The organism is Rhodobacter sp. NTK016B (genome assembly GCF_017303295.1).
In the GTDB taxonomy this organism is placed as follows: Bacteria; Pseudomonadota; Alphaproteobacteria; order Rhodobacterales; family Rhodobacteraceae; genus Pararhodobacter.
This window is the reverse complement of record NZ_JAFKOK010000004.1, coordinates 55146-111888: the sequence shown is the minus strand read 5'-3', so window position 1 is coordinate 111888 and position 56743 is coordinate 55146. Positions and strand designations below refer to the sequence as shown.

Below are 56743 nucleotides of genomic sequence, written 5' to 3'. Positions count from 1 at the left end.
CTGGCCGAGGTCGTTCCTTCCGAGAAGAACGACGCGGGAGCAATTGAAAAGGCGAAGGAAATCCTGCGCGAGATCGGGATGTTCCCGCTGCATGTCCGAAAGGAAATCGACGCCCATATCGCCGACCGTTTCCTCGAAGCCGTCTGGCGCGAGGCGCTTTGGCTGGTCAAGGACGGCGTCGCCACGACCGAGGAAATCGACGAAGCGATCCGCATGGGCTTCGGCCTGCGTTGGGGCCAGATGGGCCTGTTCGAAACCTACCGCATCGCCGGGGGTGAAGCCGGGATGAAGCACTTCCTCGACCAGTTCGGCCCCTGTCTGAGCTGGCCGTGGACGCGGCTGATGGATGTGCCGGAATACAACGACGAATTGGTCGATCTGATCGCCGGTCAGTCGGACGCGCAATCGGGCATGCACTCGATCCGCGAGCTTGAGCGCATCCGCGACCGCAACCTGATCGGCTTCATGCGCGTACTGAAAGACAGCAACTGGGGCGCCGGCAAGGTGCTGCTGGAACACGATGCCCGCCGCCGCACCACGGCCTCCGATCCCACGCCCGAAACGGCGCAGCCGATGGTGCTGGCTCATATGCAGGTGCTGCCCGGTTGGATCGATTACAACGGCCACATGACCGAAAGCCGGTACCTGTTCGCCTCGTCCGAGACCTGCGACGCCTTCCTGCGCCATATCGGCGCCGGGATCGATTATGTCTCGGCAGGCCACAGCTATTACACCGCCGAAAGCCACATCATGCATGCGGGCGAAGCGAAGCTGGGCGACCGGCTGACCGGCTCGGTTCAGGTACTCTCGGCCGATGAAAAGCGCCTGCATCTGTTCATCCGGATAGAGCGGGACGGCGCACTGGTTGCCTCGATCGAGCAGATGCTGCTGCATGTGGACATGAAGGCGGGCAAGGCGTGCCCGGCGAAGCCCGAAGTGCTGGAACGGCTGATGCCGATTGTCGAGGCGCACAAGGCGCTCGACCGCCCCGCGACAGCGGGCCGCCATGTGGGCGAGCGCCGCAGGTGAGCCGCCGCGTTCTCATCACCGCCGGAGCCTCGGGCATCGGGCTGGCGATGGCGCAGGCTTTCGCCGATCTGGGTGACCGGGTCTGGATCACCGATGTCGATCCCGGCGCGCTCGCGCAGGCGCCGTCGGACTGGCACAGCACGCAGTGCGACAGCGCCGATGAGGGGCAAATGGCCGCACTGGAAGCCCGGATTGCCGAGGATTGGGGCGGGCTCGACGTGCTCTGCGCCAATGCGGGGATCAAGGGACCGACCGCCGGGATCGAGACGATGGAGTTGTCCGAATGGAATCGCTGCGTCGCCGTCAACCTGACCGGCGCGATGCTGGCAGGCCGCATGGGCGCGCGGCTGATGCTGCCGCAGGGCAAGGGCGTGATGAGCTTCACCTCCTCCACCGCGGGCCTTGAGGGCATGCCGTTCCGCGCGCCCTATTCGGCGGCGAAATGGGGGGTGATCGGGCTGGCCAAATCCATCGCGATGGAGCTGGGGCCGCGCGGCATCCGCTCGAACGCGATCTGCCCCGGCTCGGTGTCCGGCGCGCGCATGGACCGCGTGATCGAGGCCGAGGCCGGCGCCAAGGGCAAGACGCCCGGCGAGATCCGCGCGCTTTACGTCTCGGGCAGCGCGCTCAAACGCATGGCCGATCCACAGGACATCGCCGCGATGGCCGTCTTCCTTGCCTCGGACGGCGCGAAGATGATCACCGGACAGGCGATGGCCGTGGACGGCTACACCTATAACGTCGACCCGTAAGGAGCTGACAGATATGCATTTTGGTTTGACCGACGAACAGCGGATGATTGTCGACACGACGCGGGCCTTTGTCGAGACCGAGCTTTACCCGCACGAAGCGCTGGTCGAGCGGACCGGCCACCTGCCAATGGAGCTGATCCGCGAGCTGCAGAAAAAGGCCATGGAGGCAGGGCTTTACGCCGCGAACATGCCCGAAGATGTCGGCGGCGCGGGGCTCGATACGCTGTCATGGTTGCTCTACGAGCGCGAACTGGGCCGGGCGAATTACGCGCTGCACTGGACCTGCGTGGCGCGGCCCTCGAACATCCTGCTCGCCGGCACGCCCGAGCAGCGCGAGAAATACCTCATGCCCTGCATCCGCGGCGAGACCTGGGATTGTCTGGCGATGACCGAGCCGGGCGCGGGATCGGATCTGCGCGGGATGCAGGCCAGCGCGAAACAGGACGGCAACGACTGGATCCTGAACGGCACCAAGCATTTCATCAGCCATGCCGATGTCGCGGGCTTTACCATCGCCTTCCTCGCTACCGGTGAAGAGGACACGCCGCGCGGCAAGAAGAAGAAGATCACCGCCTTCTTCGTCGACGAGGGCACCAAAGGGTTCACCGTGCGTGACGGCTACCGCAATGTCTCGCATCGCGGCTACACGAATTCGGTGCTGGAATTCGACGATTGCCGCGTCCCGGCCGAGAATGTGCTGGGCGAGGTCCACAAGGGCTTCGATGTGGCCAATGACTGGTTGGGCGCGACCCGGCTGCAGGTCGCCGCGACCTCGATCGGCCGGGCGCAGCGCGCGCTGGACCACGCGCTGTCCTATGCCGCCGAAAGGAAGCAATTCGGCCAGCAGATCGGCAAATTTCAGGGCGTTTCCTTCAAGCTGGCCGACATGGCGCTGGAGCTGAAGGCCGCCGAACTTCTGACCTACGAGGCCGCGTGGAAATTCGACGAGGGCAGCGTCACCGACGGCGACATGGCGATGGCCAAGCTGAAAGCGACCGAGGCGCTGGCGATGATCGCGGACGAGGCAATCCAGATCCATGGCGGGATGGGCCTGATGGACGAGCTGCCGCTCGAACGGATCTGGCGCGATGCGCGGGTCGAGCGGATCTGGGAAGGGACGTCTGAAATTCAGCGCCACATCATTTCGCGCGAAATGCTGCGCTCGGTCGGCGGCTAGTCCGGGGGGCTTCTCGCCCCCCGGTCCCCCTCGCCAAAGGGGGCACGCCCCCTTTGGAAACCCGTGGATATTTGGAGAACAAAGATGGGCAATCGGTCCCGGCCGCCACGCCATGACGCGCGTCTTCATGACAACCGGCTTTCGCGCCTGATGCGCCCCCGCTCGATCGCCGTTCTGGGCGCGGGCTGGGCGGCCAATGTGATCGAGCAATGCCAGAAGATGGGCTTCGACGGGCCCGTCTGGCCGGTGCATCCGACGCGCGATGAGATTGGCGACGTGGCCTGTTTTCGCAGCCTCGCCGATTTGCCCGAACCGCCCGATGCTGTGTTCATCGGCGTCAATCGCTATGCGACACTCGAAGTCGTGGCCGAACTGTCGGCCATGGGCGCGGGCGGCGCGATCTGTTTCGCATCGGGTTGGGAAGAGAGCGGCGAGCAGGCGCTTCAGGCGCAGCTGGTCGAAGCGGCCGGAGATATGCCGGTCCTCGGCCCCAATTGCTACGGCGTGATCAACTATCTCGACGGGGCGCTTTTGTGGCCCGACCAGCACGGCGGCAAGCGGGTGGAACGCGGCGTCGCGCTGATCAGCCAGTCGTCGAACATCGTCATCAACCTGACGATGCAGGCGCGCGGCATGCCGGTGGCCTATGTCGCCTGTCTGGGCAATGCGGCACAGGTGGGTCTGGCCGAGCTGGGCGACGCGCTGCTGGGCGATGAGCGGGTGACGGCGCTGGGGCTTTACGTCGAGGGCTTCGACGATGCGGGCGCCTTCGCTGCGCTGGCGGAGTCTGCACGCGCGGCGGGCAAGGGGATCGTCGCGCTGAAATCGGGCAAGACCGATGCCTCGCGTGCCGCTGCTGCCAGCCACACGGCGGCTCTGGCAGGGGGTGGCGCGGCGTCGCAAGCCTTCCTGCGGCAACTGGGCGTGGCCGAAGTTGCGACGCTGGGCGGGCTGATCGAGGCGCTGAAGATCGTGCATGTTCATGGGCCTGAAATCGGCGACCGCCTGTGTTCGCTGTCGTGTTCGGGTGGCGAAGCGGGTCTGGTGGCGGATCTGGGCGACGCGGCGGGGATCGTTTTCGAGCCGCCGAGCACGGCGCAGAAAGAACGGCTGGGCGCGGTGCTGGGTCCGCTTGTCACGATGGCGAACCCGCTCGATTACCACACCTTCATCTGGGGCGATCTGGAAAAGACGACCGAGGTCTTCGCCGGGATGCTCGAAGGCTATGACGCAGGGATCTATCTGATCGACCCGCCGCGCCCCGATCGCTGCGATCCGTCGAGCTTCGAGGCCGCGCTGCAAGCCATCGAAACCGCGCAGACCATGACCGGAAAACCCGCCTTTCCCGTGGCCTCGATGCCCGAGAATTTCGACGAAGGCCGGGCCGAGGCGATGATCGCTCGGGGCGTGGTGCCACTCATGGGGCTCGAGACCGCGCTGGAAGCACTGGTCGCAGTGCGGGCCAAACCGCGCAGCAGCGGCTGGCGGCCCTGGCCTGTCACCGCCGGTGAAGACGCCGCGATGCTGGACGAGGCCGCCGCGAAGGCCCTGCTCGCCACAGCCGGGATCGCCGTGCCGCGCGGCGTAACGGGTTCGACGCCCATGGCGCTCGACGCTAGCGGGTTGACCGGGCCTTTCGCGCTCAAAGGCCTCGGCCTTGCGCACAAGACCGAGGCCGGTGCGGTGCGGCTGGGGGTCACCGATCCCACCCGCGAAAGCCCGATGGACGGCGTGCAGGGCTACCTGCTGGAAGAAATGGTGACCGGCGGCGTCGCCGAGATGCTGATCGGCCTTCGCCGCGACCCGGTCTATGGCGCGACGCTGACGCTGGGTCTGGGGGGCGTGACGGCCGAGCTTCTGGCCGATACGGTCACGCTGGTGGCGCCGGTGACAGGGCCCGAGATCGCGGCGGCGCTGCGGCAGCTCAGGCTCTGGCCGATGCTGGATGGCTGGCGCGGGCGGCCCCGCCCGGCTATGGGCGCGGCGATCGAGGCCGCGCTGGCGATGCAGGCGATGATGGCGGCCGACCCCGCCTTGCGCGAAATCGAGGTAAACCCGCTGATCCTGACGCAGGATCGCGCGGTTGCCGTGGATGCAGTGATATGGAGAGAGACATGAACGACCGGACCGAAGGCCCGATCAGAACCCGGCGCGAGGGCGGTATCCTCGAGGTCACGCTGGACCGCCCGAAGGCCAATGCGATCGACCTCGCGACCAGCCGGATCATGGGCGAGGTGTTCAAGGAGTTCCGCGACGACGAAACCCTGCGCGTGGCGATCGTCACGGGGGCGGGCGAGAAGTTCTTCTGCCCTGGCTGGGATCTGAAAGCGGCAGCAGGCGGCGACGAGGTCGACGGCGATTATGGCGTCGGCGGTTTCGGCGGGTTGCAGGAACTGCCCCATCTCAACAAGCCGGTGATCGCGGCAGTCAACGGCATCTGCTTCGGCGGCGGCTTCGAGCTGGCGCTCAGCTGCGACCTGATCCTTGCCGCCGACCACGCGACCTTCGCCCTGCCCGAGATCCGCTCAGGCACGGTGGCCGATGCGGCGACGATCCGGCTGCCCAAGCGGATCCCCTATCACGCCGCGATGGACCTTTTGCTGACCGGCCGCTGGTTCGATGCCGAGGAGGCGCAGCGCTGGGGCCTGATCAAAGAGATCGTCCCGCAGGCCGAGCTTATGACCAAGGCATGGGAACTAGCGCGGCATCTCGAAGCCGGGCCGCCGCTGGTCTTCGCCGCGATCAAGGAAATCGTGCGCGAGGCCGAGGACATGCGGTTTCAGGACGCGCTGAACCGGGTCACCAAGCGGCAATTCGCCAGCGTGGACCGGCTCTACGATTCCGAGGACATGAAAGAGGGGCAAATCGCCTTTACCGAGAAACGCGACCCGGTCTGGAAGGGACGCTGACACAGCCCGGCGCGGGCGCCCCGTTATCCAAGCGTGAAAGCACCCTTCATCTTTGTTCTGAGAATATCCTCAGGGGGTACGGGGGGCAGAATGCCCCCCGCGCTGGTCGCCCGAAGAGACCGCGCGCAAGCGCGGGCGATAAGGGCGAAACCCCTCGCCCTTGCACCGCTGACGCCCCCCGGCTATCCCCGCCGGGAAAGGGTCCCCGCCATGCCGCTTCTGTTGCGCCTGTATCTTGCCTTCGCCACGGTTTCGGCCCCGTTGTGGCGGCTGGCTCTGCGGCTGCGTCAGCGCAAGGGGCGCGAGGATGCCGTGCGCGGGCGCGAGAAGCTGGGATACGGCCTGCCTGCCCGCCCCGACGGCGCGCTTTTGTGGTTCCATGCCGTCTCGGTCGGGGAATCACAGGCGTTGATCACGCTGCTCGACCGGCTGACGGCGCAGCATCCGGCGCTCAACGTGCTGCTCACCACGCATACGCTGGCTTCGGCGAATGCGCTTGAGGCGCGCGGCCTGCCTGACCGGGTGATCCACGCCTATGCGCCCGCCGATTATCCCGGAGCGGTCCGGCGGGTGCTGGCGCATTGGCGGCCCGATGCACTGATCGTGGCCGAGGCCGATATGTGGCCGGTGATGCTGACCCGCGCGCATCGGGCCGGTGTGCCGATGATGCTGATCAATACGCATGTGACCGAGCGGCGCTATCGCCGACGCAGCCGGATGGCCGCGACCAACGGCTATCTGATGAACCTCTTCGACCGCATCCTCGTTCAGGATGAGGCCTCGATGGAGCGGTATAAGGATCTGGGCGCCCCGGCGGACAAGATGTCGGTGATGGGTGTGCTCAAGGCCGCATCGGACCCGCTGCCCGACCGCCCCGACGAGCGGGCGGCGCTCGAAGCGCAGATCGGCGGGCGGCCTGTCTGGCTTGCGGCTTCGACCAAGGTGATCGAAGAGCCGCAATTGATGCAGGCGCAGGCGCTGGCCCTGCGCGATTGCCCGGACATGCTGTTCCTCATCGCCCCACGCCAGCGGACCGAGGCCGACAGGACCGAGACCGCCGCCCGCGCGCTGTTCGCGCCCGAGGCCATCGCGCGGCGCTCGCGCGGAGAGCCGATCACAGCGGCCACCAAGGTCTATATCGCCGACACGATCGGCGAGATGGGGCTGTGGTACCGGCTGGCGCCGGTCGCCTATACCGGCAATTCCCTGCGCGTTGCGGGCACGCCCTTGACCGGCAAGAACCCGTTCGAAGCCGTCGCTCTGGGCGCGATGGTGGTGCATGGCCCCGATGTGGGGAATTTCACCGAAGCCTATGGACGGCTCAAGGCCGCCGGCGGCGCGCTGGAAGTCGCCGATGCCGCGGCGATGGCGCGGGCGGTGGTCGCCGCGCAGGACCCCGCGTTCCGCAAGCCTTATCTCGACGGCGCGGCGCGGGTTCAGGCCGAGAATATGCACCCGCTCGCCGTGTCGCTGGCCGCGATCGAGGCGCTGATCGCGCAGATCGGCCAGCGATGACACCGGTGCGCAGGGCAAGAACTGAAGGGCAAGCACAATGACGCAGCACCAAGATGAACGCGGGATGTCGGGCCTGCCGCTTCTGGCGCGCAACCTGCGCAACCTGATCCGCGCGCCCCGCGCGCTGGCCGCAATCGACCGGCGCTATGGCAAGCGCGTGGCGCAGCGCAAGGCCTTGCGGCGGCTGGCTTTTTATCCGGGGTTGGGGCTGGCGTTCAACCGCGTGAAAAAGAATGCCAATTCCGCGCTGATCCTGCTGCTGCACGAGCTGGAAACCGGGCGATCCACACTCTCGGATCAGGCCAAGGACGCGGCGGCCAACCTGTTCGAACTGCCTGCAGATGATCTGGCCCGGCTCGACGATTTCGCGGTCTTCGTAACCGTTAGGAACCCGTATTCCCGCGTTCTGTCGGCCTTTCTCGACAAGTTCCGGTTCGAGGAATACCGCCGCAAGCACGGAGATTTCGCGCTGACGCCCGACGGGTTCGGCGCCTTTCTTGACTGGCTCGATGCAGGCGGCCTGACGCGCGATGCGCATTGGGACAAACAGGTGCGGCTGATCGCCCTGCCTCTGGCGCGCTACGACGCGGTGCTGCGGTTCGAAACCCTGCGCGCGGATGCCGTGGCCTTTCTGCAATCGCGCGGCCTGACCCTGCCCGAGGATGCGTTGGGCGGCGAGCACAAGGGCGACAAGGGTAAGCAGACCGGCGCCGACCGGCAGCTTGGCACCTTCTACACGCCCGAGCGCGCGGCGCTTGTGGCGCGGCTCTATGCCGACGATTTCGCAGCCCTGGACTATGACCCCAAGGATCGCCCATGAGCCAGAAATACCGCGCCGATATCGACGGCCTCCGCGCCGTCGCCGTTCTGCCGGTCATCGCCTTTCACGCGGGCTTTCCCGGCTTTTCGGGCGGATTCGTGGGCGTGGATGTGTTCTTCGTCATCTCGGGCTATCTGATCACCGGCATTCTGGCGGGCGATCTGGCGGCGGGGCGCTATTCCATCGCCCGCTTCTACGAGCGGCGCGCGCGGCGGATCCTGCCCGCGCTGTTCGTGATGATGGCGGTCAGCGCGGTGGTGGCGCATCTGCTGATGATGCCGCCCGCCTTCAAGGATTTCTCGGCTTCGGTCTTTTCCGTGGCACTGTTCCTGTCCAACATGCTGTTCATCAGCGAGGTGGATTATTTCGCGCCGTCGGCCGATGCGGTGCCGCTGTTGCACACATGGTCGCTGGCGGTGGAAGAGCAGTTCTATATCCTGTTCCCGCTGATCCTGTGGGGGCTGTGGCGGCTGGGCCGGGCGCGGTCGCTGGCCTGGGGTGTGGCGGCGATCACGCTGGCATCGCTGGTCTTTTCGGAATGGGCATGGCGGCATTACCCGGCTGAAAGCTTCTATTTCCTGCCGTCGCGCGCGTGGGAACTGGGTGCGGGCGCGCTGTGTGCGCTGATCCCCGCCCGACCCGGACGCGCGTTGCGCGAAGGGCTGGGTCTGGCCGGGCTCGCGGCCATCGTGGTGGCGGTGGTCACGCTGGACCGTTCGGTGCCGTTCCCCTCGCTCTGGGCGCTGCTGCCGGTGGGCGGCTCGGTCGCGCTGATCCTGTCCGAAGGCAGCCTCGCCGCGCGGCTCTTGTCGTGGCGGCCGATCGTCGCGATCGGGCTGGTGAGCTATTCGGCCTATCTGTGGCACAATCCGGTCTTCGTCTTCGCGCGCGCCGCCGGCGACCATGAGCCGGGCACGCTGATGATGCTCGGGCTCTCGGGGCTGTCGCTGGTCCTCGCCTGGCTCAGCTGGCGCTTTGTCGAGCAACCCTTCCGCACGGGCGGTGCCCGCAAGGCCTTGCTGCCGCGCCGTTGGCAGGTCTTCGCGGCTTCGCTCGCCGGCATCGCGGTGTTCGTGCTGTTCGGCCTATGGGGCTGGACCACCGAGGGGCGCGCAGCACTCTGGCTGCGCCATGCCAGCGAAACCGAGCGCCGGACCTACGCCCTCTTCGCGCCCGCGCGCGAGCTGATTCGTCACCTCGACGACGGCGATTGCCGCTTCAACGAACGGGTGGTCGGACCTGACACCCCTGCCCGGCTTGCGCGATGCCGCGCCGAATACGGGCCGGGGCTTGCCATCGTCGGCGACAGCCACGCCATCAATCTCGCCGATGCCCTTATCATGGCCGAGGCCGCGCCGTTCCTTTACGGCATGACGCAGGGCAATTGCCGCCCCGATACCCCGCGTGACGAATGCGGGTTTGACCGCTTCGCCACCTTGGTTGAAGAAACGCCGGATCTCTTTTCCGAAGTGGTGTTCGAAGTCGCGGGTCAGCGGCTGATCGAGGGGCCGGGCGGCCGCCGGACCGAGAGCCTGTTTCGTTATTACGCCCCCGATGCCGCGATCCCCGAGGATGACATCACTCTCCTGACCGATGTCATTGCCGCCAACGAAGCCTATGCCGCGCAACTCGCGGAACATGTGCCCGTGGTCTGGCTATCCCCGAGGATCGAGCTGCATATTCCGGACAGCTGGATCATGGAGCGCGGCTGCGATTATGCCTTCGCCCTGCGTCCGGGCCAGCACGCGATTTTCGAGCGTCTCACCACGGTGATCGAGACCATGACCGCCGACGTCCCGAACCTGCGCGTCGTGGACCAGCCCGCCGCGCTGGACCTGACGATGCCCGAGGATTTCCTGACCTGCGAGCGCTTGTTGTGGCGGGACGGCGATCATCTGGGGCGCGCGGGGCTCGAATGGCTGGGGGGGCGTCTGACGCCGGTTCTGGTGGCCGATCCGGGCCAACAGTGACGTATTGAAGCGATTCCGCCCCGCGCCTATGGTGCAAGTGATCCGCGGGACGTAGCAATGACCGAAATCAGGACCCAGTCTGGTAGCAAGACCCGCGTTGCGCTGAGCAAGAAGCTGACGCGCTACGGAGGTTTTCTGCTGCGCGCCCCCCTCGTCCTGCTGCATCTGCGGCGGCGCTTCGGCACAGCGTTGCGGGTGGGAACCCTTCACCGCGTCGCGGTCTATCCCGGGCTGGGCGTCGCTTACAACCGTGTAAAGAAGAACGCCAATACCACGCTGGCGCTGCTGTTTCGGGAACTGGCGGGCGACGGCGAGACGCATCGCGATCAGGCAAAATGGGAAGCGCTGACACCCTTCGACCTGTCGGCAGATCAGCGTGCCGAGCTTGACCGGCTGTGCTGGATCGTCGTGGTGCGCAATCCGTATTCGCGCGTATTGTCAGCGTTTCTCGATAAGTTCCGCGAAGAGAAATACCAGAAGTCATATGGCAATTTCGACCTGTCGCCCGAAGGGTTCGCAGCCTTCGTGACTTGGCTTGAACAGGGTGGGCTGTCGAAGGACGGACACTGGGACCTTCAGACGAAGCTGATCGCTGGCCCGGTATCGAAGTTCGACGCGGTGATCCGGTTCGAGACGCTGGGTGCGGATCTGGAACGCGCGCTGACGCGCGCGCGGGTTCCGTTCGATGCAGGGAAGCTGCGCAAGGCCTACCCTTCGGACGAGGGCAAGAAGACCGGCGCCTCGGACCGGATGCCGGCGTTCTATACGCCCGATCTGGCCACCCGCGTCGCGCGCCTCTATGCCCGCGATTTCACCGCCTTAGGCTACGATACTGCCTTTCACGAGGGCGATCCTGTGACGGCGTGACGCTGTGTGCGCCCGAGCAGGACCTTGTCGCTTCTCCGTGCGCTGATACACAATCTTTGTGCAAAGAAATTCCCGTCGATCACGCATTCGCGACCACACGAACCGGCCTGTGCGTCTATCCTCGGGGTACGCAACGTACAGGGAGTTTCCGATGTTCCGTTACCTGAGCGCAGCCGCACTCGCAGCCGCCATGGTTCTGCCCACCCTCGCCCAAGCCGAGGAACCGACCGATCCCAACGTCAACGCGCGTCACGCGCTGATGCAGCTTTACGCCTATAATCTTGGTGTGCTGGGCGGCATGGCGCAGGCGCGGATGGATTACGATCCCGAACTGGCGACCGAAGCCGCGACGGCGATCTATCACGTCTCGATGGCCCATGCCGACCGCATGTGGCCCGAAGGCACCGAAGTCGGCGCAACCGCAGATTCGCGCGCCCTGCCCGCGATCTGGGAAAACCGGGCCGAATTCGACGCCGCCGCGCAGGCGCTCACGGCCTCGGCGGAATCGGCGATGGGCTCGGTCGGCACCGATCTGGCCAGCCTGCAGGCGGCTCTGGGCGGTATCGGCCAGAACTGCTCGGCCTGTCACCGCACGTTCCGCCAGCCGGAGTAAGCGACGATGATCGGAAGACTGGCGGGCGGAGTCGCTGTCCTTGCCGTCCTTGCGGGCGGTGCCTTCTGGATGCTGACACGGCCAGCCAGTCTGTCCGACGAAACGTTGGCGGCGCTCTCTGCGCATGAGGGCGACGCGCAGGCGGGCGAGGCGGTGTTCTGGGCGGCGGGCTGTGCCAGCTGTCACAGCGCCCCCGACCTTGCCCCCGGCGCGGCGCCCGAACACCGCATGGTGCTGGCTGGCGGCCGCAGTTTCCCCAGCGATTTCGGTACGTTCTACGCGCCTAACATCTCGCCCGATGTGGAACACGGCATCGGCGGCTGGACCTTGCCGCAATTCGCGCATGCGCTCTTGCAGGGCGTCTCGCCCGAGGGCGCGCATTACTACCCCGCCTTCCCCTACACGACCTATACCCATGCCACGCCCGAGGATATCGCCGATCTCTGGGCCTTCTGGCAGACATTGCCCGCCGATGCGACGCCCTCGCGCGCGCATGATGTGGGCTTTCCATTCTCGTTCCGGCGGGGGTTGGGGCTTTGGAAGCTGCTCAACCTGCATGACGATTACGCGACGCCCGCTTTCGACGACGCCGAACTGGCGCGCGGGCAGTATCTGGTCGAGGCTCTGGGGCATTGCGCCGAGTGCCACACGCCGCGCGATGCGATCGGCGGGCTTGAGCGGGATCAATGGCTGGCAGGAGCGCCGAACCCGGCCGGTCAGGGCCGCATTCCGGCTTTGCCGCCCGAAGGCTGGACCGCCTTCGATATTGCCGCCTATCTGGAATCCGGCTTTACGCCCGAATTCGATACGGCCGGCGGCGAGATGGCTGATGTCATTGAAAACATGAGCCGGATTGCCGCCCCGGACAGGGCGGCAATCGCTGCGTATCTCGTGGCGCTCAGATCATCGCCCAATCCGTGAACCGATGGGTCTGGCCTTTTTTCGGGGCCGGCTTGGGGGCGTTCTTACGAGCGTTGGTCGACATTGTCCTGTCCTTGGTTACTGCACGATACGGTTCTTCGAATCGCTCGCGCTTCATCTATCTGTCGCATTTCCTGCACAAGAGGTTCATTTCCGAATGTGCCGATTTTGAGGCGACTTATCCACAGGCTGAGCGGAAGGTCGCGCAGCGTGTTTTCCCGCTTGACTTGACGCCGGGCCGGGGGCCAAACCACGGGCCATGAGCGCCCCCCTTCTGACCATCGATCTCGACGCCCTCGCCGATAACTGGCAGCGGCTTGCGAAACTCTCCCGCTCCGAAACCGGCGCGACGGTCAAGGCCGACGGCTATGGCCTCGGATCCAGCCGCGTCGCCCGCAGGCTGGCGGAGGCCGGCGCGCGGAGCTTCTTCATCGCGCTGGCCGAGGAAGGTCTGGCGATCCGCAAGGTTCTGGGCAACGGCCCGCGGATCTTCGTTTTCTCGGGCCACATGGACGGCGACGCGGCGATGCTGCGCGAGCTGGGGCTGATCCCGCTTCTCAACTCGGCCGAACAGATGGCGCGCCATCTCGAAACGCTCCCCGATCATCCATACGGCGTACAGCTCGATTCGGGCATGAACCGGCTGGGGATGGAGCCGCCCGAATGGGCCGCCGTGCGCCAGATCGGCCTGCCGAACGCGCCGCAGCTGGTGATGTCGCATCTCGCCTGCGCGGATGAGCCCGATCACGCCATGAACGCCCAGCAGCGCGACGCCTTCGTGCAGATGACGCAGGATCTGGACGCGCCGCGTTCGCTGGCGGCAACCGGCGGTATGCTGCTGGGGCCTGATTACCATTTCGACCTCAGCCGTCCGGGCGTGGGTCTTTACGGCGGCCTGCCCTTTGAAGACGCGCGCGCGGTTGCGCATCTGTCGCTGCCGGTGATCCAGATCCGTGATGTCGAACCGGGCGAGACGGTGGGCTACGGCAATACCTGGACCGCCGCGCGCGCCTCGCGCATCGCCACGGTCGCGGCGGGCTATGCCGACGGCATCCACCGCGCGCTGTCGCACAAGCTGCAGCTCTGGGCGGGCGATCAGCCCTGCCCGACCGTTGGGCGCATTTCGATGGACCTGATCGGCGTCGACGTGACCGATCTTCCGACCCCGCCCGAGACGCTCGACCTTCTCAACGCGCGCCAGACCGTCGACATGCTGGCCGATGCGGCGGGGACGATCGGCTACGAAATCCTGACCTCGCTGGGCGGCCGCTACCGGCGGCGCTATCTGGGCGGCGGGGCATGAGCCCCACGACCCTTCTGGGCGCGACCGGGCGCGGGACGGCGGGCATTCTGGGCGCCATCGGCCGCTTTATGGGCTTCGGCGCGCAGGCCCTCGGCTGGGTCTTTCGCCCGCCCTGGTACCCGCGAGAGATCGGCGCGCAACTGATGCAGATCGGCTGGCTGTCGCTACCGGTGGTGGGGATGACCGCGCTGTTCACCGGCGCCGCGCTCGCCTTGCAGATCTTCGCCGGCTCCGCGCGCTATGGCGCAGAATTCGCGGTCCCCTCGATCACCGCGATCGGCATGGTGCGCGAATTGGGGCCAGTGCTGGGCGGGTTGATGGTCGCCGCGCGCGTGGCGTCGTCCATCGCCGCCGAGATCGGCACGATGAAGGTCTCCGAACAGCTGGACGCGCTGCGCACCTTGGCTGTTGAGCCGATGCAGTATCTCACCGTCCCGCGCGTGATCGCGGCCACGCTGGCGATGCCGGTTCTGGTGGCGGCGGGCGATTCCATCGGCATTCTGGGCGGCTACGCGGTGGGCGTCACGCGGCTGGGATTCGACGGCCCGACCTATCTGCGCAACACGCTGGAATTCCTGCAATTCTGGGACGTTGCCTCGGGCCTCGTGAAGGGGGCCGTGTTCGGCTTCCTCGTGGCGCTGGCGGGCTGTTTCTTCGGCATGAATTCGGGCCGGGGCGCGCAAGGCGTGGGCGAGGCCACGAAATCGGCGGTCGTGCTGGCCTCGGTCCTGATCCTTGCCGCCAATTACCTGCTGACCGAAGCGTTCTTTTCCACATGATCCGCGCCACCGATCTAAGCAAAGCCTTCGGCCCCAAGCAGGTTCTGCGCGGGGTGGGTTTCACGCTGGAACAGGGCCAGAGCCTTGTGGTCATCGGCGGGTCGGGCACCGGAAAATCCGTGCTGCTGCGCTGCCTTCTGGGGCTGGAGCGCGCCGATAGCGGCACGGTCGAGATCGCCGGGCTGCGCAATCCCAAGCCACAGGCGCTGGCTGCGCATGTCGGCATGCTGTTTCAGGGCGCGGCCCTGTTCGACTCGCTGCCCGTCTGGCAGAACGTGGCCTTCCGCATGTTGCGCGGCCGTCAGCGTGCCCACGCCCGGGCGCTGGCCGTCGAAAAGCTGGCGCGGGTCGGGTTGGATGAACGCGTCGCCGATCTCTACCCGGCCGAGCTGTCGGGCGGGATGCAGAAACGCGTGGGGCTGGCGCGTGCCATCGCCGGCGATCCGCCGATCCTGTTTTTCGACGAGCCGACGGCGGGGCTGGACCCGATCATGGCGGCGGTGATCAACGCGCTGATCCGCTCGGTCGTGACCGAGATGGGCGCGACGGCGGTGACGATCACGCATGACATGACGACGTTGCGCGAGGTGGGCGACCGGGTGGCAATGCTGCATGACGGGCGCATCCACTGGGAAGGCCCAGCTGCCGAGGCACTGACCAGCGAGGACCCGGTCATGCGGCAATTCACGCAAGGGCGAGTCGAGGGGCCGATCGCGACCCTGCGCTGAGCGCTGGTGTCCGAGGCGCAAGGGGGCTGTCTGCCCCCCTCTTGGCCTTCGGCCAATTCACCCCCGAGGATATTTCCGGATCAAAGATGGGCGGCGCGGGCTGGCAGGTCAGTCATCGCCCGGCAGGTCGAGCGACATCGGCGCCATGGCGGGGAAACCGGCGGCGGGATCATCGGGTTCGGTGGGTTCGGCGCCCTGAAACGTGAAGGGCTGCGCGTCTTCTGAGGTATCGCCTTGCGGCGGGTCATCCAAGGGGGCGCCAAGCGACATGCCTGTCCCGAGGCCAGCGGCGGCACCCTGCGCACGCGGGGGCGCCGCGTCGATCATCGTGTGGTGCTGCAGGCTGCCGGGCCAGCCGGTCAGGCGGACGGCGCGCATGCCGCGGGTCTGGCCCAGACGCCCGATTGCATGCGTGACGCCGTCGAGCGCCACGAGGTTCACCTCTTCGAGGTTGGAGAGCGGCAGCGTCAGGGCCCGGCCCGATGCGAGCGCCAGCACATCGGCGAGCGGCAGGCGCAGACGCCCGAGTTCGGCCCGCAGATCGGCGCTGGCACCCATCACCGCATCTTCGATGGCCTCGGTCCAGCTGGGCGCGGGAGTGTCGGTATCGGACGGATCGACGGGGTCTTCAGGCAGGGGCGGCAAGGCGAGCATCAGCCGAAGCGGGCGCGTCACGTCGCCCGAGATCAGAACGGCGGTCAGGGCCACGAGATCATAGTCGATTTCATCGAGCAGGACGGGCAGAAGGCGGTGATCGGGCACCGGGCGCGCGCACCGGAAGCCGGTGACCGGATCCTCTGGCCCGAGCCCTTTGAGCGCCGCGTCGAGTATCTCGGCCAGCAGCGCGGAATCGGTGCTTGTCGGGCGACGGATCCCGGGCTTGGCAACGCCGAGGCGACCGATCGTCATCGCCTCGATCACCGTGGCGAAACCTTGCTGATCCATCGTGACGAGGCCCGGCGGCCCGCCGCCGGTATCGAGCAGCATGACGAAGGCATCGCTGTCGATCGCGTCGAGCAATTCGGGCAGACTGGCATGCTTCCAGTGCAGCGCGGTATCTTCGGCCACCAGCGGCGCGGCGTTGGAAATCGAGCGCCCGAAAGCGCGCGCGAGCAGCCCGGCGCGGCCCGACAGGACCGGAGCATCCGGGTCGGGCGGAGGCGGTCGCGGCGTCAGTTTGCGCCGGAGCACGGGATCGCGGTCGGGGACGCTCATAAGGGGACGGTCATGCCTGTGGTTCCTGCTTGGCGTGCAGGATCGCAGGCAGCCGTTAACAAAGGCTTTCGGAAGGCGGGATTGGCCCCGCCTGCTCCGCGCCTTGGCCCGATCAGTCGGACAGGCGGCTGACGACCACGGTGACTTCGGGCTTCTTGCCGATCTGGTCGACGCAGGTCGAGCGGACGCGGCGGCGGATCTGTTCGATCAGCTTGTCGTCGTTGCTCAGCACCTTCTTGGGAAGGCGCGCGACCTCTTCGGCGAGTTCGTCCTCGATCACCTCGTTCAGCGGCTTACGCGAACGGCCCTCGCGGGCGAGGCCCATGCAATCGGCCCAGGCATCGCCGAGCGGCTGGCCGTCCTCGTCGATGATGAGCGTGACCATGACCATCCCGTTGAGCGCCATGCGGATCCGTTCGCGCACGATCCCGTCGAGCGCGCCGTAGATCGCCGTCCCGTCGAGATAGAGCCGCCCGGTATCGACATATTCCGCGACCACCGGATCGGGGCCCGACAGGTCGAGCATGACGCCATTGGGGGCGATGACCGACACCATGCCGCGCGCCTGCGCGTGCAGCGCGTGCTTGCGCAGATGGCGGTGTTCACCGTGCATCGGCACCAGCACGCGCGGACGCACCAGGTCGTGCATACGCTCCAGATCGGGCCGGTTCGCATGGCCCGAGACGTGGTACTGGCCCTGACTGTTATCGACGACATCCACGCCCTTTTCGCTGAGCGCATTGACGATCTTCAGGACGTCGCGCTCATTGCCGGGGATCGTCATCGACGAGAACAGGAAGGTGTCGCCCTCTTTCAGCGAGAAGCCCAGATACGAGCCGCGCGCCAGCTGTGCCGAGGCGGCGCGACGCTCGCCTTGACTGCCGGTGACGATCAGCATCAGGTTCTCGCGCGGGATCTCGTTGGCTTCCTCGGCCGGGATGGTCGGCGGGAAATCGTGCAGCAGCCCCGCCTCGGTGGCGGTGCGGACCATGGTCTGCATCGCGCGGCCCAACAGGCAGATCGAACGGCCCGCCGCGCGACCGGCCTTGGCCAGCGTGCGCACGCGCGCGACGTTCGAGGCAAAGGTAGTCGCCACGACGAGGCCGGGGGCCTCTTTCACCAGTTCGGTGATGGCGTTGGGCAGCGAGCTTTCCGAGCGGCCGGGATGGGGCGAAAAGATATTGGTCGAATCGCAGACCATGACATCGATGCCGCTATCGCCGATCGCCTGGAACATTTCCTCGTCAAAGGCCTCGCCGACGCCGGGGGCCATGTCGAGCTTGAAGTCGCCGGTATGCACGAGACGCTGTTCGGGCGTCTCGATCAGCATGGCCGAGGCTTCGGGCAGCGAATGCGCGATGGGCAGGAAACGGATCTTGAACGGACCGATTTCCAGCGTCTCTTCCAGAGGGACGGTGATGATCTCGTCAACCGGCTGGCCCGCTTCGAGCATCTTCTTGGCGGCGATGCGAGCGGTGAAGTCGCGGCAATAGACCGGCGCGCGCAGGCGCGACCACAGATGGCCCAGCCCGCCCACATGGTCTTCATGCGCGTGGGTGATGAAGATCGCGTCCAGACGGTCGCGGCGCTCTTCCAGCCAGGCCATGTCGGCCATGATCAGATCGACGCCGGGCGTGCCGTCCATGTCGGGGAAGGTCACACCCACATCGACCAGGATCAACCGCTCGCGTCCCTTAGGACCATAGCCGTAGACATAGGCGTTCATGCCCACTTCGCCGGCGCCGCCGAGCGGCAGATAGATCAGGCGGTCGTTGGTCATGCGGTGGTCAAATCCCTGTTGTAGCGGTTGATGAGCACAAGCCCATGCATCGTGAGGTCTTCCTCGACAGTGTCGAAGATATCGGTGCCCTGATCGAACAGCGGCGCAAGGCCCCCGGTGGCGATCACGCTCATCGGGCGATCGCGCTCTTGCCGGATCTGGCGCACGATGCCTTCGACAAGGCCGACATACCCCCAGTAGATGCCCGACTGGATACAAGCAACCGTATTCGTACCGATGGCGCTTTGTGGCTTGGTCACATCGACATGCGGAAGTGCTGCGGCGGCCATGTGCAACGCCTCGAGCGAGGTGTTCACGCCCGGGGCGATCACCCCGCCGATATAGGCGCCGTCATGGTCGACAACGTCGAAGGTGGTGGCGGTACCGAAATCCACTACGATCAGGTCGCCGCCATGGCGGTCGAAGCCCGCCACGGTGTTGACCAGCCGGTCGGGGCCGACCGTGGTGCCCTGATCGACGCGGGGCGCGACGGGAAGACGGCAATCGGGCTTGCCGACGACCAGCGGGCGGCAGTTGAAATACCGGTCGCACAGGACGCGCAGGTTGAACACCACGCGCGGAACGGTGGACGAGATGATCACCTCGGAAATGTCGGCCTCGATGCCCTTGAGGCTCATCAGCGTCGAAAGCCACGTGTAATACTGGTCGGCGGTCTGGCGATGATCGGAGGCCGTGCGCCATGTGGCAATAAAGTCATGGCCGTCCCAGATCGAGAACACGGTGTTGGTGTTGCCGCAATCAATGCACAGGATCATGGCGGGGCTCCGGGTCTTGCGGATCAGGGAAAGAAGATATCGGCGGCCGGGATCGCCCGCGCCCCTTCGGCGGTGGCGAGGATCAGCGCGCCATTGTCGTCGATGCCGTCGAAAGTGCCATGGAACTCGGCCTGCAGGGTGCGCGCGACAAGCGGCTGCCCCAGCCGCGCCACATGGCGCAGGAATCCCGTTCGGATCGGATCGAAGCCATAGGTTCTGAGCCGTTCGTCCCAGTGCTCGAAAGCGGGCGCAAGGCGGTCGAGAAGCTGTTCGGGCCGAATGGCCAGCCCGGTCTCCTGCCGCAGGCTGACGGGCGGAAAGGCGGCCTCGGGATCAGGATCGGGGGCGGAATGCAGATTGACACCGATCCCCATCGACAGGATCCCCGCGCCAGGGCTTTCCAGAAGGATGCCCGACAGCTTGCCGCCATTGAGCATCACGTCATTGGGCCATTTCAGCGCGAAAGCGTCCGGCAGATGGGTAAGGTCGGCAAGCGCCTCGTGCAGTGCGAGCGCGGCCACGAAGGACCGAAGCGCAAGCCGTGCGGGGGGCTCGTCAGTTTTGCGGATCAGCGTGGCGGCGAAATTGCCCTGCGGGTCCTGCCATGCCCTGCCCCGCCGGCCCCGCCCGGCGGTCTGCCGCAGGGCGAGGATCCAGGTCGGGCCGGCAAGATCGCCGAGGCGGCGCTGCGCCTCGGCCATGGTACTGTCGGTTTCCGCCAGCACCACTTTTGCCACGCCCGAAGGCCAGGTTACGTCACTGGACAAGTGCCTGCGCCGCGACGGCAGCCGCCCCTTCGATGCCAAACAGGTTGATGACACCGAGGATCGTGATCGCTGCCGCGCCGAGGGTCATCCAGCGCTGCGCCGGGGCGCCGTCATTGTCGAGCGGATCGCCCTCGGTCCCGAAATACATGAAGTATACGACACGGATGTAGTAGAACGCGGCGATCACCGACGAGATCACGCCGACCACGGCAAGGAAGACATAGCCCGACGAGATGACGGCGCTGAGCACCGCGAACTTCGCCCAGAAGCCCAGGAACGGCGGCACACCGGCCAGCGAGAAGAACAGCACCAGCATCGCCAGCGCCTGAATCGGCTGGGTCTTGGACAGCATGTTCAGATCGTCGATCGAGCTGACGACCCGCCCTTCGCGGCGCATGGTCAGCATGAAGGCGAAGACACCCACGGACATGGTCAGATAGATCGCCATGTAAAGCAGCGTGGCTTTCACGCCCGCCTCGGTCCCCGCCGTCACGCCCAGCAGCGCGAAGCCCATATGCGTGATCGAAGAATAGGCCATCAGGCGCTTGAGGTTGCGCTGGCCGAGCGCACCGACGGCACCCACCACCATGCTCAGACCGGCAAGCAGGCCGACGATCTGGCCCCAGTCGCCCGGCACCGCGCCAAACGCGTCGATCACCAGACGGGTGAGCAGCGCCATGGCCGCGACCTTGGGCGCGGTGGCGAAGAAGGCGGTGACCGGGGTCGGCGCACCCTCGTAGACGTCGGGCGTCCACATGTGGAACGGCACGGCCGAGACCTTGAAGGCCAGACCCGCCAGCATGAAGGCCAGCCCCATCAGCAGGCCCACCGGCAGATGCTCGCCCGTGATGACCGAAGCGATACCGTCGAACCGAGTGGTACCCGCATAGCCATAGGTGAGCGACGCGCCGTACAGCAGCAGACCCGAGGCCAGCGCGCCCAGCACGAAGTATTTCAGCCCGGCCTCGGTCGCCTTGACGCTGTCGCGGCGGAACGCGGCAAGCACGTAGAGCGCCAGCGATTGCAGCTCGAGCCCCATATAGAGGGTGATCAGGTCCTGCGCGGACACCATCACCATCATCCCCACCATCGAGAGCGCGACGAGGATCGGGTATTCGAACTTCATCATCTTGGCGCGTTCGAGATAGTCCATGCCCATCACCAGCACAGCAGCCCCCGCAAGCAGCATCGCCATCTTGGCAAAGCGCGCGAAGCTGTCCTCGACGAAGAGACCGCCGAAGGCCTCATGCGTCTCGAGGTCCTGTACACCGACCAGCACGGCGATGAGGATGAACACCGCCACCGTCGCCCATGTCAGGGCCGAGGCGAGCCGGTCCTTGCCGAAGTAAGCGCCCGCCAAAAGGGCCACCATCGCCCAGAGCGACAGCAGGATTTCCGGAAGCGCGATCGAAAGATCAACCGAGGTCATCGGAACGGGCCTTTCAGTGGCTCGAAGCCGCGGGCGCGGCCTCGGAAGCGGTTTCGTGGGACGCGTCGGTCACGGCGTGCAGCGAGGTCGCAGCCTCGGGCACGATGCCGTTCGCATCGTTATAGCTGGCGACAAGCGCCTCGGTCGACGGCGAGATCACATCGAGGATCAGCGCGGGGTAGACGCCAAGCAGCAGCGTCATCACCACCAGCGGCGCGAACATCAACTTCTCGCGCAAATCCATGTCGGTGATGGATTTCAGGCTGTCCTTGATCAATTGCCCCCAGATCACCCGGCGATAGAGCCAGAGCCCGTAGCCCGCCGAGAAGATCACGCCCGTCGCGGCGACAGCGGCAACCCAGGTATTGACCTGGAACACGGCCATGAAGGTCAGGAATTCACCGACGAAGCCCGAGGTGCCCGGCAGACCCACATTCGCCATGGTGAACAGCATGAACACCGCCGCGTACATCGGCATCCGGTTCACCAGCCCGCCATAAGCGTCGATATCGCGGGTATGCATGCGGTCATAGACCACGCCCACCACGAGGAACAGCGCGCCCGAGACGAAGCCGTGCGACAGCATCTGGAAGATCGCGCCGTCGAGACCCTGCTGATTGGCCGCGAAGATCCCCATCGTCACGAAGCCCATATGCGCGACCGAGGAATAGGCCACCAGCTTCTTCATGTCGTCCTGCACCATCGCGACGAGCGAGGCATAGACGATGGCGATAGCCGACATCCACAGAACCAGCGGCGCAAGAATTTCGGAGCCCACCGGGAACATCGGCAGCGAAAACCGCAGGAAGCCGTAACCGCCCATCTTCAAGAGCACCGCCGCCAGCACGACAGACCCCGCGGTCGGTGCCTGAACGTGCGCGTCGGGCAACCAGGTATGGACCGGCCACATCGGCATCTTCACCGCGAAGGAGGCGAAGAAGGCAAGGAACAGCAGCGTCTGCGCCCCGCCCGCGATCTGCCAGCCCAGCAGCGTGATCGGGCCTGCGTCGAATTCGTAGCTCAGCAGCGTCGGGATGTCGGTCGTACCGGCCTGCCCGTACATGTAGATCATCGCCACCAGCATCAGCACCGAACCGATGAAGGTATAGAGGAAGAACTTGAACGCCGCGTAGATCCGGTTCTTGCCGCCCCAGATGCCGATGATCAGGAACATCGGGATCAGGCCAGCCTCGAAGAACAGGTAGAACAGCACCATATCCAGCGCCACGAACACGCCGATCATCAGCGTTTCGAGCAGCAGGAAGGCGATCATATATTCCTTGACCCGGTGCGTGACGTTCCAGCACGCGCCGATGGCAATCGGCATCAGGAACGTGGTCAGCAGCACGAAGAGAACCGAGATCCCGTCGACGCCCAGCTTGTAGGTCAGGCCCATGATCCAGGCGTGTTCTTCCACGAACTGGAAGCCGGTATCCGACGGGTCGAAGCTGAACAGCAGGATCAGCGAGATGGCAAAGGTCGCGAGCGTGGCCACCAAAGCCAGCCATTTCGCGTTGCGTTGCGCCACTTCGTCCTCGCCGTGCAGGAAGACAGCCGCGATGAGGGCTGCCGCCGCGGGCAGGAAGGTGATGATGGACAGAAGGCTCAGCATCAGTGCGCCCCTCCGGTGAGCGTAACATAGGTCACCAGCGCCGCGATGCCGATGACCATGGCGAAGGCGTAGTGGAAGACATAGCCGGATTGGGCACGGGCATAGAGACGGTTGAGCATCGGCATGACGCCCATCGACAGACCGTTAAGGAAGCCGTCGATCGTGTTGCCGTCGCCGCGCTTCCAAAGGAAGCGACCGATGGCAAGCGAGGGACGCACGAAGATAGCGTCGTAGATCTCGTCGAAATACCACTTGTTGAGCAGGAAGCGGTAGAGGATCGGCTGGTTCTCGGCCAGATCCTTGGGCAGACGCGGGTTCACGATGTAGAACAGATACGCCAGACCCAGCCCCAGCAGCATCGCGATGAAGGGCGCCACCTTGACCCAGACCGGCGCCTCATGCGCGTTGTGGATCGTGTGGTTCGACTCGAGCATGGCGACGGAATGGCCGAAATACTCGTGCACCGCCTCGTGCGAGCCGAAGAAGGGCTCGTACCAGATCATGCCCGCGAAGACCGCGCCAAGCGCCAGAACACCCAGCGGGATCACCATGACCCACGGGCTTTCATGCGCGTGGTCGTGCGTGTGGTGATCGCCGCGCGGCGCACCGAAGAAGGTCATGAAGATCAGGCGCCACGAATAGAACGCGGTCATCGCCGCCGCGATCACGAGGAACCAGAAGGCATAGAGCGACCCGCCGCCGAAAGCGCTTTCGATGATCGCGTCCTTCGAGATGAAGCCCGCGAAGCCGAAATGCGTCAGCGGGATACCGACGCCAGTGATCGCCAGCGTGCCGATCATCATCGCCCAGAAGGTATAGGGCATCTTGTGGCGCAGCCCGCCATAGTTCCGCATGTCCTGTTCGTGGTGCATCCCGTGGATGACCGAACCGGCGCCGAGGAACAGCATCGCCTTGAAGAAGGCGTGCGTCAGCAGGTGGAACATGGCGACCGAATAGACGCCCACGCCCGCCGCCACGAACATGTAGCCCAGCTGCGAACATGTCGAATAGGCGATCACGCGCTTGATGTCGTTTTGCACCAGCCCCACGGTTGCCGCAAAGAACGCGGTCAGGGCGCCGATGAACACGATGAACATGCGCGTGGTCTCGGCATATTCCATCAGCGGCGACATGCGCGACACAAGGAACACGCCCGCCGTCACCATGGTTGCCGCGTGGATCAGCGCCGACACCGGGGTCGGACCTTCCATCGCGTCGGGAAGCCAGGTGTGCAGGAACAGCTGCGCCGATTTACCCATCGCGCCGATGAACAGGAAGAAGCAGGCGACGTTCAGTGCGTTCCAGTCGGTCCACAGGAAATGGATCGATTGCTGCGACATTGCCTCGGCACCGTGGAAGATGTCGTCGAACTGGACGGAATCGGCCATGAAGTAGAGCATCATGATGCCGATGATGAAGCCGAAATCGCCCACCCGGTTGACGATGAACGCTTTCATCGCCGCAGCCGAAGCCGATTGCTTTTTCCAGTAGAAGCCGATCAGCAGGTACGAGGCGAGGCCCACGCCCTCCCAGCCGAAGAAGATCTGCACAAGGTTGTCGGCGGTCACCAGCATCAGCATCGCGAAGGTGAAGAGCGACAGATAGGCAAAGAACCGGGCGCGGTAGGATTCGTCCTCCGTCCAGTTCTCGTCATGGGCCATGTAGCCGAAGCTGTAGAGATGGACGAGCGCCGAGACCGTGGTCACGACGATCAGCATCACCGTGGTCAGCCGGTCCAGCCGGATCGCCCAGTCGCCCACCAGCGTACCGGAATCGATGAACCGCAGGATATGGATCGATGTCTCGGCCCCGTCATAGGTCAGGAAAGTGATCCACGATAGCAGCGCCGACAGGAACAGCAGCGCCGTGGCGATCACCATGCCGGTCTTCTCGCCGATCATCCGCCAGAACAGGCCGCAGATGATCGCGCCGACCAACGGAGCAAAAAGAAGCGTCGTCGCCATGCGCTTTAGCCTTTCATCACGTTGACGTCTTCGACGTCGATCGTGCCGCGGTTTCTGAAGAAGGTCACCAGAATGGCAAGGCCGATAGCGGCCTCGGCAGCGGCGACGGTCAGGACGAACATGGTGAACACCTGCCCCACCAGATCCCCGAGGAAGCTGGAAAAGGCCACAAGGTTGATGTTCACGCTGAGCAGGATCAGTTCGATCGACATCAGGATGACGATCACGTTCTTCCGGTTCAGGAAGATGCCAAAGATCCCGATGACGAACAGCGCCGCCGCCACGGTCAGGTAATGTTCAAGTCCTACCATTCTCGTCCCTCCGGGCTTGTCACCCGTTAAAATATCCGTTTGCCACCAGCAGGGCGGTCACCACCCCGACAATGACGGCAGTCCAGCTCGCGGCGTTCAATCCGTCCCCGTGGCCGCGCAATCACAGCCGCCGACACCGCCTTCGCCCATGCGCGACAGCGCGCCGACATCCATCGACCTGTCAGCCATCTGCAAGAGCGAATAACTCGTCTCCGAGGTCATCATCTCTTCGAACCGTGCCAAAACCGCATCGGCCACGGACGCATCGGCCCGAAGCGCCAGAAACTGGCCGCTTGGGCAATGGTTCAGTAGCTGAAGCGCGCCGCCATTATTGGTGCGCACCATGGTCGTCACGAAGCCGCCACCCCGCGCCTGAGGCCACGCGTCATAGACCCGACCGGGCCGCCGCGCGCCCTGTGCGGGCGTCAGGACGTCGAGCGTTTCGAATTCGACCACGCAGGGCGCATCGCTCGCCTGCGTATCGCCCGTCTGCGCGCCAGCCGGCGTCGCGGCCCCCGCCGCAAGCGCCAGCGCCACGGTCGGAACCCGCAACCCGGCAGAGAGGATCCGCATGCCCATCACAGCCCCTGCCCCGGTTTCACATCTTTCAGCTCCATCGCCTTGGCCGGATCGCGCCACATCTGCTGCAGCACGTTCTGACGCTTGACGTCGGTGCGGTGCCGCAGCGTCAGCACGATGGCCCCGATCATCGCCACCAGCAGGATCAGGCCCGAAAGCTGGAACAGGATGAAATACTGATCGAACAGGATCAGACCCAGCGCACGGGCATTGTCGACCTGCGCCAGATCCGGCGTCACCGCCTGCCGCAGCCCCGGCGCGCCCTCGGCCGTCGACCATGCGCCGTACAGAAGCGTGAGCTGCATCAGGATCACCAGCCCGACCAGAGCGGCGAGCGGGAAATAGCGCGTCATCTCGGCCTTCAGCTCGGCGAAGTCGATATCGAGCATCATCACCACGAACAGGAACAGCACCGCGACCGCCCCGACATAGACGATCATCAGAAGCATCGCGAGGAATTCGGCGCCCAGCAGCACGAACAGCCCCGCCGAGGACAGGAAGGTCAGGATCAGCCACAGCACCGAATGCACCGGGTTCTTGGCCGTCACGACCAGAAGGCCCGCGATCACCGCAACGACGGCGAAGGCGTAGAAGGCAAAATCGGCAACGCTCATGCGTCCTTCTCCTTGGTTTCCGCGAAGACACCCTGGGCCAATTCCAGCGCCTTCTGCATGGCGGGCAACCCGCCGAACATGCTCATCTGCCAGATCACCTCGGCGATCTCGCGTTCCGTGGCGCCGGCTTCAAGCGCGTGGCGCACGGTCATTTTCAGTTGCGGCTCGGCCTGCGCGCCCAGAACCGTCAGAGCGGCGATCGAAACCAGAAGCCGCGTCTTGGCGTCGAGCCCTTCGCGGTTGAAGGTCCGACCGAACCACATCTCCATCATGTCCTTGGACATGGTGGGGATCATCTTCTCGAAACCCGCCAGCGACATGGTTTCCAGCGCCGGATTAAAGGCCCGCATCATTTCCTGCGAGCTTTCCATCATCTGCTGGAACATCTTGGTATAGGCTTCGGTCATCGGGTCCTCAGCGATAGGGCGCGTCGAGTTCGAGATTGCGGGCGATCTCGGCTTCCCAGCGGTCGCCGTTGTCGAGAAGTTTCGCCTTGTCGTAGAACAGCTCTTCGCGGGTTTCGGTGGCGAATTCGAAATTCGGCCCTTCGACGATGGCGTCCACCGGGCAGGCCTCCTGACAGAAGCCGCAATAGATGCACTTCGTCATGTCGATGTCGTAGCGCGTGGTGCGGCGCGAGCCGTCTTCGCGCGGTTCGGCATCAATCGTGATCGCCTGCGCGGGGCAGATCGCCTCGCACAATTTGCACGCAATGCAGCGCTCTTCGCCATTGGGATAACGGCGCAGCGCGTGCTCACCGCGGAAACGCGGGCTGAGCGGCCCCTTCTCATGCGGGTAGTTCAGCGTGGCTTTCGGCTTGAAGAAATACCGCAGCCCGATGCCGAACCCTTTGAAGAAGTCGACCAGCAAGAAGTATTTGACGGCACGGGTGACGTCGACGGTCATGGATCAGCCTCCGATCGCCCAGCGGGCCCAGAAGCCGCCAAGCACCTCAAATTTCGCAAGGAACGCCACCAGAACGACCCAGCCAAGCGACATCGGCAGGAACACTTTCCAGCCGATACGCATCAGCTGGTCGTAGCGGTAGCGGGGAACGATGGCCTTGACCATCGAGAAGACAAAGAACGCGCCCAGCATCTTGATGACCATCCACCAGATGCCATCGGGCAGGCCCGGAATGGGCGACAGCCAGCCGCCGAAGAACAGAAGCGAGATCAGCGCGCACATCAGCACGACTGCGACCAGCTCGCCAATCATGAACAGCAGGAAGGGCGTCGACGAATACTCGACCTGATAGCCCGCCACCAGTTCCGATTCCGCTTCCGGAAGGTCGAAGGGCGGGCGGTTGGTTTCGGCCAGCGCCGAGATCAGGAACAGGAACATCATCGGCAGATGCGGGATGAAGTACCAGTTCAGCAGCCCGTAATCGCCCCGCTGCGCGTTCACGATGGCGGTCAGATTCATCGAACCCGTCGAGATGATTACGCCGATGATGATCAGGCCGATCGACACCTCGTACGAGATCATCTGCGCAGCCGAGCGCAGCGAACCGAGGAACGGGTATTTCGAGTTCGACGCCCAGCCGCCCATGATCACGCCGTACACTTCGAGCGACGAGATCGCGAAGATATACAGGATCGCCACGTTGATATTGGCCAGAACCCAGCCGTCATCGAACGGGATCACCGCCCAGGCGGTCAGCGCGCAGACCAGCGTCACCATCGGTGCCATCAGGAAGACGAAGCGGTCGGCCCCGGCGGGGAAGACGACTTCTTTCACGATGTACTTGATGAAGTCGGCAAAGCTCTGCAGCAGGCCGAAGGGGCCCACCACGTTGGGCCCCTTGCGCATCTGCACCGCCGCCCAGATCTTCCGGTCGGCATACATCAGGAAAGCCAGCGCCACCAGAAGCGGCACGACGATCAGCAGAACCTGCCCGACGATCAGCAGGAACATCCCGAAATAGTTCGTTGTAAAGAATTCAACCATGGTTCGTCCTCAGACCGTCGGTATCCCCTGCTCGGTGCAATCGGCAACCGTCACTTCGGCGTCGATCGTCCGCGACCCCCGTGGCAGAGCGGGCGAGACGGTATAGACCGCATCGGCTTGCCAGAGGGTTCCCTCGTTTCCTGTTGTCGTGCGCACATGGCGCGCGAAGCCCATGCCGCGGATCAGCGCATATTGCGCCGCCGCGCAGCGGGCATAGGCGATGACGTCGGATGCGTCGCGCGCATTGTCCATCGTCACCACGAAATTCACCAGATCGCCTTCCAGCAGGTAGGTATTCACCCCCCGGTACACGGCGTTCTCGGGCGCGCCCATGCCCGTTTCCCCGGGCTGCGGCGTCGAGGCGACGCAGCCCGCCAGCGCCGACACAAGCAGCGCGATGGGAAACGAGGACCAGAGGCGCAGGCGCATGCATCACTCCGCCGCCATCGACGGCGCGTTGCGCGCCGCCGCCGCCGCGCTGAGTTCGGCCATCAGGCTCGACGCGCGGGCGATCGGGTTCGTCAGGTAGAAATCCTTGACCACGGGGCGGAAAGTCGCGTCGCCAAGGCTGTCCTTGGCCAGCGGCTGCCAGTCGTTTTCGGGCACCTCGTCGATGAATTCCAGATGCGGCACGGCCTCGATCAGCGTGCGGCGCAGCTGGTTCAGGCTGTCCCACGGCAGCACCTGACCGCATTCGGCCGACAGTGCGCGCAGGATCGCCCAGTTTTCCTTGGCCTCGCCCGGCGCGAAACCGGCGCGCAGGGCCAGTTGTGGGCGGCCTTCGGTGTTGACGAAAATGCCGCTCTCTTCGGTATAGGCCGCGCCCGGCAGGATCAGGTCGGCGCGGTGCGCGCCCCTGTCGCCATGGCTACCCTGATAGATCACGAAGGGACCCGCATCGATGTCGAGTTCATCAGCGCCGAGATTGTAGATCACATCCGCCCCGTCGGTCGCCGCCAGCAGCCCGCCTTCGGTCACGGCGCCCACATCCAGCGCGCCCACGCGGCCGGCGGCAGTGTGCAGGACCAGCATCTTGCCCGACAGCGCCTGCGCGGCGGCGATGACGGCAAGGCCATCGGCCTCGGTCACGGCGCCCTGCCCGACGATCACCAGCGTGCCGTCTTCGACCTTGGCGTTCGACAGCGCAGCGCGGTCGGTGCCGAGATGCTCGTATTCATAGGTCAGGTCCGCTGCCGGGCCGATCAGCGACACGGTGGCACCATGCGTCCAAGCGCGGCGAATGCGGGCGTTCAGCACCGGCGCCTCGTCGCGCGGATTGGTGCCGATCAGCAGGATGTGCTTGGCGGTGTCGATATCCTCGATCGCGGCATTGCCGACATAGGCCGAACGGTTGTCGCCGGGCACCCGCGATCCGTCGGTGCGGCATTCGACCGAACCACCCAGAGATTCCACCAACGATTTCAACGAGAACGCCGCTTCGGTCGAGACCAGATCGCCGACCAGCGCCGACAGTTTCTTCGCGCCGCGCATCTTTTCGGCGGCAAGCGTCAGCGCCTCGCCCCAACCCGCTTTGCGCAGCTTGCCGTTCTCACGGATATAGGGCGTGTCCAGACGCTGGCGCTTCAGACCGTCCCAGATGAAGCGGGTCTTGTCGGAAATCCATTCCTCGTTCACGCCGTCATGGTTGCGCGGCAGGATGCGCATCACTTCGCGCCCCTTCACATCGACGCGAATGTTCGAGCCAAGCGCGTCCATCACGTCGATGGTCTCGGTCTTGGTCAGTTCCCACGGGCGGGCGGTGAAGGCATAGGGCTTGGACACCAGCGCGCCGACCGGGCACAGGTCGATGATATTACCCTGCAGGTTCGAGTTCAGCGTCTCGTTGAGATAGCTGGTGATCTCGGCATCCTCGCCACGGCCAGTCTGGCCCATCTGCATGATGCCGGCCACTTCCGAGGTGAAGCGCACACAGCGCGTGCAGGAGATGCAGCGCGTCATATGGGTTTCGACCAGCGGCCCCAGATCCAGATCTTCCGAAGCCCGCTTGGGCTCGCGGTAGCGCGAGAAATCGACGCCGTACGCCATCGCCTGATCCTGCAGGTCGCATTCGCCGCCCTGATCGCAGATCGGGCAATCGAGCGGGTGGTTGATGAGCAGGAACTCCATCACCCCTTCGCGCGCCTTCTTGACCATCGGCGAGTTGGTCTTGACGACCGGCGGTTCACCATCCTTGCCGGGGCGCAGGTCGCGCACCTGCATCGCGCACGAGGCGGCGGGCTTGGGCGGGCCGCCGACGACCTCGACCAGACACATCCGGCAATTCCCCGCGATCGACAGACGCTCGTGATAGCAGAAGCGGGGCACCTCGATGCCCGCGACTTCGCACGCCTGGATCAGGGTCATCGCGGGATGAACCTCGACCTCACGGTCATCGATGATGATCTTGCGGAGATCTGTCATGGCTTACCTTGTTCTCATGAGTTGACCGGCGGGCGAGCCGGCTGCCATCTCGGCGCGCCCGAGGGCGCAATAGGTTTCGGCGTCACCTTCGACGACGCCATTGGCCTCGTAATAGGCGCCGACTTCCGAGCGCAGCCGCGCCTCGGTGGAATCGGCAGTCTGGAAGGTGCGGATCTGGCGGCGCGAATAGCCATAGGCGCGGGCCTGATTGTAGAGCCCGAAGATATAGCTGGTGGCCGCGATCCGGCGGGGTTCGATGCTGTCGCAATTGTTGTCGATATCCCACGCCATGGCGAGTTGGAACAACCCGGCCCAAAGCTGCGGATCGGCACCGAGCGTCGCGTTGACTTCGTCCTGGCTGACCTCCTGCGCGGCGGCGGGGTAGGCAAGGGCAAGAGTGGCGACAGCGAGGGCTGTTTTCAGGGTTTTCATGCGAAGTCCTTTGCTTACGCGCCAATCGGCGCGCGCGGACCCTAGCATGACCGCCCGCAGGGATGCGTTCACAGACCCGCGCTTGCGGCAGCGATCCGCCGACGCGCGGCGGCGCGGCAGATCGTGCAGGACAAGGGCGGGTTGCAGCGACATCGCGGGTTACTCGGCTGCCGTGAGCGACACGCGGCCGCCCTTGTGGATACGGATACGATCTTCGATCTCGTCGCGGAAATGGCGGATCAGACCCTGGATCGGCCAGGCTGCGGCATCCCCCAGCGCGCAGATCGTGTGGCCTTCGACCTGCTTTGTCACCGACAGCAGCATGTCGATTTCCTCGACCTCGGCCTCGCCCTTCACCAGACGGTCCATGACGCGCATCATCCAGCCGGTGCCTTCGCGACACGGCGTGCACTGACCGCAGCTTTCATGCTTGAAGAACGCCGACAGCCGCCAGACGGCTTTGACCACGTCCACCGACTTGTCCATGACGATCATGCAACCGGTGCCGAATGAGGACTGGTTCTCGCGCATCCAGTCGAAATCGAATATCGCGTCTTCCAGCTTGTCCTTGGGCAGGATCGGGCAGGACGCGCCGCCGGGGATGATCGCTTTCAGATTGTCCCAGCCGCCCCGGATGCCGCCGCCATGCTTCTCGATGATCTCGCGCACGGTGAGCGACATCTGTTCTTCGAAAACGCAGGGCGTGTTCACATGACCGGTCAGCCCCATCAGCTTGGTGCCCGCGTTGTTGGGCCGACCGAAGCTGGCAAACCAGCTGGCGCCGCGCCGTAGGATGGTGGGCACGACGGCGATGGATTCGACGTTGTTCACGGTCGTGGGGCAGCCATAAAGGCCTGCGCCCGCCGGGAAGGGCGGTTTCATGCGCGGCATACCCTTCTTGCCTTCGAGGCTTTCGATCAGCGCCGTTTCCTCGCCGCAGATATAGGCGCCCGCACCATGCGCGAGATACAGGTCGAAATCCCAGCCCGACCCGGCAGCGTTCTTGCCCAGCATGCCCTTGTCATAGGCTTCGTCGATCGCGGCCTGCAGCGCCTCGCGCTCGCGGATATACTCGCCCCGGATGTAGATATAGGACGCATGCGCGCCCATCGCGAACGAGGCGATCAGCGCGCCTTCGATCAGCGTATGCGGATCGTGGCGCATGATCTCGCGGTCCTTGCAGGTCGCGGGCTCGGATTCGTCGGCGTTGATGACCAAATAATGCGGACGGCCATCGCTTTCCTTGGGCATGAAGGACCATTTCAGCCCCGTCGGGAAGCCCGCACCACCCCGGCCACGCAGCCCGGAATCCTTCATTTCCTGAACGATCCAGTCACGCCCCTTGGCGATGATCCCGGCCGTGTCGTCCCAATGGCCACGCGCCATCGCGCCCTTGAGCGAACGATCGTACATCCCGTACAGGTTGGTGAAGATCCGGTCCTGATCCTTCAGCATCGCCTATTCCTTGTTGTTCCGGCGCGCGCGCCAGACCCCGAATAACAACCACAGCGCCATCGCGAAGCTGGCCATCGCGGCCAGATCGAAAAAGGCGAGCGTGCGCTGGGACCAGCCCAGCTCTTCGCCGAGCGCCAGAACCAGCAGCCACACGATCCCCGTGCCGGCAATCAGGAACGACGCGAAGCGTCCCTGCTTGGCCAAAGGTTGTTGGGTGTTGCGGGTCATGGCGTCCTGTCGGTCCCGTTTCATTGCGTCAGTACACGTCGCCCTTGTCGACGCGCTTGGAGAATTCCGTGTCTTCGCCCGCCGCCAGTTGCTTGGCCTGTGCAACCCATTCGTCGCGCGTCACGCGGCCCTTGAAGCCTTCGAGATTGCTGTCGACCCAGGCGATTTCCTGCGGCGTCCAGTTGGCGATCTGGTCGAAATGGTAAAAGCCCATCGAATTGCAGAGCTGTTCCAGTTTCGGACCGATCCCCTTGATCCGCTTGAGATCGTCAGCCCCGCCTTCGCGCGGCGCGTCGAGCGCCTGCGGACGGGCCTGTTCGGTCTCGGCACCGTTCTCCGCCCCGTTGTCAGCACCGTCATCCGAGGCTGCGGTCGCAGCCGCCGCCGCTTCGGGCTGAGCGGGTTTCTGACCGGCTTTCTCGGCGGGGATCACGTCGCGGGTGTCTTCGACCGGCGTCTTGATCTCGTTCGGGGCACCGCCCAGCCGCGAGGAAACGGGCTTACCGTTCGAGACGGGCTTTTTCGCGTTCTTGTCGCTGCGGTCCAGCCACGGCGTCAGCAGCGGCACTTCGGTGCCGTCGATGCGCTTGATCGTGTCGCCCAGTTCCAGAGCATTCGCCACCGAGGCGTTGTGCTCTTCGACCCGGTCACCTTCGGTCAGCACGACGGGGCCGCCCTTGGCTTCCGAGCTGAAACGCCCGTTCTGCGGACCCGGCGTCGGCACGCGGCCGGCGGCGAGTTCATCGAGGATCCAACCGAGTTTCTCGGCGGTCAGGTCTTCGTAGTAATCTTTGCCGATCTGCACCATCGGCGCGTTGGCGCAGGAACCGAGGCATTCCACCTCTTCCCACGAAAACTTGCCATCCGACGAAAGCTGATGCGCGCCCGGCGCGATCTTGTCGCGGCAGACGCCGATCAGATCCTCGGCGCCGCAGATCATGCAGGTTGTGGTGCCACAGACCTGAATATGCGCCACCGAGCCGACCGGCGAGAGCTGGAACATGAAATAGAAGGTCGCGACTTCCAGCACGCGGATATGCGCCATGCCCAGCATGTCGGCGACATATTCGATCGCCGGACGGCTGAGCCAGCCTTCCTGTTCCTGCGCGCGCCACAACAGCGGGATCACCGCCGAGGCCTGACGCCCCTCGGGATACTTGCTGATCTGGCCCTTGGCCCAGTCCAGATTGGCGGGCGTGAACTCGAAGCTCGCGGGCTGTTCGTGATGCAATCGACGCAGCATCAAAGGGCTCCTGACTGGCACCGGCGCTGGCCGAAAGCCAGAACCGGACGGGACCCGCGCGCGAACACGGGCAAGACTTGGGGATGACAGCTCATTCGCCGGCCCCCTCTTCGGTGGCACCCTCGTCACCTGCGCCGTCCTGGCCGGGCATCGGGGGCATTTCGGGCATCGCGTGACGCTCGTTCCAGGTTGCCATCAGCGCAGCCAGCGTCGGCGCGTCCTCGGCCGGATCGCCGTTGCACAGATCGTCCGAAAGCTGCAGCTCGGTGCCGTCGTCCGACACCGTCGCCAGTTCGCCGTCGAGCAGCACCGCAACGATGTCGCGCGTCGAGACCGGCGTGAAGCCCAGAGGCGGCAGCGAGGTCTGAGCGGCCTCATCGGTCAGCGTGCAATCCTGTTCGCGGATCGCGGCGATCAGCTCGGCGCCGCGCTCGGGCTCGAATTCGGGCACCCACGGCTCAAGCGAGGCTTCCTGCCGCGCGAACGCCTCGACGATGATCTCCATCGCCGCATCGCCTTCGGCCTCGCACAGCACGGGGGCAAGGGTCAGCGTTTCGTTGTCATCGGACAGCCCGACGAGACCGGCCGCGAAAAAGGTATCGACGAAAGCCTGCACCTCGACCGGGTCGAGTTCGAGCGGCGACAGCGCGGCTTCGGCCTCGCTCGCGTGCATGGCGCATCCGTTGGTCCGCAAAGCGTCAACGAAGATCCCCGCACGCTCGGGCGTGAAGGCCGCGGCGGGCAGCGCCGCGAGAAGCGACAGCGAGGCCGCGAGAAGGGCCGGTTTGGTGAAGGTCAACGGTCCACCTCGCCGAACACGATGTCCATGGTCCCGATGATCGCGGCGACATCGGCCAGAAGGTGGCCGCTGGCGACATGGTCCATGGATTGCAGATGCAGGAATCCCGGCGCGCGCAGTTTGGCGCGGTAGGGTTTGTTGGTGCCGTCGGCGACCAGGTAGACCCCGAACTCGCCCTTGGGGGCCTCGACCGCGGCATAGACTTCGCCGGCGGGGACGTGGAAACCCTCGGTGTAGAGCTTGAAATGGTGGATTAGCGCTTCCATCGAGGTCTTCATCTCGCCGCGTTTCGGCGGCGTGATCTTGCCCCGGGCCAGCACGTCGCCCTGCCCGTCCGGCGCCCGCAGCTTGGCGATCGCCTGCCGGATGATCGAGGTCGATTCGCGCATCTCCGCCATGCGGACAAGGTAGCGATCATAACAATCGCCGTTCTTTCCGATCGGGATCCGGAAGTCGAATTCGTCATAGCATTCGTAGGGTTGCGAGCGGCGCAAATCCCAGGCAAGGCCCGAGCCGCGCACCATCACGCCCGAATAGCCCCATTGCTGGATCTCTTCTTCGGTGATCACGCCGATATCGGCATTGCGCTGTTTGAAGATCCGGTTCTCGGTCAGCAGCGTGTCGATATCGTCAAGGACGCGCGGAAAGGCTTCGGCCCAGGCCTCGATATCGTCGATCAGCGCAGGCGGCAGATCCTGATGTACGCCGCCGGGACGGAAGTAAGCGGCGTGGAAGCGCGCACCGCAGGCCCGCTCATAGAAGATCACAAGCTTTTCGCGTTCCTCGAAGCCCCAGAGCGGCGGCGTCAGCGCGCCCACATCCATGGCCTGCGTGGTGACGTTGAGCAGGTGGTTCAGCACCCGGCCGATTTCCGAATACAGGACCCGGATCAGCGAGGCCCGGCGCGGCACCTCGACACCCGTCAGCTTTTCGATGGCCATGCACCACGCATGTTCCTGGTTCATCGGCGCGACATAATCGAGACGGTCGAGATACGGCAGGTTCTGCAGATAGGTGCGGCTTTCCATCAGCTTCTCGGTGCCGCGATGAAGCAGCCCGATATGCGGGTCGCAGCGCTCGACGATCTCGCCGTCGAGTTCCAGAACAAGCCGCAGCACACCGTGGGCCGCCGGGTGCTGGGGCCCGAAGTTGATGTTGAAATTGCGGATTTTCTGCTCGCCCGTCTGGGCGTCAGTGAATCCTTTCGATCCGTCCATCATCGCTGCAACCTCCGTCGCATCCTTAAGCCTTCCCGCCTCATGCCGATGCCGGCGTGGTGGCGAAGCGGTCGTGCCATTTCTCGGGCACAGCCTCATCACCCACCGCCTTGCACACGGCGTCGTATTGCGGGCGCAAGAGTTCCGTCAGACGCGCGATCTGGTCGGGGCGCATCGTGGCGTCCTGACCGACATTGCGCGCGTCGACCAAGTCAAGTTCCTCGCGCTCGAGCCCGAGGAAATCCTGTATCCCGTCCACCGTGTCGCGCTGGAACAGGGTCTCGAAAAAAATCACCTTGCGCCGCCCGGCGGGGACCGAGGCGCTCAGGCAATCGAGCGTGCGGGCATAATCGCTGCGCTGCCAATGCCCGCCCGCCGGAACCTCGATCCATGTGTCGAGCAACTGGCGGCAGGCCTCTTCGAAGCTGAGATCATGCGCGGCAATCGTAGCCGCCTTGGGTCCGGCCTTGGGCCCGCGCGCATCGTCGACGCGCATCCGCACCGAGGACCAGAACCGCGCCACAGGCTCGCGCAGGATGAACAGAAAGCGGGTATCGCCCAAGCCCGCCATCGCGCGAAACGCCTCACCCGGCAGGAAGGCATAGGCGGGCGTCGTGTCGACGGCCACTTGCCCCGGTTTCACGCCCTTCGAGACGACCTCGACATAGCCCCGATGTGTCAGGTCGTGTTCATCGACCGCCTGCTGCAGACGGCGTACGCGCGCAGCCTCGCCCGGCTTGCCCTTGGCATCCAGCGTGGCCAGACGACGGCGGCGCATCTTGTCGCCGATCTGTGAGGGCCCGTAGATGCCGTCGAAATAATGCAGCTCTTTCATCGGCCCGGTGCGGGTCATGGAATGGTGCCGCAACACGTCGTGCAGCCAGCTCGTCCCGGCCTTCTGCGCGCCGACGCACAGAAAGAGCGACACACCGTCCGGCAGGCGGGCGGTGGTCGGGGCGTTGCTGCTGGCCGCGCTCTGGCTCATCCCTTGGCCCTTTCGTCGCCGGGCAGGATGTATTCGGCGCCTTCCCAGGGCGACATGAAGTCGAACTGGCGGTATTCCTGCACCAGTTTCACGGGTTCGTAGACGACGCGCTTGGCGGCCTCGTCATAGCGGACCTCGACATAGCCGGTGGTCGGGAAATCCTTGCGCAGCGGATGGCCGCGGAAGCCGTAATCGGTCAGGATCCGGCGCAAATCTGGATGGCCCGAGAACAGGATCCCGAACATGTCGAAAACCTCGCGCTCGAACCAGTTGGCCGAGGGATGCTCGGTCACGATTGAAGGAACCATCTCATCCTCGCGCACGGCGGCTTTCACGCGGATGCGCTGGTTCCGGTACATGCTGAGAAAGTGATACACCACGTCGAAGCGCGCACGGCGCTGCGGGTAATCGACGGCGGTTATATCCACCAGCGTCGAGAACTTGCAGGTCTCGTCGGTCTTCAGGAAGCGCACGAAAGCGGGCAATTCCGACACGGCGACGGTGACGTTCAGTTCGCCGAACGCGATCTCGCTTTCGACAATCGCCTCGCCCTGCTTGGCGCTGATGTAATCGGCCAGTTCGGTCATGGACATGGCTGTCTCCTCAGCGGATCAGGGTGCCGGTGCGGCGGATCTTCCGCTGCAGCTGCAGGATACCGTAGAGCAGCGCCTCGGCGGTCGGAGGGCAGCCGGGAACGTAGATGTCCACGGGCACGATCCGGTCACAGCCGCGCACCACCGAGTAGCTGTAATGGTAATACCCGCCGCCATTGGCGCAGGACCCCATCGAGATGACGTAACGCGGCTCGGGCATCTGGTCGTAGACCTTGCGCAGCGCCGGCGCCATCTTGTTGGTCAGCGTGCCCGCCACGATCATCAGGTCCGACTGGCGCGGGCTGGCGCGCGGCGCGGTACCGAAGCGTTCAAGGTCATAGCGCGGCATCGAGGTATGCATCATCTCGACGGCGCAGCAGGCCAGACCGAAGGTCATCCAGTGCAGCGAGCCGTTGCGCGCCCAGTTGATGATGTCGGCGGTCGTGGTCAGCAGGAAGCCCTTGTCCTGCAGCTCGGAATTCAGCGCCTGCGTCGCGTGTTCGCGGTCGGCCCCGGCGGTATTGGCTCCGGTCATCACTCCCATTCGAGAGCCCCTTTCTTCCATTCATAGGCGAAGCCGATCGTCAGCACGCCAAGGAACACCATCATCGACCAGAACGCGACCATGCTCAGATCACCGAAGGCCACGGCCCAGGGGAACAGGAAGGCGATTTCGAGATCGAAGATGATGAACAGGATCGACACCAGATAGAAGCGCACGTCGAATTTCATCCGCGCGTCGTCGAAGGCGTTGAACCCGCATTCATAGGCCGAGACCTTTTCCGGGTCGGGATTGCGCACCGCAATGACCATCGCCGAGAGCATCAGCACGAGGCCAAGCGCGATGGCGATTCCCAGAAAGATGATGATGGGGAGATAATCTCGGAGGAGGTCGTCCAAGGGTGGCTCCTTTTGGCGTCCGCAAGGTCGGTCGCAGCTCAAGTTGGCTCGTTGCCCCGTTTACTCCCGCCTCGGTCGCGGGTCAACCGAGGGGGGCCTAATGCAAGGGTCTGATTTTACGCTTTTCGGCCCCGGCATGCGAAGGGATGCCGGATTCACCAAGCCTGCCCGCGCGGCACGCGCTGCTCTGCGGCGAAAGCGCACGCTGCGGCACGGCGTCGCGCGACTCGGGGCGGATCGGCGGCCTGCACGGTTGCTTGCGGGCGGTCATCCATGGGGACACCGCCACGCCACCCCGGGAGATTTAGCGCCCGAAGCGGCAGCGCAAGCCTGTCTGGCGCTTAGTCCGGCGTCGCCCAGCGGGGCTTGCGGCGCTCGAAAAAGGCGGCGATGCCCTCGCCCGCCTCGTCGTTCTCCCACCGCGCGACAAGCTGGGCGATGGAATGTTCGACATCGTCCGCGCCGATAGCGCTGCCCAGCCGCAGCGCCAGCGCCTTGGCCGAGGCCACAGCACCCGGCGCACAAGACAGATAGGGCGCGATCTCGGCCTCGATGGCGGCGTCGAGGTCATCAGGCGCGACGGCACGGGCCAGAAGCCCCAGTGTAACCGCCTCGGCCGCATCGAATAGGCGCGCGGACATGAAGACGCGCCGCGCCATCGCCTCGCCCATCCGCGCCAGAACATACGGCCCGATGGTCGCCGGGATCAGCCCGAGCCGGGTTTCGGTCAGCCCGAAACGCGCAGTCTCGACGCCGATCGCCACGTCGCAGACCGACACAAGACCCAGCCCGCCGCCATAGGCCGGCCCCTGAATGCGCCCGATCACCGGTTTGGGCAGCGCGTTCCACGCGCCCAGCATCGACGCCAGCGCCCGCGCGCCCTCGGCCCGTTCCGCAGCACTCGCCTTCATCTGCGCCTGCATCCAGCCCAGATCGCCGCCGGCGCAGAAACTCTTGCCCGCCCCCGTCAGCACCACCGCACGAACGCTGTCATCGGCGCTCAGCCGGGCGGCCACAGCGGCAAGTTCGTCGATCATCGGCGCCGACATCGCGTTATGCTTGTCAGGCCGGTTGAGCGTGAGCGTGGCCACGCCGCGCGGGTCAAGGTTCAGGTCAAGTGTGTTATAACTCATCGCGGCTCTCTCATCGTGCGGGCCATGGCGGCGGCGCGGTCGATCACCGCGCGGTCAAGGCCGGTGGAAAATCCAAGCGACTCAAGTCGGTCCATCGCCGCCTCGGTCGCGACATTGCCCTGCGCACCGGGCGCATAGGGGCACCCGCCCAGCCCCCCGACGGCGGCATCGAAAACCCTCAGGCCAAAGCCGAGCGCGGTCTCGATATTGTCGCAGGCACGCCCGCCCGTATCGTGGAAATGCCCCGCCAGCTGCACGGGCGCGACCGCCCCCGTCGCGGCGTTCAGCATGGCGGCAATGCTCTCGGGCGTGGCGCGCCCCACCGTGTCGCCAAGGCTGATCTCATAGCAGCCAAGCCCGGTCAGCCGCGCGGCCAGCGCGGCCACGGCATCGGGGGACGTCGGTCCGTCGAAGGGGCAGTCGGTCACGCATGAGATATAACCGCGGACCGGGATGCCATGATCCTTCGCCGCCTCAAGGATCGGCAGAAAGCGCTCGATCGACTCGGCGATCGTGCAGTTGAGATTGGCCTTCGAAAACCCTTCGGACGCCGAGGCGAAGATGGCGATCTCATCGGCTCGGGCCGCGCGCGCGCCCTCGAAACCCTTCATGTTGGGGGTCAGCGCAGCATAGGAAATCCCCGGCGCGCGACGGATACCGGCCAGCACATCGGCGCTGTCGGCCATCTGCGGAACCCATTTGGGCGACACGAAACTCGCCACTTCGATCCGCCGAAAGCCCGCTTGTGACAGCAGGTCCACCAGAGCGATCTTCTCGGCGGTGGGGATCGGGCGTTTTTCGTTCTGCAACCCGTCGCGGGGCCCGACTTCGAAGATTTCCACACTCTCGGAACGGTCAGTCATAGTAACGATCCTGCAGGTACAACTCGGCCGGGCCGTCTTCGGCCCGCGCCGCGCGAAAGGCCGGGCGCGCGATCAGCCGGGTATGCCAGGCGGTAACGCGGGCAAGATCGTCCAGCGGCACGAAACGCCGCGCGAGGTCCACCGACGCACCGGTCATGATGTCGGCCGCGCTGAAATCCTTGAGCAGCCAGTCCCCTGACAGAGCGGCCTCCAGCCCCTCGATGGCGCGGCGCAGGCGCAGAGCTTCAAGCTTCTGCACGACGGGGCTGCGATCGGCGGGCTTCAGCGCGATATGATGAAAGGTCAGCTGCGCAAGATGCTGCGCCAGCGTCTCGCCGTAATGCAGCCATTCCAGAAACGCGCCGCGCTCGGCATGGTGCGCAGCCCGGTTGAGCGCCGGCGCGCGTGTCTCGGCCAGATACTCCAGAATCGCGCCGCTCTCGAACAAGGTGATGCCATCGACCTCGACCACCGGCACCCGGCCCGCAGGCGAGATCTTCAGGAACTCCGCGTCGCGCAGGCCCTTTCCGCCGAAACGGTGATAGCGGACCTCATGCGCAAGCCCGGCCTCGTGCAGGAACCACAGGATCCGGAAACTGCGCGATTGCGGCGCGTGGTGCAGCGTGATCATCGTCTCTCTCCCCGCCCCGCAGTGAAGCGCCCTCCGCCGCCCTGTGCAAGCGTGACGCAGCGGAGACCCACGCCCTTTCACTCTGTCGGAAATACTCCGGGGGTCCGGGGGCGGCGCCCCCGGGGCTGCCACCCTGTCACCGCCCCGTGGACCAAAGACCCCGCCGGGGCGCGCAGCGCCCCGGCCCGGCCCAACGGGAGGCGCCGCTCATGTCCGGAAACGAATTGCGTCAGTACAGCCCGCCCGCCGAGAGCGTGCCGAAATTGGTCTGCGCCGGGACCTCGATCGTGGCGCTATCGGATTGGGGCTCGACCGGAACCTCGACCCCGTCCTCGTTGAGCATCATCTGCACATCGGGCTCGAAGACCGGCAGCGACATGCCCATGGCGAACCCGCCATCGATCAGCGCGTCGATGCCGAAGACCGGCTCTTCGCCGTCGCGGAAATACTCTGACACCACGTCGCCGCCGCTGCCATCGGGCACGCGCTCGCCGGTATGGCGGTCGATGGCGATAAAATGGCCGCCCGGCGGCACGGTAAAACGCCCCCCGCCGAATTCGTCGATCGCTTCGAGCATGAATTCCTGAAAGACCGGCGCGCACATGCCGCCGCCCGAGGCGCGACGCCCCAGCGAGCGGGGACGGTCGAAACCGATATAGCAGCCTGCCACCACGGTCGAGGAAAAGCCCACGAACCACACGTCGCGCGCGTCGTTGGTCGTGCCGGTCTTGCCCGCGATCGGCACCGGCAGGCGCACCGCCCCCGAGGCCGTGCCGCGCTGCACCACGCCCTGCATCATCGAGGTCAGCTGATAGGCGGTGATCGGGTCCATCACGCGCTGGCGGCGCGAGGCGATCCACGGCGCCTGACCGGCGGGCAGGTCGGGTTGGCCGCATTCGATGCATTGCCGTTCGTCATGGCGATAGACTGTGCGCCCCCAGCGGTCCTGCACGCGGTCGACCAGTGTGGGTTCCACCCGTTCGCCGCCATTGGCGAACATTGCATAGGCGGCGACGACGCGGAACAGGGTGGTCTCTTGCGCGCCCAGCGAATTGGCAAGGAAGGGCTGCAGCCGATCATAGACGCCGAAGCGTTCGGCATAGCCCGCGACGACCTCCATGCCCACTTCCTGCGCCAGCCGAACGGTCATCAGGTTGCGCGATTGCTCGATCCCCAGCCGCATCGGCGCCGGGCCCAGCCAGTCGCCGCCGGCATTCGAGGGCCGCCAGATCCCGTCGCCGGTATCGATCTCGATCGGCGCGTCGATGATGATCGTGGCGGGGGTGAAGCCCGAATCCAGCGCGGCGGCATAGACAAAGGGTTTGAAGCTCGACCCGGGCTGGCGCATCGCCTGCGTGGCGCGGTTGAACGAGCTTTCCTGATAGCTGAAGCCCCCCTGCATCGCGATCACGCGGCCGGTATTGACGTCCATCGCCATGAAGGCGCCCTGCACTTCGGGGATCTGGCGCAGCGACCAGCGCTGGAAACTGTCATCGTCATCCGAGGTGATCGCGCGGACATAGACAACGTCGCCCGGGCTGAGCGTGTCGGACATCGAGCCGGGCAGCCAGTTGATATCGGGGCGGTCCACCTGCCCAGTGCCCTCGATCCCCTCGATGCCCAGTTCGGCGCGGTCGGGCGTGACCGACAGCACCACCGCCGGGCGCCACAGATTGTCGAGCGTGATGTCACGCGCAAGGGGGGTCTCGGCCAGCGCCTGACGCCATGCCTCTTCCGTCGCCCGCTGCTCGTCGGTCAGCCGCACGCCGGTGCCGCGCCATTCGCCCTGTGCTCGGTCGTAGCGCTCAAGCGCGCGCTGAAGCGCATGCGCCGCCGTCACCTGCAATTCGGGATGCACGGTGGCGCGGATCGACAGGCCGCCGGTGAAGAATTCCTCTTCGCCGAAGGTCGTGGACAGCTGGCGGCGGATCTCGTCCGAGAAGTAATCGCGGTCGGGCAGGCTCTGGCGGAACGCGTCGATATCGCCACCCTGCACCGTTTGCAGCGGGCGGGCGCGCGCCGCCTCGGCCTCTTCGCGCGTGATATAGCCGTTATCGGCCATCTGCCCCAGCACCCAGTTGCGCCGTTCGGTCACGCGTTCTCGGGCACGCACCGGATGATATTGCGACGGCGCCTGCGGCAACGAGGCGAGGAAGGCCATTTCCTCGACCGTGAGTTCTTCGAGCGTCTTGTTGAAATAGGTCTGCGCTGCGGCGGTGACCCCGAACGAATTCTGCCCCAGAAAGATCTCGTTGAGATAGAGTTCGAGAATCTCGTCCTTGGACAGCGTCTGCTCGACGCGAAAGGCCAGAATGATCTCGCGGATCTTGCGCTCGACCGTGCGGTCCGACGACAGCAGGAAGTTCTTCATCACCTGCTGGGTGATGGTCGACGCCCCCCGCACGTTACGCCCGCGCGACACCACAGCGTCGCGCGCCGCCGAGATCATCGCCAGCGGATTGAAGCCCTGATGCTCGTAGAAAAAACGGTCCTCGGCCGAGATGAAGGCCTGACGCAGCAGCGGCGGGATATCCTCGATCGGGGTGAACAGGCGGCGTTCCCTCGCGAATTCGTCCATCATCTGGCCTTCGCCCGAATAGACGCGGCTGATCATCGGCGGTTCGTAATTCGCCAGCTGCTCGGTCGAGGGCAGATCATGCGTGTAAACCCAGATGACCCCGCCGACAGTCAGCGCGGCAAAGACCGTGCCCAGCATGATGAAGCTGAACAGGCCGCCAAAGAACGAGAGAATGGCTCGGGTCAAGGATGCGCTCCGGGTCGAGGCAGGATGTCGAGGGGTGTGCGCATCGTCTATACACAAGCGTTGCGCGGGTCAAAAGCCTAGCGCGCGCGGATGCGGGAAATCGCGCAAGCGTGAGCGAACGGCCCCGAACGGACGACGCCCCCTGCCCGTTTCAGCGCAGCCGCAGATCCTGCAGCGCGACCTCGCCCGCGACCCAGGTGTCCAGCGCCGAGATCAGCGCCCGTTCCATCTGCGTGCGCCAGCGCCGGTCGCCCAGCCGCGCGCGGTCGGCATCCGAGGACAGAAAGCCCAGCTCCAGCAACGCCGAGGGAACCGAGGGCGATTTCAGCACCGAAAACGCCGCCTGCTGCCACGGATGACGGTGCATGTGCAACTCGGCATCGCGGATCCCGCCCACCAGCGCGCGCGCCAGCCGGTCGGTGGCGGGTTGGGTCTGCACGCGGGCCATGTCCATCAGCACGCCTGCGATCGCGTCGTCGGTGCCGGTCAGATCGACGCCGCCGCCCATCAGGTCGTCGCGGTCGTGCCGCTCGGCCAGCGCGGTAGCGGCGGCATCGGCGGCACCGTCGGCCAGCGTGTAGACCGTGGCGCCCACAGCCTGACCATCGGCAAGCGCATCGGCGTGAAGCGACAGGAAAACATCGGCCCGCGCGGAATGCGCCACGGTGATGCGCGCTTCGAGCGAGACGAACGTGTCGCTGTCGCGGGTCAGGACCACCTGATAGCGGCCGGTACGCTCCAGCGCCTCGGCCAGTTCGCGGGCGAAGGTCAGCGTGACATTGGCCTCCTGCGTGCCCTCGTGAACCGCGCCGGGATCGACGCCGCCGTGACCGGGATCAAGCACCACCAGCGTGGGCCGCAATCCCAGCGGCGCGCGGCCATCGCCACCGCGCAGCGCGCTGTCGGGGATGCCGTTATCGGTCGCAGCCAGCGCAGCGGCCTGACGCGCGAAATCCTCGGCATCGATGGGTTCAAGGCGCAACGCCAGCCGCGCGGCCCCGGTTTCGGCATCCGAGGTCAGGCCCGCCCGGGTAAAGCCCATGGGCTCGTCAAGTTCGATCACCAGCCGCGACCAGCCGCCGCCCGCATTGCCGATCCTGAGCGCCGTGGCCTGCCCGGCCCGCGCGATGTCGGCGGGGTCCAGATCGCCCCAGTCGAGCGTGCGGAAATCGACCACCGCGCGCGGCGGTTCGGTCATCAGCCTTGTGCGCCACGGCACCGGCTGGCTGAGCGGGATCTCGACCAGAAGATCGCTGCGCACGGCGTCGAGCGTGACATCACCATCCAGCCGGGCCACGGCGCCAAGGCTCTGATCGCCGGTCTGCGCCGCGAGCGGCTGGGTACAGAGCATCAGCAGCAGGACCAGCAGGCTGCAAAGCACGCCCCTTATCCCGATGCGCATTCCGATGCTGTGCATGCTGCTCTCCGATGGTGTCGCGCTGCCTTGGTCCGGGGCGCTGGTGTTCTGCTCGCTACAGGTGGTAGCGCGAAAGTCGCGCCGGGAAAATCCCCGTGCCGCGCCCCCGGCTTGCGGGGGGCCGGGAAACGGTTCACGATTGGGTCAATGATTGGGCACAGGTCGTATCCGGTCTTGTGTTGCCCCGCCCCGCCGCGCACTCTGCGCGCGATTTAGATGTCAGGAGCCCGCCCCCATGATCCGCAAGTCCGTGATCGCCGCAACCCTCGCCGCCTGTTTCGCGACCACGTCGCTGACCACCCTGCCCGCCATGGCACAGTCGGCACCGGCGTCCGAACAGGACCGTGAGGCCTTTGGCGATGCGGTGCGCGCCTACCTGATGGAACACCCCGAGGTGATCTTCGAAGCCGTCGCCGAATACGAGCGCCGGCAGGAAGCGCAGCAGGCCGAGATGGATCTGGCGCTGGTCGAGATCAACGCCGCCGATATCTTCGATGACGGCCATTCGTGGGTCGGTGGCAATCCCGAGGGCGATATCACGCTGGTCGAGTTCATGGATTACCGCTGCGGCTATTGCCGCCGCGCCCAGCCTGCGGTCAGCGAGTTGATCGAAAGCGACGGCAATATTCGCCTGATCGTCAAGGAATTCCCGATTCTCGGCCCGCAATCCGAAATCATGAGCCGTTTCGCCGTGGCCGTGCAGCAGATCGGTGGCGACGAGCCCTATGCCGAGGTCCACGACGCGCTGATGAGCTGGGACGGCGATGTCACGCCCGACGATCTGCGCGGCATGGCCGAGGACCTTGGCCTCGATGCGACCGAGGTTCTGGCGGCGATGAACGGCGACGCTGTGACCGAGATCCTGCAGGCGAATCATGCGCTGGCCGAGCGGCTGCGCATCACCGGCACGCCCACCTTCGTGATGGGTGACGGCGAGGACGAAGGCGAGCTGCTGCGCGGCTACCTGCCGCTCGACGCGATGCAGGCCACCGTAGCGCAGATGCGCGGCTGAGGCGCGGCAACAAAGACCCGTGAAACCTATCCGTCGAACTTCGCGCGGCCCGGGGGCGCCGATCCGTCGCCTCCTCGCCGCGATTTTCACCGTCGCGCTGACCTTTCCGGTCGCCGGCGCCGCGGCCTTGGCAGGTCCGGTGCCCGGATCGGACGATGCCGATTTCCGCGCCGCGCGCGACGCCTGGCTTCAGGATTACGAGGCGCAAGCCCTGCCCGCGCTGGCGCAGCTTGCCACCGATGGCAACGACGCCGCCCGTCTGCTGCTGGGGCGCATCGATTCGATGCCGACGCTGCAGGGGCCGTATCTGGCGCATATGCCCGCCACCGAGCGTGCAGCGCTGATGCGGGCGCCGGGCGGGATGTCGGGCCTGAACTGGGTGCCGCTGGCGGGCGATCATCCGGTCGTCACCGCGATGACGGCGCTGCGGCGCCCCTATGCCGCCGCCGATGGCGGCATCGGCGCGGCCGAGACGCTGGCGCGCGAAGGCGAACCGCTGGCCGCGCGCACAGCGGCGATGGTGCTGGCCGGACGCGGCCATGCCGGGCTGCGACACCTGACACCCGAAACGCTCGAGTCCCCGCTGGTCGACAGCGAGATGCTGTTTCTCGTCTGGCGCCATGCCGACCGGCAGGCGCGCGAGCGGGTGGCGGCGCTGGTGGCCGAGGGCCATCCCCAGCGCGCGCTGATGGGCCTGAGCACCGATCCCGAGCGCACGGCCTTGTGGCTGCGTGAAAGCGAAACCGCCGCGCCGGTGGCCGCCCTGTGCGCCGTCGCCTGCCCCGAGGATAACAGCGCCTGCCTGGGGGCCGCTTATCGCGCGGTGGGCGGGCATGAGCTGCTGTTGCGGATCGCCTCGCCGTCGGAAACGCTGATCTCGCAGGAAGAATTCCTGGCCAGCCCGCGCGGGCGCGGCAGCGTGCTGCGGCGGATGATGCTGGCCCATACCCTGCGCGCGCGGGGCGAAATGCTGGCCCGGATGCACGAACGCGTGCCCTGTCTCGCCGCCGCGCTGGAAGACGAGATCGAGCGTTACCGGCGGCGGCTTCCGTCGCTGGACAACCAGCCCTGAAAACGGGCCTTCCTGACGACGGCCCGACAAGGCGACGACCATTATGCCCATGAAAAACGCCGCCCGAGGGCGGCGTTTCTATTCCTGGCCCGAAGCCATGGATCTGCGGGCAGTCTTGCGCAGGCTCAGCGCGGGGCGATCATCATCACCATCTGACGGCCTTCAAGCTTGGGCATGTTCTCGATCTTGCCGATTTCCTCGACATCCGAGGCAACCCGATTGAGAAGCTCCATCCCGAGCTGCTGGTGCGCCATTTCGCGGCCCTTGAAGCGCAGCGTGACCTTGACCTTGTCACCCTCGCCCAGAAACTTCTGCACCGAGCGCATCTTGACGTCGTAATCGTGGGTATCCGTATTGGGACGGAACTTGATTTCCTTGATCTCGATCGTCTTCTGCTTCTTGCGTGCTTCGGCTTCGCGCTTCTGCTGTTCGTATTTGAACTTGCCGAAATCCATGATCTTGCAGACCGGGGGCGTGGCGTTCGGCGAGATCTCGACAAGGTCGAGCCCGGCCTCTCCTGCCAGTGCCATCGCCCGGGCGGGCGGAACGACGCCGATATTTTCGCCTTCTGCCCCGATGAGTCGGACTTCGGGTGCGCGAATGCGGTCGTTCACGCGGGGTCCGGTATCGCGGCTGGGCGGTGCGTTGTGGGGTCTGCGAGCTATGGTCGGATTCCTTCTGTTGTCTGACGGGCGAAAAATAGTCCCGGCACCGCTGGGTTGCAAGGGAAAGCAGCGAAGGAACCGCATTTGGCCTGCAGATCGGTGGCGCCGGGTCGTAGCGAAGCGCCCGGACCCGCCCACCACGGGTTCCAGAAGTCGATGAACGGCGCCTGCGCGGATTGATCGCGGTGTGAGGGCCGGAAAACGGGTCTTGTGTCCCGTGGTGCCATTGCCTTTGCCGTTTTGCAGTGCAACATTTTCAGAGCAAAGCATTCGAGGAAGAATTCATGAAAAAGATCCTGATCATCGCAGCCATCGTGCTGGCGGCTGGTCTCGGCATCTGGGTTGCCCGCGAGCAGCCCGCGCCGCAACCGGAACCCACGCCGGCCCCCGCGCCGCAAGAACCCATCGCTGAAACCGCCCCCGTGGCCCCGCCGCCCGAGGCCCCCGACACCCCCACCCCGCTTGAGAACGCTGCCGAAAGCGTCGAGCAGGCGATCGAGGAAACCGTCGACAGCGTCGGCGAGGCCATGGACGGCCTGACCCAAAGCGCGAGCGAAGCGGTCGGCTCGGCCTCGGACGCGGCACGCGAAATCGCCGAAGATGCGGCGCAGATGTCCGAAGACGCGGCCCAGAACGCGGATGAAGCGCTGGACGCGGCGGGCGAAGAGACTGCCGACGCCGCGCAGGCGGTCGGCAGCGCGACCGAGGACGCAGCCGAAGCGACCGGCGATGCGCTTGACGATGCCGCTGCCGGTGCCGATGCGATGGCCGAAGACGCCGCCGACGCGACGGGCGATGCTGCCGAGGCCGTCGTGGACGGCACCGAAGCCATGGCCGAGGATGCGGCGGAAGCCACCGGCGACGCGGTCGATGCGGTGCAAGAGACCGGGGCCGAAGCGGTTGACGGCGCGCAGGACGCGCTCGGCGACGCCGCCGGCGCGGCGGAAGAGGTCGCCAGCGACACCGCCGAAGCAACGGAAGACGCCGCTCAGGCCACCGAAGACGCCGCTGAAACCGCCGCGAGCCGCGCCGCCGATATGACGGGCGATGCCGTCGAGGCGACAGAAGACGCTGCCGAAGCCACGGCTGACGCGACCGAGGACGCAGCCGAGGCAACGATGGCGACCACCGAAGACGCGGCGGAAGCCACCGCCGAAGCAACCGAGGACGCCGCACAAGCGACCGCAGCGGCCACAGACGACGCGGTTGATGCCACGGCCGAGGGTGTCGAGAGCGCTGCTGAAGCCACGGAAGAAACCGTGGGCGATGCCGCCGAAGCGGCGGGCGATGCGGCGGACACCGCCGTCGCGGCGACGGGTGACGCGGTGGAAGCCGCCGGTCAAGCCATCGAAGACATGGGCGATGCCATGAACGACGCGGCGACCGAAGCAGCTACTGACATGGCGCCGTCTGTTGCGGCCGAGCCCGAGCTCGCCACCGCGGACATGCCCGCCCTGCCCCAGACCGACGCCGAAATGGAGACGCTGTTCACCGTGGACGGCTACGATCACGACACCGCCGTCGCGGTCGTCGAGGCCTCGGATCTGAGCGACGCGGACAAGGCCACGGCCCGCGCCGAACTGGACGCCGCGCAGGACAATCCCGACGCCCTGCCCGCCGCGCTGGAGCAGGTTCGCGAGATGCTCGACCTCTGAGCCTTTCGGCCAGGCAAGATCGGAAACGGGCGGCGGGACAACTCGCCGCCCGTTTTCTTTGGCGACGCGGTTGCGCGGACGGCCCGGTCCGGGCAGTCTTTGCGCTCGACCATGCAGAGGCCCCCATGATCCGACTGGCCGAGGCCCGTGACGAGGCCGCAATTCGCGACTGCGCCGCGCAGGCCTATGCGCGCTACGTGCCCCGGATCGGGCGCGAACCCGCGCCGATGCTGGCCGATTACGCAAGCCAGATCGCGGCGGGCCGGGTCCATGTGTCGGAAAGCGATACGGGCGCGTTTCAGGGCTTCATCGTCTTCGTTAACGAAGACAGGCATGTCTTGCTGGAAAACGTGGCCGTCCTGCCCGAGGCTGCGGGTCAAGGTATCGGCAAGGCACTGATCGCGTTTTGCGAAGCGGCGGCGCGGGCTGGCGGCAAGCGTGCCGTGCGGCTTTATACCAATGCCGCGATGACCGAAAACCTGTCGATCTACCCCCGGCTTGGCTATATCGAATACGACCGCCGGGTCGAGGACGGGTTCGACCGGGTCTGTTTCGAAAAGATCCTGCGCTGACAGTCGCTTAAGTGCATAGTAAAACGCCCGCGACCATCCGGCGCGGGCGTTATCGTGCGATGTGGAACGGGTTCAGACGCCGTCGCCGACGAACGCCTTTTCGACCACATATTCCTTGGGGTCGCTGTTGGCCCCTTCGCGCAGGCCAAAGCTTTCCAGCACCTCTTTCACATCGAGGTTGAAGGCCAGCGAGCCGCAGACCATGGCGCGGTCTTCGTCGGCATTCATGCGCGGCAGGTCGAGATCCGCAAACACCTTGCCCGAGCTCAGATTATCGGTGATCCGGCCCTTGTGGTGGAAGTCCTCGCGCGTGGTGGTCGGGTAATAGAGCAGCTTGCCCTCGACCATTTCGCCGATCAGCGGGTCATTGCGCAGATCCTCGACCAGTCGGCGGCCATATTCCAGCTCGGCCACGGTGCGGCAGGTATGCATCATGATGACCTGCTCGAATTTCTCGTAGGTCTCGGGGTCGCGCATCAGCGAGGCGAAGGGCGCAAGGCCGGTGCCCGTGGCGAGGAACCACACGCGCTTGCCGGGCAGAAGAGCGTCATGCACCAGTGTGCCCACCGGCTTGGGGCGCAGGATGATCTGCTGTCCCACCTCGATATGCTGCAGCTTCGAGGTCAGCGGGCCATCGGGGACTTTGATCGAGTAGAATTCCAGCTCGTCATCCCAGCTGGGAGAGGCGATGGAATAGGCGCGCAGAAGCGGTTTGCCGTTATCGCCCATCAGCCCGATCATGACGAATTCGCCCGAGCGGAAACGCAGGCTCTGCGGGCGCGTGCAGCGGAACGAGAACAGCGTGTCGGTCCAATGGATGACCTGCGTGACGGTTTGCGCGTCGGGCAGGGTCTTGACCTTCGGAGCGGAGCCGGGCGTCGCGGCATCGGTCATGATACGGCCTTTCGATCTGGGCGTTCGGTCAGGAAGTGCGCGTCGTGATACGGGGATTCCGGAGCAAAGAGAACCCCCGCTCTGACCCGCGACGCGGCGATGCGGCCCTCAGCCGCAGGCGATGCGGGAACGGGTGGTGCGGGTGACGTCAGCGAAGACGCGCATCCCGCATCGCCGCCCCGCCCGAACGCCGCGCGGGCGACCAGTCGGGGACATTGCGCCAATGCTCGGCCGGTTGCAGACGCGCCTGCTCGGGATCCAGTTCGATCTCGTCGAAGCCTGCGCGCCGCGCCAACGTGTAAATCCGTGCCAGCACCGCGCCATGCGCGCGCAGCCGACCGCAATAGCCCGTCCGCCGGATCGCCTGTGCCAGATCCAGAGCTGCGACATCGCCGAAATCGCGCATCCGCACCCGCACCAGCCCGATCTGCGGCAGCAGGCGGCATAGCCGCGCCCATTGATCACGGTCGAGCCGGGGCGAGGACAGATCGACCCCGGCCTGACCGGGCGTGTTGGACAAAGCGGCCAGGGGCACATAGCCCGCCTGCCAGTCGTCGGGCACGAAGCCCCCATCCTTGACCAGTATGTTCATGGATCTCATCCGCAGCCTGTTTGGGCCAAACTGCGCGCGACGCGGCGCTTGCACCATGATTGAGATCAAACGGCCGTGGCTGCGTCCGCTCTCACCCCTTGCCGGGCGCGGTTGCAAGGATACGCGCGGCGCCCAGCCAGCCCATCATGATCGCCGGCGCATTGGTATTGCCGCCGATCAGCGACGGGAAGGCCGAGGCGTCGCAGACCCGCAGCCCGTCGATGCCGCGCACCCGAAGATCTTGGTCAAGCACGCTGGTCGCCGGATCCGCGCCCATCCGCACGGTGCAGGACGGGTGAAAGACGGTGCCCGAACGGGCGCGGAAATCGTCGATCAGCGCGGCGTCTTCCGCCGTCCCGGGCCCCGGGCGCAACTCTTCGGCGATGAGACCCGCAAGCGGCTCTTGCGCGGCGATCCGGCGGATGAACTTCACCGCCGCCAGCATCTCGGACACATCGCTGTCGGTCGAAAAGGCATTGGCGGTGATGCGCGGCGCGGCAAAGGGATCGGCAGAGGTCAGCGCGATCTCACCCCGGCTGGTCGGGCGGCAATTCGACAGGCCGATGGACAGGCCCGGAAAGGGGTCCGGCGACAGAATCGGACGCTCGCCCTCGCGCGGCATGAGGGTCGAAAAGGCCTGAAAATACAGCTGCATATTGGGCCGTTCCAACGCCGGATCGGTGCGAAAGAAACCGCCCGCATGGTTGATCGACACCGACAGCGGCCCCTTGCCGGTCAGCAGATATTGCATCCCCACCAGCGCCTTGCCCCACCAAGGGCGCAGCAGGTCGTTCATCGTCGGCACCGTCATGCGGTAGGTGTAATTGATGCCCTGATGGTCGTTCAGGTGCCGTCCCACATTGGGCTGGTCCAGCCGCACCTCGATCCCGTGTTCGGCCAGCGCCGCGCCCGGACCGATGCCCGACAGCATCAGCAATTGCGGCGTGTTGATCGCGCCGCCCGACAGGATTACCTCGCCTGCATGGGCCTGATGAAGACGGCCCTTACGCGCATACTCGACCCCGATGGCGCGGTTGCTGTCGAACAGGATGCGGGTGACATGGGCCCTGAGCTGCACCGATACCCGCCCGGTCTTCATCGCCGGGCGCAGGAAAGCGCGCGCCGCCGAATTGCGCCGACCGCCCTTGATGGTGAGCTGGTAGAGGCCCGCGCCCTCTTGCCGCGCGCCGTTGAAATCCTCGTTGCGGGGCAGGCCAGCGGCGGCGCAGGCTTCGAGAAACGGCTCGACCAGCGGATGGGCCGGAATGCGGCCCGAGCGGATATGCAGCGGGCCGCCCTGCCCGCGCCATTCATCGGCGCCATCCGCGTTGTCCTCGATCGCGCGGTAGGCGTTGCGCGCAGCGTCCCAGCCCCACGCGTCTGAGCCCGTCAGCGCCTGCCAGTCGTCGTAATCGCTGGCGTCGCCCCGGATCCAGACCATCGCGTTGATGGATGACGAGCCGCCCAGAACCTTGCCGCGCGGCCAGTAATCGCTGTTGCCCGCGAGGCCCGGGTCCGGTTCGGTCCGGTAGGCCCAGTTGACCGCCGGATCATAGAACAGCTTGCCGTAACCCAGCGGCATCTGCACGAAGAACCGTCGGTCGCTGCCGCCCGCTTCGAGCACCAGAACGCGCTTCCCCGCCTCGGCGAGCCGCGCGGCCAGCACCGAGCCGGACGAGCCCGAGCCCACGATCAGGTAGTCGAAATCGCCGTCCATGGTCCGCCTCGTCCGTCATCCGCCCGCCGGCCGGGTATCGCCCGCATTCGGGGCCATGACCGTCATGGAAACGCCATGGACGCCCGCGTTGCAAGGGGGCGGCGCTGGACGCTGGCGTGACGTGGCGATACACAGGATCAGTCCCGGAGTACCCCCGATGTCCCGTTCCGATCTCGACCCGCTCGACCGCAAGATCCTGATGGAATTGCAAGACGATGCCAGCCAGTCGCTGGAAGACATCGCGCGCAAGGTCGGCTCGTCCAAAACCCCGGTCTGGAACCGCATCCGCAAGATGCGCGACAACGGGATCATCGGGCGGCAGACGGTGCTGCTGGATCCCGAATCGCTGGGGCTCGAGGCCTGTTTCTTCGTGCTGGTGCGCACTGCCGAGCACGACCCCGACTGGCAGGACCGCTTCCTGACCTCGGTGCGCACCCGTCCCGAAGTGATGGAAGCGCACAGGCTGGCAGGCGATATCGACTATATCCTGAAGGTCCGGGTGACCAATGCGCGCGCTTATGACGAGTTTTATCAGGGGCTGATCCGCGACGTGAAGATCCACAACGTGACCGCGCTTCTGTCGATGGAAGAGATCAAATCCACGACGATCCTGCCGGTCTGATCCGGATATGGGCGATCTGCTGGAACCCTGGGTCCTTGTGACGCTTGCCGCCGCGGCGGTTCAGACATGGCGGCTGATGCTGCAAAAGCAGCTCAAGGGGCTGGGCCTGTCGACGGGCGGCGCGACCTTCTCGCGTTTCCTCTTCGCCGCGCCCCTCGCGCTGGCGGGGCTTGCCACGCTGCTGTGGTGGCACAACGGGCCCTTTCCTGCGCTCGACCTGCGCTTCTGGGCGTTTGCCGTGACGGGCGGGCTGGCGCAGATCGTCGCCACCTTCTGCCTCGTCGCGCTGTTTTCCGAGCGCTCTTTCGCGGTGGGCGTGGCCTTTACCAAGACCGAGGTCATTCAGGTCGCAGCCTTTTCGGCGCTGGTTCTGGGCGAAGCGGTCAGCCTGCCGGGCCTCGGCGCCATCGCACTGGGCACGCTTGGCGTGATCGTCCTGTCACGCCCGCCCGAAGGCTGGCGCAGTGGCAAGGTGCTCAACCGCGCGACCGGCCTGGGCGTGTTGGCGGGGGCGCTGTTCGGGCTGTCGGCGATCGGCTACCGGGGCGCCACGGTCGAAATCGACCATCCCGACGCGCTGCTGCGCGCCATCGCAGCACTGGCGATGGTGACGAGTCTCCAGACGCTGGTGATGATCGCATGGCTGCGCTGGCGCGAGCCGGGCGAGCTGTCGCGCGTCTTCGGCGCGTGGCGCCGGGTGCTGCCGGTGGGCGTGACGGGGATGCTGGGCAGTCTGGGCTGGTTCACGGCCTTTGCGCTGCAGAACGCGGCCTATGTGCGCAGTCTGGGACAGGTGGAATTGCTGTTCTCGATCCTCGTCTCGGCGCTGGTTTTCCGCGAGGTGCCGCGCCGCTGGGAGGTTCTGGGCATCGTGCTGTTGGGCCTGTCGATCGTCGGGATCGTGCTGCTGGCGTGACGCCCCGCGGCCCTCGTCAGCCCTGCGCGTTCACTGCATACATGCGCCGCACGAAGGTCTGCAGGATACCCAGCCCGCTGTCGCGCTCGAACGGATGGTCGGCGGCGGCAAGCACAGCAAGCGTCACAACCCGTCCGCCCACCGGCAGAATCGCGCGCCAATAGGTCTCGTCGAACGAGGACGGGTTGCCCTCGTCGCGAATCAACAGCCAGACCGCGCCCTCGGCATAGGTCGCTTCCAGCACCTCGACATCGCGCGGATCGCCCGAGCGGCTGAGCTGCGCGCGCCCGGGCGTCGAGCGCATGAAATCGGGCAGCGAGCGGAACATGTCGGGCGTGCCATCGGTCTGCAGCCCCGTGACGGTCGCGCTGAGCACCGGCGTCGGGCGCAGCGTCATGCGGCAGCGAACCAGCAGAACGAAGGCTTCGATATCGCTTTCGGTTGTTGCCTCGACATCGATGCAATACCCCGCCGGACCCGAGACCCGCACCGCCCCTCTGAGCACCGACACCTCGCTGGGCCCCGAGGCGGGCATCAACCCGCGCGTGGCCGCTTCCGTCAGCGGCGCGGTCTCGAAACAACCCGCCAGCGGCAGGATCAGCGCGGCAAGCGTCAGGCGCAAAGAGCGAAGCCAGGGTTTGCTCATCGCAACGGTCCCGCCGGTCTCGAAGGCGAACGCGCGCGAAACGCCGGCCGCGCGTTCGGGCGGTGACGGCGACCTGCCGGCGGGCAGTGAGGGTGTTGGGGCAACCCGGTTCGGTTCGCAGGCATCTCGGTCTCGGTCAGCATGGTGAATAACCGGGATACTGAAGGACCGGCAGCCGGGCAAGCCCGCCGGCAGGGCGCGGGGTTAAAATCGCCGCGATCCGGGCGCCCGGCGAATGCGACAAAAGCGCCGGGAAAAGCCGCAAGAAAGGCTCGACAGGCCGCGGGCGACAGGCTATTCGCATCGCATGATCGATTTAAGCGCCCCGTTTGTCTCGCGACGCCGACGCCCCCGCGTCTGATCGATCCCGCATGCCCGGACGTCTGATGTCCGTATGCGACCCCTCCACAATCTGTGAACCTGCATTGACTTGGCCCCGTGCCTTGGGCACCTATGGGCCTTCCCATTCAAAGGGTGATTGACATGATCCCGTCTGTCCTGCCGACCTATAACCGCACGCCGCTTTCCTTCGTGAAGGGCGAAGGCTCGTGGCTGACCGAGGCGGATGGTCGCCGATTTCTCGATCTGGGCGCGGGCATCGCGGTGAACGCTCTGGGTCATGCCAATCCCGAACTGGTCGCGACCCTGACCGAACAGGCGCAGAACCTGTGGCATGTCTCGAACCTGTACCGGATCCCGCAGCAACAGGCGCTGGCCGACCTGCTGGTCGAGACCACCTTTGCCGATACCGTCTTTTTCACCAATTCCGGCACCGAAACCGCCGAACTGGCGATCAAGATGGCGCGGAAATACCATTACGACAAAGGCACCCCGCGCGAGACCTTCCTGACCTTCGAGGGCGCCTTCCACGGCCGCTCGACCGCCGCGATTGCCGCAGCGGGATCGGAAAAGATGGTCA

Annotated in this window: 56 protein-coding genes (2 of these 56 only partly in view); 21 read left to right on the top strand and 35 right to left on the bottom strand. The window is 65.7% G+C overall.

What is annotated here, in order from left to right:
- From JI664_RS06690 to JI664_RS06625, 14 genes are all read left to right on the top strand, one after another.
- Positions 1–1029, top strand: the 3' portion of a protein-coding gene (locus tag JI664_RS06690; RefSeq protein WP_207012958.1) for a carnitine 3-dehydrogenase. Its footprint begins 438 nt before the window's first position; the window shows 1029 of its 1467 coding nt (coding positions 439–1467); its start codon lies beyond the left edge, outside the window; the stop codon is at positions 1027–1029.
- The gene (locus JI664_RS06685; protein ID WP_207012957.1) at positions 1026–1781 is read left to right on the top strand and encodes an SDR family oxidoreductase; all 756 of its coding nucleotides are present in this window, start codon (positions 1026–1028) and stop codon (positions 1779–1781) included. Before JI664_RS06690 ends, JI664_RS06685 begins: the two co-directional genes overlap by 4 nt.
- 13 nt (positions 1782–1794) lie before the next feature.
- Positions 1795–2958 (top strand): acyl-CoA dehydrogenase family protein, encoded by a 1164-nt coding sequence (locus tag JI664_RS06680; RefSeq protein ID WP_207012956.1) that lies wholly within the window; start codon positions 1795–1797, stop codon positions 2956–2958.
- 84 nt (positions 2959–3042) lie between these two features.
- Complete coding sequence (locus tag JI664_RS06675; protein WP_207012955.1) at positions 3043–5076, top strand: acetate--CoA ligase family protein; 2034 nt, start codon at positions 3043–3045, stop codon at positions 5074–5076.
- Entirely contained in the window at positions 5073–5867 is a 795-nt protein-coding gene (locus JI664_RS06670; protein WP_207012954.1) for a carnitinyl-CoA dehydratase, read from the top strand. The genes JI664_RS06675 and JI664_RS06670 overlap by 4 nt, the downstream gene beginning before the upstream one ends.
- A gap of 210 nt (positions 5868–6077) precedes the next feature.
- A complete protein-coding gene (locus JI664_RS06665; protein WP_207012953.1) occupies positions 6078–7382 on the top strand; it encodes a 3-deoxy-D-manno-octulosonic acid transferase in 1305 nt (434 codons plus the stop codon).
- 37 nt (positions 7383–7419) lie between these two features.
- A complete protein-coding gene (locus tag JI664_RS06660; RefSeq protein WP_207012952.1) occupies positions 7420–8202 on the top strand; it encodes a sulfotransferase family 2 domain-containing protein in 783 nt (260 codons plus the stop codon).
- Positions 8199–10172 carry an acyltransferase family protein gene (locus JI664_RS06655; RefSeq protein ID WP_207012951.1) on the top strand — a complete coding sequence of 658 codons (1974 nt, stop codon included), beginning with the start codon at positions 8199–8201 and terminating at the stop codon, positions 10170–10172. Before JI664_RS06660 ends, JI664_RS06655 begins: the two co-directional genes overlap by 4 nt.
- 57 nt (positions 10173–10229) lie before the next feature.
- Positions 10230–11039, top strand: a complete 810-nt coding sequence (locus JI664_RS06650; RefSeq protein WP_207012950.1) for a sulfotransferase family 2 domain-containing protein — start codon at positions 10230–10232, stop codon at positions 11037–11039.
- 151 nt (positions 11040–11190) lie between these two features.
- Positions 11191–11652 (top strand): c-type cytochrome, encoded by a 462-nt coding sequence (locus tag JI664_RS06645; protein ID WP_207012949.1) that lies wholly within the window; start codon positions 11191–11193, stop codon positions 11650–11652.
- Positions 11653–11658: 6 nt separating this feature from the next.
- The gene (locus JI664_RS06640; protein WP_207012948.1) at positions 11659–12573 is read left to right on the top strand and encodes a c-type cytochrome; all 915 of its coding nucleotides are present in this window, start codon (positions 11659–11661) and stop codon (positions 12571–12573) included.
- Positions 12574–12832: 259 nt separating this feature from the next.
- Positions 12833–13876: an alanine racemase gene (alr, locus tag JI664_RS06635; RefSeq protein ID WP_207012947.1), complete on the top strand. Its 1044-nt coding sequence runs from the start codon at positions 12833–12835 to the stop codon at positions 13874–13876.
- On the top strand, positions 13873–14655 hold the full coding sequence (locus JI664_RS06630; protein WP_207012946.1) for an MlaE family ABC transporter permease: 783 nt from the start codon (positions 13873–13875) through the stop codon (positions 14653–14655). Before alr ends, JI664_RS06630 begins: the two co-directional genes overlap by 4 nt.
- The gene (locus tag JI664_RS06625; RefSeq protein ID WP_207012945.1) at positions 14652–15383 is read left to right on the top strand and encodes an ABC transporter ATP-binding protein; all 732 of its coding nucleotides are present in this window, start codon (positions 14652–14654) and stop codon (positions 15381–15383) included. The genes JI664_RS06630 and JI664_RS06625 overlap by 4 nt, the downstream gene beginning before the upstream one ends.
- A gap of 108 nt (positions 15384–15491) precedes the next feature.
- Here JI664_RS06625 and JI664_RS06620 read toward each other — a convergent pair whose 3' ends face one another.
- From JI664_RS06620 to JI664_RS06475, 30 genes are all read right to left on the bottom strand, one after another.
- Positions 15492–16598, bottom strand: a complete 1107-nt coding sequence (locus JI664_RS06620; protein WP_207012944.1) for a FliM/FliN family flagellar motor switch protein — start codon at positions 16596–16598, stop codon at positions 15492–15494.
- Positions 16599–16710: 112 nt separating this feature from the next.
- Entirely contained in the window at positions 16711–18378 is a 1668-nt protein-coding gene (locus tag JI664_RS06615; protein ID WP_207012943.1) for a ribonuclease J, read from the bottom strand.
- Positions 18375–19154, bottom strand: coding sequence for a type III pantothenate kinase (locus tag JI664_RS06610; RefSeq protein ID WP_207012942.1), 780 nt, complete (start codon positions 19152–19154; stop codon positions 18375–18377). Before JI664_RS06610 ends, JI664_RS06615 begins: the two co-directional genes overlap by 4 nt.
- Positions 19155–19177: 23 nt before the next feature.
- Positions 19178–19921 carry a biotin--[acetyl-CoA-carboxylase] ligase gene (locus tag JI664_RS06605; protein WP_207012941.1) on the bottom strand — a complete coding sequence of 248 codons (744 nt, stop codon included), beginning with the start codon at positions 19919–19921 and terminating at the stop codon, positions 19178–19180.
- A complete protein-coding gene (nuoN, locus tag JI664_RS06600; RefSeq protein ID WP_207012940.1) occupies positions 19911–21350 on the bottom strand; it encodes an NADH-quinone oxidoreductase subunit NuoN in 1440 nt (479 codons plus the stop codon). The genes JI664_RS06605 and nuoN overlap by 11 nt, the downstream gene beginning before the upstream one ends.
- A 13-nt stretch (positions 21351–21363) precedes the next feature.
- Positions 21364–22962, bottom strand: coding sequence for an NADH-quinone oxidoreductase subunit M (locus JI664_RS06595; RefSeq protein ID WP_207012939.1), 1599 nt, complete (start codon positions 22960–22962; stop codon positions 21364–21366).
- Positions 22962–24926, bottom strand: a complete 1965-nt coding sequence (nuoL, locus tag JI664_RS06590) for an NADH-quinone oxidoreductase subunit L (protein WP_207012938.1) — start codon at positions 24924–24926, stop codon at positions 22962–22964. The genes JI664_RS06595 and nuoL overlap by 1 nt, the downstream gene beginning before the upstream one ends.
- 5 nt (positions 24927–24931) lie before the next feature.
- Positions 24932–25237 (bottom strand): NADH-quinone oxidoreductase subunit NuoK, encoded by a 306-nt coding sequence (gene nuoK, locus JI664_RS06585; RefSeq protein ID WP_109531988.1) that lies wholly within the window; start codon positions 25235–25237, stop codon positions 24932–24934.
- Between the two features lie 96 nt (positions 25238–25333).
- A complete protein-coding gene (locus JI664_RS06580) occupies positions 25334–25816 on the bottom strand; it encodes a hypothetical protein (RefSeq protein ID WP_207012937.1) in 483 nt (160 codons plus the stop codon).
- The gene (locus JI664_RS06575; protein WP_207012936.1) at positions 25816–26430 is read right to left on the bottom strand and encodes an NADH-quinone oxidoreductase subunit J; all 615 of its coding nucleotides are present in this window, start codon (positions 26428–26430) and stop codon (positions 25816–25818) included. Before JI664_RS06575 ends, JI664_RS06580 begins: the two co-directional genes overlap by 1 nt.
- Positions 26427–26837 carry a carboxymuconolactone decarboxylase family protein gene (locus tag JI664_RS06570; protein WP_207012935.1) on the bottom strand — a complete coding sequence of 137 codons (411 nt, stop codon included), beginning with the start codon at positions 26835–26837 and terminating at the stop codon, positions 26427–26429. The genes JI664_RS06575 and JI664_RS06570 overlap by 4 nt, the downstream gene beginning before the upstream one ends.
- A 7-nt stretch (positions 26838–26844) precedes the next feature.
- Positions 26845–27336 carry an NADH-quinone oxidoreductase subunit NuoI gene (gene nuoI, locus JI664_RS06565; RefSeq protein WP_109531985.1) on the bottom strand — a complete coding sequence of 164 codons (492 nt, stop codon included), beginning with the start codon at positions 27334–27336 and terminating at the stop codon, positions 26845–26847.
- A 3-nt stretch (positions 27337–27339) separates the two neighbouring features.
- Complete coding sequence (nuoH, locus tag JI664_RS06560; RefSeq protein WP_207012934.1) at positions 27340–28380, bottom strand: NADH-quinone oxidoreductase subunit NuoH; 1041 nt, start codon at positions 28378–28380, stop codon at positions 27340–27342.
- A gap of 9 nt (positions 28381–28389) precedes the next feature.
- Positions 28390–28809, bottom strand: a complete 420-nt coding sequence (locus JI664_RS06555) for a hypothetical protein (protein ID WP_207012933.1) — start codon at positions 28807–28809, stop codon at positions 28390–28392.
- Positions 28810–28812: 3 nt separating this feature from the next.
- Complete coding sequence (gene nuoG, locus JI664_RS06550) at positions 28813–30801, bottom strand: NADH-quinone oxidoreductase subunit NuoG (RefSeq protein WP_207012932.1); 1989 nt, start codon at positions 30799–30801, stop codon at positions 28813–28815.
- Positions 30802–30804: 3 nt separating this feature from the next.
- Positions 30805–31233, bottom strand: coding sequence for a DUF5333 domain-containing protein (locus JI664_RS06545; protein WP_207012931.1), 429 nt, complete (start codon positions 31231–31233; stop codon positions 30805–30807).
- 159 nt (positions 31234–31392) lie between these two features.
- A complete protein-coding gene (nuoF, locus tag JI664_RS06540) occupies positions 31393–32688 on the bottom strand; it encodes an NADH-quinone oxidoreductase subunit NuoF (protein ID WP_207012930.1) in 1296 nt (431 codons plus the stop codon).
- Between the two features lie 3 nt (positions 32689–32691).
- On the bottom strand, positions 32692–32916 hold the full coding sequence (locus JI664_RS06535; RefSeq protein ID WP_207012929.1) for a DUF5337 domain-containing protein: 225 nt from the start codon (positions 32914–32916) through the stop codon (positions 32692–32694).
- A gap of 28 nt (positions 32917–32944) precedes the next feature.
- Positions 32945–34159: an NADH-quinone oxidoreductase subunit E gene (locus tag JI664_RS06530; RefSeq protein WP_207012928.1), complete on the bottom strand. Its 1215-nt coding sequence runs from the start codon at positions 34157–34159 to the stop codon at positions 32945–32947.
- A gap of 91 nt (positions 34160–34250) precedes the next feature.
- Complete coding sequence (locus JI664_RS06525; RefSeq protein WP_207012927.1) at positions 34251–34958, bottom strand: hypothetical protein; 708 nt, start codon at positions 34956–34958, stop codon at positions 34251–34253.
- Complete coding sequence (locus JI664_RS06520; protein WP_207012926.1) at positions 34955–36175, bottom strand: NADH-quinone oxidoreductase subunit D; 1221 nt, start codon at positions 36173–36175, stop codon at positions 34955–34957. Before JI664_RS06520 ends, JI664_RS06525 begins: the two co-directional genes overlap by 4 nt.
- 40 nt (positions 36176–36215) lie before the next feature.
- Positions 36216–37160, bottom strand: coding sequence for a sulfotransferase (locus JI664_RS06515; protein ID WP_207012925.1), 945 nt, complete (start codon positions 37158–37160; stop codon positions 36216–36218).
- Positions 37157–37747: an NADH-quinone oxidoreductase subunit C gene (locus tag JI664_RS06510; protein ID WP_414707724.1), complete on the bottom strand. Its 591-nt coding sequence runs from the start codon at positions 37745–37747 to the stop codon at positions 37157–37159. The genes JI664_RS06515 and JI664_RS06510 overlap by 4 nt, the downstream gene beginning before the upstream one ends.
- A 16-nt stretch (positions 37748–37763) precedes the next feature.
- Positions 37764–38297: a NuoB/complex I 20 kDa subunit family protein gene (locus tag JI664_RS06505; protein WP_207012923.1), complete on the bottom strand. Its 534-nt coding sequence runs from the start codon at positions 38295–38297 to the stop codon at positions 37764–37766.
- Entirely contained in the window at positions 38288–38653 is a 366-nt protein-coding gene (locus JI664_RS06500; RefSeq protein ID WP_207012922.1) for an NADH-quinone oxidoreductase subunit A, read from the bottom strand. The genes JI664_RS06505 and JI664_RS06500 overlap by 10 nt, the downstream gene beginning before the upstream one ends.
- A gap of 341 nt (positions 38654–38994) precedes the next feature.
- Positions 38995–39786: a crotonase/enoyl-CoA hydratase family protein gene (locus tag JI664_RS06495; RefSeq protein ID WP_207012921.1), complete on the bottom strand. Its 792-nt coding sequence runs from the start codon at positions 39784–39786 to the stop codon at positions 38995–38997.
- Positions 39783–40649: a hydroxymethylglutaryl-CoA lyase gene (locus tag JI664_RS06490; RefSeq protein WP_207012920.1), complete on the bottom strand. Its 867-nt coding sequence runs from the start codon at positions 40647–40649 to the stop codon at positions 39783–39785. Before JI664_RS06490 ends, JI664_RS06495 begins: the two co-directional genes overlap by 4 nt.
- Positions 40642–41280, bottom strand: a complete 639-nt coding sequence (locus JI664_RS06485; RefSeq protein ID WP_207012919.1) for a glutathione S-transferase family protein — start codon at positions 41278–41280, stop codon at positions 40642–40644. The genes JI664_RS06490 and JI664_RS06485 overlap by 8 nt, the downstream gene beginning before the upstream one ends.
- A 229-nt stretch (positions 41281–41509) precedes the next feature.
- On the bottom strand, positions 41510–44044 hold the full coding sequence (locus JI664_RS06480) for a penicillin-binding protein 1A (protein ID WP_207012918.1): 2535 nt from the start codon (positions 44042–44044) through the stop codon (positions 41510–41512).
- A gap of 151 nt (positions 44045–44195) precedes the next feature.
- On the bottom strand, positions 44196–45461 hold the full coding sequence (locus JI664_RS06475; RefSeq protein ID WP_286173904.1) for an N-acetylmuramoyl-L-alanine amidase family protein: 1266 nt from the start codon (positions 45459–45461) through the stop codon (positions 44196–44198).
- 235 nt (positions 45462–45696) lie between these two features.
- On the opposite strand from JI664_RS06475, the gene JI664_RS06470 reads away from it, so the two are divergent.
- Both JI664_RS06470 and JI664_RS06465 read left to right on the top strand, forming a co-directional pair.
- Entirely contained in the window at positions 45697–46473 is a 777-nt protein-coding gene (locus JI664_RS06470) for a DsbA family protein (protein WP_211201638.1), read from the top strand.
- Between the two features lie 19 nt (positions 46474–46492).
- Positions 46493–47545, top strand: coding sequence for a hypothetical protein (locus tag JI664_RS06465; protein ID WP_207012917.1), 1053 nt, complete (start codon positions 46493–46495; stop codon positions 47543–47545).
- 125 nt (positions 47546–47670) lie between these two features.
- Here JI664_RS06465 and infC read toward each other — a convergent pair whose 3' ends face one another.
- The gene (infC, locus tag JI664_RS06460; RefSeq protein WP_349768697.1) at positions 47671–48210 is read right to left on the bottom strand and encodes a translation initiation factor IF-3; all 540 of its coding nucleotides are present in this window, start codon (positions 48208–48210) and stop codon (positions 47671–47673) included.
- A gap of 284 nt (positions 48211–48494) precedes the next feature.
- Between infC and JI664_RS06455 the strand changes: the two genes are divergently transcribed.
- Entirely contained in the window at positions 48495–49865 is a 1371-nt protein-coding gene (locus JI664_RS06455; protein ID WP_207012916.1) for a hypothetical protein, read from the top strand.
- A gap of 125 nt (positions 49866–49990) precedes the next feature.
- Positions 49991–50437: a GNAT family N-acetyltransferase gene (locus JI664_RS06450; RefSeq protein ID WP_207012915.1), complete on the top strand. Its 447-nt coding sequence runs from the start codon at positions 49991–49993 to the stop codon at positions 50435–50437.
- A gap of 72 nt (positions 50438–50509) precedes the next feature.
- On the opposite strand, the gene JI664_RS06445 is transcribed toward JI664_RS06450, so the two are convergent.
- From JI664_RS06445 to JI664_RS06435, 3 genes are all read right to left on the bottom strand, one after another.
- The gene (locus JI664_RS06445; RefSeq protein WP_207012914.1) at positions 50510–51331 is read right to left on the bottom strand and encodes a ferredoxin--NADP reductase; all 822 of its coding nucleotides are present in this window, start codon (positions 51329–51331) and stop codon (positions 50510–50512) included.
- Positions 51332–51479: 148 nt separating this feature from the next.
- A complete protein-coding gene (locus tag JI664_RS06440) occupies positions 51480–51923 on the bottom strand; it encodes a DUF934 domain-containing protein (protein WP_207012913.1) in 444 nt (147 codons plus the stop codon).
- Between the two features lie 91 nt (positions 51924–52014).
- Complete coding sequence (locus JI664_RS06435) at positions 52015–53640, bottom strand: GMC family oxidoreductase (protein ID WP_207012912.1); 1626 nt, start codon at positions 53638–53640, stop codon at positions 52015–52017.
- A gap of 157 nt (positions 53641–53797) precedes the next feature.
- Here JI664_RS06435 and JI664_RS06430 point away from each other — a divergent pair, with 157 nt between their 5' ends.
- Entirely contained in the window at positions 53798–54262 is a 465-nt protein-coding gene (locus JI664_RS06430; RefSeq protein WP_207012911.1) for an Lrp/AsnC family transcriptional regulator, read from the top strand.
- A 7-nt stretch (positions 54263–54269) separates the two neighbouring features.
- Positions 54270–55178, top strand: coding sequence for a DMT family transporter (locus JI664_RS06425; protein ID WP_286173903.1), 909 nt, complete (start codon positions 54270–54272; stop codon positions 55176–55178).
- A 16-nt stretch (positions 55179–55194) separates the two neighbouring features.
- Here the strand turns inward: JI664_RS06425 and JI664_RS06420 are convergent, their stop codons facing one another.
- A complete protein-coding gene (locus JI664_RS06420) occupies positions 55195–55824 on the bottom strand; it encodes a hypothetical protein (RefSeq protein ID WP_207012910.1) in 630 nt (209 codons plus the stop codon).
- 483 nt (positions 55825–56307) lie between these two features.
- On the opposite strand from JI664_RS06420, the gene JI664_RS06415 reads away from it, so the two are divergent.
- Positions 56308–56743 carry the 5' end (the start) of an aspartate aminotransferase family protein gene (locus tag JI664_RS06415; protein WP_207012909.1) on the top strand. It continues 737 nt past the right edge of the window, so only the first 436 of its 1173 coding nucleotides appear in the window; it begins with the start codon at positions 56308–56310; the stop codon falls past the right edge of the window.

Coding starts and splice junctions, on each gene's coding strand:
- JI664_RS06455 (WP_207012916.1), top strand. CDS start 48,495: ATGAAAAAGATCCTGATCATCGCAGCCATCGTGCTGGCGGCTGGTCTC.
- alr (WP_207012947.1), top strand. CDS start 12,833: ATGAGCGCCCCCCTTCTGACCATCGATCTCGACGCCCTCGCCGATAAC.
- nuoL (WP_207012938.1), bottom strand. CDS start 24,926: ATGGCGACGACGCTTCTTTTTGCTCCGTTGGTCGGCGCGATCATCTGC.
- JI664_RS06430 (WP_207012911.1), top strand. CDS start 53,798: ATGTCCCGTTCCGATCTCGACCCGCTCGACCGCAAGATCCTGATGGAA.
- JI664_RS06510 (WP_414707724.1), bottom strand. CDS start 37,747: ATGACCGAACTGGCCGATTACATCAGCGCCAAGCAGGGCGAGGCGATT.
- JI664_RS06490 (WP_207012920.1), bottom strand. CDS start 40,649: ATGACTGACCGTTCCGAGAGTGTGGAAATCTTCGAAGTCGGGCCCCGC.
- JI664_RS06570 (WP_207012935.1), bottom strand. CDS start 26,837: ATGACCGAAGCCTATACCAAGATGTTCCAGCAGATGATGGAAAGCTCG.
- JI664_RS06435 (WP_207012912.1), bottom strand. CDS start 53,640: ATGGACGGCGATTTCGACTACCTGATCGTGGGCTCGGGCTCGTCCGGC.
- JI664_RS06645 (WP_207012949.1), top strand. CDS start 11,191: ATGTTCCGTTACCTGAGCGCAGCCGCACTCGCAGCCGCCATGGTTCTG.
- JI664_RS06665 (WP_207012953.1), top strand. CDS start 6,078: ATGCCGCTTCTGTTGCGCCTGTATCTTGCCTTCGCCACGGTTTCGGCC.
- JI664_RS06495 (WP_207012921.1), bottom strand. CDS start 39,786: ATGAGTTATAACACACTTGACCTGAACCTTGACCCGCGCGGCGTGGCC.
- nuoF (WP_207012930.1), bottom strand. CDS start 32,688: ATGCTGAAGGATCAGGACCGGATCTTCACCAACCTGTACGGGATGTAC.
- nuoI (WP_109531985.1), bottom strand. CDS start 27,336: ATGACCGTCGACGTCACCCGTGCCGTCAAATACTTCTTGCTGGTCGAC.
- JI664_RS06530 (WP_207012928.1), bottom strand. CDS start 34,159: ATGCTGCGTCGATTGCATCACGAACAGCCCGCGAGCTTCGAGTTCACG.
- JI664_RS06650 (WP_207012950.1), top strand. CDS start 10,230: ATGACCGAAATCAGGACCCAGTCTGGTAGCAAGACCCGCGTTGCGCTG.
- JI664_RS06445 (WP_207012914.1), bottom strand. CDS start 51,331: ATGACCGATGCCGCGACGCCCGGCTCCGCTCCGAAGGTCAAGACCCTG.
- nuoH (WP_207012934.1), bottom strand. CDS start 28,380: ATGGTTGAATTCTTTACAACGAACTATTTCGGGATGTTCCTGCTGATC.
- JI664_RS06520 (WP_207012926.1), bottom strand. CDS start 36,175: ATGGACGGATCGAAAGGATTCACTGACGCCCAGACGGGCGAGCAGAAA.
- JI664_RS06655 (WP_207012951.1), top strand. CDS start 8,199: ATGAGCCAGAAATACCGCGCCGATATCGACGGCCTCCGCGCCGTCGCC.
- JI664_RS06545 (WP_207012931.1), bottom strand. CDS start 31,233: ATGAAAACCCTGAAAACAGCCCTCGCTGTCGCCACTCTTGCCCTTGCC.
- JI664_RS06555 (WP_207012933.1), bottom strand. CDS start 28,809: ATGCGCCTGCGCCTCTGGTCCTCGTTTCCCATCGCGCTGCTTGTGTCG.
- JI664_RS06420 (WP_207012910.1), bottom strand. CDS start 55,824: ATGAGCAAACCCTGGCTTCGCTCTTTGCGCCTGACGCTTGCCGCGCTG.
- nuoK (WP_109531988.1), bottom strand. CDS start 25,237: ATGGTAGGACTTGAACATTACCTGACCGTGGCGGCGGCGCTGTTCGTC.
- JI664_RS06515 (WP_207012925.1), bottom strand. CDS start 37,160: ATGAGCCAGAGCGCGGCCAGCAGCAACGCCCCGACCACCGCCCGCCTG.
- nuoN (WP_207012940.1), bottom strand. CDS start 21,350: ATGACCTCGGTTGATCTTTCGATCGCGCTTCCGGAAATCCTGCTGTCG.
- JI664_RS06535 (WP_207012929.1), bottom strand. CDS start 32,916: ATGACCCGCAACACCCAACAACCTTTGGCCAAGCAGGGACGCTTCGCG.
- JI664_RS06450 (WP_207012915.1), top strand. CDS start 49,991: ATGATCCGACTGGCCGAGGCCCGTGACGAGGCCGCAATTCGCGACTGC.
- JI664_RS06680 (WP_207012956.1), top strand. CDS start 1,795: ATGCATTTTGGTTTGACCGACGAACAGCGGATGATTGTCGACACGACG.
- JI664_RS06440 (WP_207012913.1), bottom strand. CDS start 51,923: ATGAACATACTGGTCAAGGATGGGGGCTTCGTGCCCGACGACTGGCAG.
- JI664_RS06470 (WP_211201638.1), top strand. CDS start 45,697: ATGATCCGCAAGTCCGTGATCGCCGCAACCCTCGCCGCCTGTTTCGCG.
- JI664_RS06505 (WP_207012923.1), bottom strand. CDS start 38,297: ATGGGAGTGATGACCGGAGCCAATACCGCCGGGGCCGACCGCGAACAC.
- JI664_RS06675 (WP_207012955.1), top strand. CDS start 3,043: ATGGGCAATCGGTCCCGGCCGCCACGCCATGACGCGCGTCTTCATGAC.
- JI664_RS06580 (WP_207012937.1), bottom strand. CDS start 25,816: ATGGGCATGCGGATCCTCTCTGCCGGGTTGCGGGTTCCGACCGTGGCG.
- JI664_RS06630 (WP_207012946.1), top strand. CDS start 13,873: ATGAGCCCCACGACCCTTCTGGGCGCGACCGGGCGCGGGACGGCGGGC.
- JI664_RS06425 (WP_286173903.1), top strand. CDS start 54,270: ATGGGCGATCTGCTGGAACCCTGGGTCCTTGTGACGCTTGCCGCCGCG.
- JI664_RS06595 (WP_207012939.1), bottom strand. CDS start 22,962: ATGCTGAGCCTTCTGTCCATCATCACCTTCCTGCCCGCGGCGGCAGCC.
- JI664_RS06615 (WP_207012943.1), bottom strand. CDS start 18,378: ATGACCAACGACCGCCTGATCTATCTGCCGCTCGGCGGCGCCGGCGAA.
- JI664_RS06660 (WP_207012952.1), top strand. CDS start 7,420: ATGACGCAGCACCAAGATGAACGCGGGATGTCGGGCCTGCCGCTTCTG.
- JI664_RS06475 (WP_286173904.1), bottom strand. CDS start 45,461: ATGCACAGCATCGGAATGCGCATCGGGATAAGGGGCGTGCTTTGCAGC.
- JI664_RS06620 (WP_207012944.1), bottom strand. CDS start 16,598: ATGAGCGTCCCCGACCGCGATCCCGTGCTCCGGCGCAAACTGACGCCG.
- JI664_RS06640 (WP_207012948.1), top strand. CDS start 11,659: ATGATCGGAAGACTGGCGGGCGGAGTCGCTGTCCTTGCCGTCCTTGCG.
- JI664_RS06485 (WP_207012919.1), bottom strand. CDS start 41,280: ATGATCACGCTGCACCACGCGCCGCAATCGCGCAGTTTCCGGATCCTG.
- JI664_RS06625 (WP_207012945.1), top strand. CDS start 14,652: ATGATCCGCGCCACCGATCTAAGCAAAGCCTTCGGCCCCAAGCAGGTT.
- nuoG (WP_207012932.1), bottom strand. CDS start 30,801: ATGACAGATCTCCGCAAGATCATCATCGATGACCGTGAGGTCGAGGTT.
- JI664_RS06575 (WP_207012936.1), bottom strand. CDS start 26,430: ATGAGCGTTGCCGATTTTGCCTTCTACGCCTTCGCCGTCGTTGCGGTG.
- JI664_RS06610 (WP_207012942.1), bottom strand. CDS start 19,154: ATGATCCTGTGCATTGATTGCGGCAACACCAACACCGTGTTCTCGATC.
- JI664_RS06670 (WP_207012954.1), top strand. CDS start 5,073: ATGAACGACCGGACCGAAGGCCCGATCAGAACCCGGCGCGAGGGCGGT.